We start from the raw sequence: 56,349 nt of genomic DNA, 5'->3' as shown, positions 1-56,349 counted from the left end.
CTGGGCTACAAAGTGGTGCTGGTGATACCGGATAACTACAGTCCGGAAAAACAGAAGTTGCTGCGCCTGTACGGCGCCAAGGTGGTGCTGTCGGACAGCCGACTCGGTAACAATTCCCACGGCGAAAAGTGCATGGAACTGCAGCTGGAAAACCCCAGCTTCGTGATGCTCAACCAGCAACGCAACGGCGCCAACCCGCAGACCCATCGCGACACCACTGCGCGGGAAATCATCCGCGCCTTTGGTGAACGCCGCGTGGACTACTTCGTCAGCGGCATCGGCACCGGCGGCCATATCACTGGCATCGGCGAAACGATCAAAGCCACCTGGCCGGCCATCCGCGTGATGGGCGTGGAACCGGAAGAATGCGACCTGCTGAAAAACCAGCATGCGCCGCACCATATCCAGGGCCTGTCGATCGGCCTGATCCCGAGCATCCTCAACCTGAACGTGATCGACGGCATGCTCAAGGTCTCGCGCCAGGAATGCATCGACATGATGAAACGCATCATGCGCACCGACGCCATCAGCCTGGGCCTGTCCTCCGCCGCCAACATGGTGGCCATCGCCAAGCTCGCTCCCGAACTGCCGCCCGAAGCGGTGGTGTTGACCATGGTTTACGACAATGCCGACAGCTACCTGCCCAGTTTCGAATAGGCGGTTTCCCAACCATCCAGAATGCGGGGGTGCCTCCATGGGGGGCTTTATCGACATGCAACAGCTGCACGATGAGTTGCTCACCCACCTCATCAAGACCCTCACGCCCGCGCAGATGAAGCAGCTGGAACCGCACCTGGCGCCGCTGATCCAGAACGCCGCCCAGGCTGTGGCCGAAGACCTGATCGCCTATGCCTATCGCGACCCGGCCTCGCGCGGGCGCGGCGAGCTGATCCTGGAATCCTACGCATCATTCAAGGCCGTGCTGTTCTACCGCCTGGCGCACCTGGTGTGGAATTTTCCGGATGGGGTCAACGGCGTGTTTTCGCGTATCGCCCTCAAGCTGAGCAACCAGGGCAAGGTGCTCTCTGGCGCCGAGATCCACCCGGCGGCGCGCATCGGTCGGCGCTTTGTGCTGGACCACGGCTACGGCACGGTGATCGGCGAAACCTGCGAGATCGGCAACGACTGCTACATCCTCTGCGGCGTGACCCTGGGCGCGCGTGGCATCGCCAACAACCCCGACGGCAAGCGCCACCCACGTCTGGGCAACAACGTGGAAGTGGGGTCCGGCGCCCGCGTGCTGGGCTATGTGCTGATTGGCGACAACGTGTTTATCAGCCCGTCCTGCGTGATCACCCAGGACGTGCCCGCCGGCACCAAAGTGAAGGTGGTGAACCAGATCCAGCTGCAAAAAAACCACGAGTCTGACCACAGCAACTACCTCGGCGCCTTCGCCCTGGATGAGCGTTTGCACGTGGTCGGCGAGGTCAACGCCAGCCATAAGGTCACCGTGCTGGACGCTGACTTCCACCCCCTGCCGGGGCTGATGCTGGAGCCCACGGTGAAGGAGCGTCACCACCTGCAATTTCGCCTGCACCGCCTGGAACCTGGCAATTACCTGCCGCGCCTGCCGCTGAACCTCAAGGTTTGCGGCCCGGAATTTGAAATCACCCTGCTCTCCCCGCCTGGCCTGAGTGCAATGGTGCGCTCCCTTTTGCAAGCCAGCCCAATGAAGGTCGGAGGTTGAACATGTCCGTGCATACCATGGAAACCCTGGCGCTGTTTGACAGCGCGCCCTACCAGAACGCGTTCAACGCCCGGGTGATTGCCGTCAGCGAACACGGCATCGCTCTGGAGCACACGCTGTTCTATCCCACCGGCGGCGGGCAGCCGGGCGACACCGGGCACTTCATCCTGGCCGACGGTACACGGGTGGAAATAACCGGCACGGTGCGCGACCCGGTGTCGCGTTCGATCATCTGGCACCAGCTGGATCACTGCCCCGAGCAATTGATCGCCGGGGTACAGGTGGATGCCGGTATCGACTGGGAACGGCGCTACCAGCACATGAAAATGCACACTTGCCTGCACCTGCTGTGTTCGCTCATCGACGCACCGGTGACCGGCTGCAGCATCGGCGCCGATAAAGGCCGCCTGGATTTCGACCTGCCGGAAATGACCCTCGACAAAGACACCATCACCCGTGATCTCAACGCCCTGATCGAACAAGCCCACGAGGTCAAAACCCTGTCGATGCCCGCGTCGGAGTACGCCACCCTGCTGCAGATCACCCGCACCCAGGCGGTAGCGCCGCCGGTGATCCAGGGTTCGGTACGCGTGATTGAAATTGGCGCGATCGATATCCAGCCATGCGGCGGTACCCATGTGATCAACACCGAGGAAATCGGCCGGGTGTTCTGCGAGAAGATCGAGAAGAAGAGCAAGCACAACCGTCGGGTGATACTGCGCTTCGAATAGACATCCGAGGCAGACGCGCTCAAGCGTGGGAGGGGGCCGCCCCCACGCTGGCGGAAAGGATATCGGACCTTAATTCGTTTGCTTCTCGAGTTGCTGGGCCAAGCTTTCAACCTGCTGCTCAAGTGTCGAAATGACCTTCTGAAAATGTGTAGACGCTTGAGTCAACCCGGTCTGAAGATGTTCGTTTTCGAGCTGGAGTTGCTCAAGGGTGCGCGTTTGCGTCGTTGTGGGCTCAGTGGTCTGGCTTGTTGCTTCGCTTGGCTTGTCGCCAAGTGTTGACGGCTGCACGGAGTCTGACTCTGCCGTTTCAGGGGTGCCCGCCGACTCGACAGACGTCGGGGTCTGAGGGGTATTCGGGTTGTTGATGCGTTGAGCCAACTGCTCAATTTTCTGTACCAACTCTGCGATCAACGTCTGGAGCTGACCAAACAGTACTTTGATCTTTTCGAAAAAATCATTGGTAGAACCGACCTGAGCGTCAGGACTCGAAGGCTGCGGTGGCTCAGCTGCCGGCGGCTCCTGAACGGGGGGCGTCTGAGGTTGCTCCGACACAGCGCTCTTGGCCTCGGCAGTGGGCTGCTCTGGCTGGGGCGCAGTGGTAACAGCAGGGGTTTGGGTGGTTTTAGCCGACTCATTGAGTTGTTGGGTCAGTTCGCCGACTCGCTGATTGAGCCGTTCAATCAGCGGCAAGAACTGGGCGGCTAGCGCTTCGATTTTGGCGCGAAGTTCCTGGTTCTTTTTAGTCGCCTCTGCCAACTGGCCGGGTTCAGAAGCTTGCGTTGAGTTCGGGTTGACGAGCCCATTGTGACTCGAAAAAGGCCCACGCTGTTCAGGCGTCATCGGACTACGAGGCGACGCCGAATCAGCCTGTGGGCCTGATTTCCCGGCGGCTTCAGCACTCTCCTCGTAGCGGATGGGTGCCGGCTTCGGGGGCATTTCGTAGCCGACGGTATAGGGCGTTGGTTGCCGAGTGTTTACGTTGGTCATGGGGGCCACTCTCCGATTCAGATAATAAATACGCAGTTACCGATTGCCATAAGACTTGCGACAGCACGTCCTATGGCAACTTGATTGGCGTTTATCCGAAAGAAGTTCCGCGAGCGTAGGAAGAGTGAGTAGCAGACTGTTTCAGGCCAGGAAACCCAGGCTGCACAGGCTCGGCTCAGATCACGAACAGATCGACAAAGCGATTCACCGGCGTGGCCTCAAGCCTTGCCTGATCCTTGCACAACGCAAAGATTTCGGCGCTACGCTGGGCGGTAAACCGTGTGGCCAGGTTGGCTTTGAACTTGTCTTCCAGTAACGGAATGCCATCGACGCGACGACGGCGATGGCCAATCGGGTATTCCACCGCCACCTGCTCGGTGCTGCTGCCGTCCTTAAAGAACACCTGCAGCGCATTGGCGATAGAACGCTTATCGGCCTCAAGGTATTCGCGGCTGTAGCGCGGGTCTTCGACGATGACCATCTTGTCGCGCAACTGATCGATGATCGGATGCGCAGCGTGGAACTCATCCTCGTACTGCTCGGCCACCAGATTGCCAAAGGCCAGCGGCACGGCGGTCATGTATTGCAGGCAGTGGTCGCGGTCGGCGGCATTGGCCAGTTGGCCGACCTTGGAAATAATACGAATCGCCGACTCATGGGTGGTGATCACGATGCGCTCGACTTCATGTAAACGATCTTTCACCAACGGGTGCAAGGTTACCGCCGCCTCGCAGGCGGTTTGCGCGTGGAACTCGGCGGGGAAGCTGATCTTGAACAGCACGTTTTCCATCACGTAGGTGCCGTACGGCTGGGATAGGCTGAACGCGCGCTTGTCTGCGGGCTTGAGGGCCAGGTCGTTGTTGGTGTGGCTGAACAGCACGTCATAGAAACCCCATTGCGGCGCACTCAGCACACCGGGGATGCCCATCTCGCCACGCAGGGCGATATCCGCCAGGCGCACGCCACGGCTCGACGCATCCCCCGCCGCCCAGGATTTGCGCGAGCCGGCGTTCGGCGCATGCCGATAGGTGCGCAAGGCCTGGCCATCGACAAAGGCGTGGGACAGCGCCGCCAGCAATTGCTCGCGACCGGCGCCCATCAGCTTGGCGGTCACCGCCGTGGAGGCGACTTTCACGAGCAGCACGTGGTCGAGGCCGACGCGGTTGAAGGAGTTTTCCAGGGCTATCACGCCCTGGATTTCGTGGGCCATGATCATCGCTTCCAGCACGGCGCGCACGGTCAACGGTGCGTCGCCGTTGGCCACGCGTTTTTGCGCGAGGTGATCGGCCACCGCGAGGATGCCGCCGAGGTTATCCGAGGGGTGGCCCCATTCTGCAGCGAGCCAGGTGTCGTTGTAGTCGAGCCAGCGCACGATGCAACCGATGTCCCAGGCGGCCTTGACCGGGTCCAGGCGGAACGAGGTGCCCGGTACGCGCGCGCCGAATGGCACCACGGTTCCCTCCACGATCGGCCCCAGGTGCTTGGTGCACTCGGGGAAACGCAGGGCCAGCAGGCCGCAACCGAGGGTGTCCATCAGGCAGTTGCGGGCGGTGTCCAGGGCAGCCTGGGAATCGATACGGTAATTGAGGACGTAGTCGGCGATGTCCTGCAAAACCTGGTCGTAGTCGGGGCGGTTGTTCTGGTCGACGTTGGCGCTCATGGCAGTACTCCAAAAAGTTTGGGTTATTCCTCAGGCTCACGGTTGATCGCAGGTCTGGTCGCCTGCTTGGGGATAAGGAGATCCAATGTGGGAGGGGGCAAGCCCCCTCCCACAGGGGATTTGTGTTGGGCTTTAGTTAGAAGGCGTCGCCGGGGATGCGCACGAAACCTTCCATCAACACCCGCGCACTGCGGCTCATGATGGCTTTTTTCACCACCCATTCGCCGTTCACCTGGCTGGCTTCAGCACCAACCCGCAAAGTCCCGGATGGGTGCCCGAAGCGCACGGCATTGCGCTCCACACCACCGGCCGCCAGGTTGACCAAGGTCCCGGAAATCGCCGCCGCCGTGCCAATCGCCACCGCCGCCGTACCCATCATCGCGTGATGCAACTTGCCCATGGACAATGCGCGCACCAGCAAATCCACATCCGCAGCCTTGATCGCCTTGCCGCTGGACGCCACGTAATCGGCCGGCTTGGCCACAAACGCGACCTTCGGTGTGTGCTGACGCTGGGCGGCTTCGTCCAGGTGCTGGATCAACCCCATGCGCAACGCGCCGTAGGCCCGCACGGTTTCGAACATGGCCAGGGCTTTCGGGTCGCTGTTGATCGCGCCTTGCAGCTCGGTGCCGGTGTAGCCGAGGTCTTCGGCGTTGATGAAGATGGTCGGGATGCCGGCGTTGATCAGCGTGGCCTTGAAGGTGCCGACGCCGGGCACTTCCAGGTCGTCGACCAGGTTGCCGGTGGGGAACATCGAACCGCCGCCGCCCTCTTCTTCGGCCGCCGGGTCCATGAATTCCAACTGCACTTCGGCGGCCGGGAAGGTCACGCCGTCGAGTTCGAAGTCGCCGGTTTCCTGCACCGCACCGTCGGTGATCGGCACGTGGGCGATGATGGTCTTGCCGATATTGGCCTGCCAGACACGCACCACGGCCACGCCGTTGTGGGGTACGCGGGCCGGGTCGAGCAACCCGGCGCTGACGGCGAATGAACCGACCGCCGCCGACAGGTTGCCGCAGTTGCCGCTCCAGTCGACGAAAGGCTTATCGATGGAAACCTGGCCAAACAGGTAGTCCACGTCGTGATCAGCACGCGTGCTTTTGGCCAGGATCACGGTTTTGCTGGTACTCGAGGTGGCGCCGCCCATGCCGTCGATCTGTTTGTCGTAGGGGTCGGGGCTGCCGATCACCCGCAACAGCAGGGCATCGCGTGCGGCGCCCGGTACCTGCGCCGCAGCGGGCAGGTCCTGGAGGCTGAAAAACACGCCCTTGCTGGTGCCGCCACGCATGTAGGTGGCGGGGATCTTGATTTGCGCTGCGTGTGCCATGGTTAACCTCTTAAGCGGTCGCGGCCGATTCCAGGAAGTCCTGGGCAAAACGTTGCAACACGCCGCCCGCCTCGTAGATCGACACTTCTTCGGCGGTATCGAGGCGGCAGGTCACCGGCACTTCGACACGTTCACCATTCTTGCGGTTGATCACCAGGGTCAGCTGCGCACGCGGGGTGCGTTCGCCGACCACGTCATAGGTTTCGCTGCCGTCGATCTTCAAGGTGTGGCGGTCGGTGCCCGGCAAAAACTCCAGGGGCAGCACGCCCATGCCCACCAGGTTGGTGCGGTGGATGCGCTCGAAACCTTCGGCGGCAATCGCTTCCACACCGGCCAGGCGCACGCCCTTGGCGGCCCAGTCGCGGGACGAACCCTGGCCGTAATCGGCGCCGGCGATGATGATCAACGGCTGCTTGCGTTCCATGTAGGTCTCGATGGCTTCCCACATGCGTGTCACCTGGCCTTCCGGCTCGATGCGCGCCAGCGAACCCTGCTTGACCTTGCCGTTTTCCACCACCATTTCGTTGAACAGTTTCGGGTTGGCGAAGGTGGCGCGTTGCGCGGTCAGGTGGTCACCCCGGTGAGTGGCGTAGGAGTTGAAGTCGACTTCCGGCAGGCCCATTTTCGCCAGGTATTCGCCGGCGGCGCTGTCGAGCATGATCGCGTTGGACGGCGACAGGTGGTCGGTGGTGATATTGTCCGGCAGCACCGCCAGCGGGCGCATGCCTTTTAGCGGCCGCGCGCCGGCCAGCGCGCCTTCCCAGTACGGCGGGCGGCGGATGTAAGTGCTTTGCGGGCGCCAGTCGTACAGCGGCGTAACCTTGGGGCCGGTGTCTTCGTGGATCGCAAACATCGGGATATACACCGCGCGGAACTGCTCCGGCTTGACCGAGGCCTTGACCACCGCGTCGATCTCTTCGTCGCTCGGCCAGATGTCTTGCAGGCGGATTTCCTTGCCGTCGGCGTCGAGGCCCAGCACGTCCTTTTCGATGTCGAAACGAATGGTGCCGGCAATCGCATAAGCCACCACCAACGGCGGCGAGGCCAGGAAGGCTTGCTTGGCGTACGGGTGAATGCGCCCGTCGAAATTGCGGTTGCCCGACAACACGGCGGTGGCGTACAGGTCACGGTCGATAATCTCTTGCTGGATCACCGGGTCCAGCGCGCCAGACATGCCGTTGCAGGTGGTGCAGGCAAACGCCACCACGCCGAAGCCGAGTTGTTCCAGCTCATGGCCCAGGCCGGCTTCTTCAAGGTACATGGCGACGGTTTTCGAACCCGGTGCCAGGGAGGATTTGACCCACGGCTTGCGCGTCAACCCGAGCTTGTTGGCATTGCGCGCCAGCAGGCCTGCGGCAATCACGTTGCGCGGGTTGCTGGTGTTGGTGCAACTGGTGATGGCGGCGATGATCACCGCGCCGTCGGGCATTTGCCCCGGCACGTCGTCCCACTGGCCGCTGATGCCTTTGGACGCCAGGTCACTGGTGGCCACGCGGGCATGCGGGTTGCTCGGGCCGGCCATGTTGCGCACGACGCTGGACAGGTCGAAGGTGAGGCCGCGCTCATATTGCGCGCCTTTGAGGTCATCGGCCCACAGGCCGGTGTGGCGGGCGTATTGCTCGACCAGCGCGACCTGCTCGTCTTCACGGCCGGTAAGTTTCAAGTAGGCGATGGTTTGTTGGTCGATGTAGAACATCGCCGCCGTGGCGCCGTATTCCGGGGCCATGTTGGAGATGGTCGCGCGGTCGCCGAGGGTCAGGTTTGATGCGCCTTCACCGAAGAACTCCAGCCACGCGCCAACCACTTTTTGCTTGCGCAGGAACTCGGTCAGCGCCAGCACCATGTCGGTGGCGGTAATGCCCGGCAACAGCTTGCCGGTCAACTCAACGCCAACGCTTTCCGGCAGGCGCATCCACGACGCGCGGCCGAGCATCACGCTTTCGGCTTCGAGGCCACCGACGCCGATGGCGATCACGCCCAAGGCATCCACGTGCGGGGTGTGGCTGTCGGTGCCGACGCAGGTATCCGGGAAGGCAACACCGTCGCGCACCTGGATCACCGGGGACATTTTCTCCAGGTTGATCTGATGCATGATGCCGTTGCCCGGCGGGATCACGTCGACGTTCTTGAAGGCCTTTTTGGTCCACTCGATAAAGTGGAAACGGTCTTCGTTGCGACGGTCTTCGATGGCGCGGTTTTTCTCGAACGCCTGTGGGTCGAAACCACCGGCTTCGACGGCCAGGGAGTGGTCGACGATCAGTTGGGTCGGCACCACCGGGTTGACCTGCGCCGGGTCGCCGCCTTGCAGGGCGATGGCGTCGCGCAGGCCGGCGAGGTCGACCAGGGCGGTCTGACCGAGGATGTCGTGGCACACCACACGCGCCGGGAACCAGGGGAAGTCGAGGTCGCGTTTGCGTTCGATCAACTGGCTCAGGGACGCGTTGAGGGTCGCCGGGTCGCAACGGCGCACCAGGTTTTCGGCGAGCACGCGGGAGGTGTAAGGCAAGGTGGCGTAGGCGCCGGGGGTGATGGCTTCGACAGCCGCGCGGGCGTCGAAGAAATCCAGGCGGCTGCCGGGGAGCGGTTTGCGAAATTCTGTGTTCATCGTCAGGACTCGGTCACGGTAGTTGCAAAAGAAGCCGGCTGGTCCCGGGCTGGAATACGGTCAAAATGTGGGAGGGGGCAAGCCCCTCCCACATTTGATTCGATTACCACTTCGGGATCGCCGATCTTCAGCGACGTTCGATTGGCACGAACTTGCGCTGCTCAACGCCGGTGTACTCGGCGCTTGGACGGATGATGCGGTTGTTGGCGCGCTGCTCGAATACATGCGCGGCCCAGCCCGTCAGGCGCGAGCACACGAATATCGGCGTGAACAGCTTGGTCGGTATGCCCATGAAGTGGTACGCCGAGGCATGGTAGAAGTCGGCGTTGGGGAACAGTTTCTTCTGCTCCCACATGGTCTTGTCGATGGCTTCCGAGACCGGGAACAGCACCTTGTCGCCCACTTCGTCGGCGAGCTTTTTCGACCAGCCCTTGATCACTTCATTGCGCGGGTCGCTGTCTTTATAGATCGCGTGGCCAAAGCCCATGATCTTGTCCTTGCGCGCCAGCATGCCGAGGGTGCCTTCGACGGCTTCTGCGGCCGAGCCGAAACGCTCGATCATTTCCATCGCCGCTTCGTTGGCGCCGCCGTGCAGCGGGCCGCGCAGCGAGCCAATGGCGGCGGTGACGCAGGAATACAGGTCGGACAGGGTCGAGGCACACACGCGCGCGGTAAAAGTCGAGGCGTTGAATTCGTGTTCGGCGTAGAGAATCAGCGATACGTTCATGACTTTTTCATGCAGCGCGCTTGGTTTCTTGCCGTGCAGCAGATGCAGGAAGTGGCCGCCAATACTCGGCTCGTCGGTCACGCAGTCGATGCGTTTGCCGTCGTGGCTGAAGCGGTACCAGTAGCACATGATCGCCGGGAAGGCCGCGAGCAGGCGGTCGGTCACATCGCGTTGCACACTGAAGTCTTGCTCGGGCTCGATATTGCCCAGGAACGAGCAACCGGTGCGCATCACGTCCATCGGGTGGGCGTCGGCGGGGATGCGCTCCAGCACTTCTTTCAGCGCTTGCGGCAGGTCACGCAGCTTGCTCAGCTTGGCGCTGTAGTCAGCCAATTCGGTTTTTGTTGGCAGTTCGCCGTACAACAGCAGGTAGGCCACTTCCTCAAACTGCGCGTCGGCGGCCAGTTCACGCACGTCGTAGCCGCGATAGGTCAAGCCGGCACCGGCCTGGCCCACGGTGGACAGTGCGGTCTGCCCGGCCACCTGGCCACGCAGGCCGGCGCCACTCAATACTTTTGCTTCAGACATGTTCGTTCTCCAATTTTGTAGTTATTCAGGGAGGCGTGTTCGTTACTTTTTCGCGGCGAACAGCGCGTCGAGCTTTTGCTCGAAGGTGTGGTAGTCGATGCGATCGTAAAGCTCCATGCGGGTTTGCATAGTGTCGATCACGTTCTGTTGGGTGCCGTCGCGACGGATCGCGATGTAGACGTTCTCGGCGGCCTTGTTCATGGCGCGAAAGGCCGAGAGCGGGTACAGCACCAGGGAAACATCGGCAGATTTCAACTGTTCGGTGGTGTACAGCGGCGTCGAGCCGAACTCGGTGATATTGGCCAGGATCGGCGCTTTCACACGGGCGGCGAACAGCTTGTACATCTCAAGTTCGGTGATGGCTTCGGGGAACACCATGTCGGCACCGGCCTCGATGCACGCGGCGGCACGCTCCAGTGCAGACTCCAGGCCTTCGACAGCGAGGGCGTCGGTGCGCGCCATGATCACGAAGCTGTCATCGGTGCGCGCGTCCACGGCGGCCTTGATGCGGTCGACCATTTCCTGCTGGGACACGATTTCCTTGTTCGGGCGATGACCGCAGCGCTTGGCGCCCACCTGGTCTTCGATATGGATGGCGGCGGCGCCGAACTTGATCATCGACTTGACCGTGCGCGCCACGTTGAAGGCCGAGGAGCCGAAACCGGTGTCCACATCCACCAGCAGCGGCAGGTCGCACACATCGGTGATGCGGCGCACGTCGGTGAGCACGTCATCCAGGCCGGTGATGCCCAAGTCCGGCACGCCGAGGGAGCCGGCGGCCACGCCGCCGCCCGACAGGTAAATGGCCTTGAACCCGGCGCGCTTGGCCAGCAGCGCATGGTTGGCGTTGATCGCGCCCACCACCTGCAAGGGGTGTTCGCTGGCAACGGCGTCACGGAAACGCTGGCCGGGTGTGCTTTTATTGTTAGAACTCATGACTCACCTCGTGATTGGGGAGCGCCGTCCGGGAAATGACGGGCAATGTTGCGTTTGGACGCGCCGATATGGCGGCGCATCAACAATTCGGCCAGTTCACCGTCGCGATCGGCAATCGCGTCCAGAATGCGGTGATGCTCGGCAAAAGCCTGGCGTGGACGATTGGGTGTGGCGGAGAACTGGATGCGGTACATGCGCACCAACTGGTACAGCTCGCCGCAAAGCATTTGGGTGAGGGTGCGGTTACCGGCGCCTTGAATTATCCGGTAATGAAAATCGAAGTCGCCTTCCTGCTGGTAGTAGCCGACGCCGGCCTGGAACGCGGCGTCGCGTTCGTGGGTGTGCAGCACTTGGCGCAATTCTTCGATTTCCGCATCGGTCATGCGCTCGGCGGCCAGGCGGCAGGCCATGCCTTCGAGGGATTCGCGGATTTCGTAGAGTTCGATCAGCTCGGCGTGGCTCAACGACACCACTCGCGCGCCCACATGGGGCACGCGCACCAGCAGGCGCTGGCCTTCCAGGCGGTGGATTGCCTCACGCAGCGGGCCACGGCTGATGCCGTAGGTGCGCGCCAGTTCCGGCTCGGAGATCTTGCTGCCGGGGGCGATCTCGCCCTTGACGATGGCGGCCTGGATACGCCGGAAGACGTTCTCGGACATGGTCTGGGAATCGTCTTGCACCACCACTGGGGTTTCCAGTTGCTCCAGCATATTGTCGACACCTTTAAAAGCAATGCCGCAAAAACTAGCCAATCAGCCCCGCTTAGTCAAAGAATAAATCCATATTGTCGACAATCGTCTAATAACCCTTGTTGCACTCTATCGGGGCATGGCCGCCTGCCAGCGCTGGCGTCAGAAAAGCATCATGTTAGAATGCCCGCCGCTTTTGCCTGACATCATTGGATGAAACGGCGCACGAGGGAGTTTGCGCAGCAATGCCAGTCGCCTTGAATTGAACATCGCACTGCACCGCCTCAGGATCTATGAGACTCAAGCCCTTCCCCCTGTTATGCCTACTGCTTGCACCGAGCCTCGGCGCTGCCGCCGAGAAGACCGTGTATGGCCTCAACGAATATGCGCAATTGGCCGGCATCGACCTTGAAGTAGCCGCCAAACTCGACACCGGCGCCAAGACCGCCTCCCTCAGCGCCCGTGATATCAAGCGCTTCAAGCGCAATGGCGAGTCCTGGGTGCGCTTCTACCTGGCCATCGACACCGCCCATTCCCACCCCATCGAACGCCCCCTGGCCCGCGTCAGCAAGATCAAACGCCGCGCCGGTGACTACGACCCCGATGAGGACAAGAACTACACCGCCCGTCCGGTGATTGCCCTGGATATCTGCATGGGCGCGGCTTTACGCAGCATAGAAGTGAACTTGACCGACCGAAGTGCCTTCCAATACCCGCTGCTGATCGGCTCCGAAGCGCTGAAACGCTTTGATGCGCTGGTCGACCCCAGTCTTAAATACGCAGCAGGCAAACCCGCCTGCGCCGCCGACGCTCATACCGCCGAGTAAACCGAATGCGCTCTCTAACCCTGCACCTGAGAATCCTGATCGCCATCCTGGTGGTGTTGGGTATTTCGGTCACCGCCTACCAGATCTTCGTGCTTGGCATTCCCGTCACCGAAGACGCCACCGACGACTTGTGGAACATCGACGCCAAGGTCGAGTTCGTCGCCAACCCGAAAGACCCGGTAAAGATCCAGATGTTCGTGCCGCCCCTGAGCCGCGACTTTGTGAGCCTTAACGAGAGTTTTATCTCGAACAATTACGGCGTGAGCGTCAACCGCACCGACGGCAACCGCAAGGTCACCTGGTCGGCACGCCGCGCCAAGGGCAACCAGACCTTGTATTACCGCCTGGTGCTGACCAAGCGTTACAGCGGCGAGAAGGTCAAGGTCAAGGGCCCGACCTTCCGCGACAGCATCGCTGTGGAAGGCCCGGAAAAAATCGCCGCCGAGGCCCTGCTGGCGCCGATCCGCCAGCACTCGGCCGACGTCGAAACCTTTATCACCGAAGCGATCAAGCGCACGAACAACCTCAATGACGACAACGTGAAGCTGCTGCTGGCCGGCGACCCATCGGTACCGCACAAGGCCAAGATTGTCGAATTGCTGCTGTCGATTGCCCATGTGCCGGTAGAAAAAGTCCACACCATCCGCCTGGTCGCCGACCAGCCGCAAGCCCCGGAACTGTGGCTGCGCAGCTTCAATGGCAATGACTGGCTGTACTTCAACCCGGAAACCGGCGAACAGGGCCTGCCGGCCGACCGCCTGCTGTGGTGGACCGGTGATGAAAACCTGATCACCGTGGATGGCGGCAAGAAAGCCATGGTCACCTTCAGCCTCAACAACAGCGAAATGAATGCGATTCGCCTGGCCAAGCTGACCGACGAGAACACCGACGCCAACTTCCTCGAATACTCGCTGTACGGCCTGCCGCTGCAAACCCAGCAAACCTTCATGATCATGGTGATGATCCCGATTGGCGTGCTGGTGATTCTGATTCTGCGCAATCTGATCGGGCTGCAGACCCTGGGCACCTTCACCCCGGTGCTGATCGCCCTGGCGTTCCGAGAGACGCAGCTGGGCTTCGGGATTGTGCTGTTTACGATTATTACCGCGCTGGGCCTGTCGCTCAGGTCGTACCTGGAACATTTGAAGCTGCAGATGCTGCCAAGGCTGTCGGTGGTGCTGACCTTCGTGGTGGTGCTGATCGCGGCCATCAGCCTGTTCAGCCATAAACTCGGGCTGGAACGCGGGCTGTCGGTGGCGCTGTTCCCGATGGTGATCCTGACCATGACCATCGAACGCCTGTCGATCACCTGGGAAGAACGCGGCGCCAACCATGCGCTGAAAGTGGCGATCGGCACGCTGTTCGCCGCCTCCCTGGCACACATCATCATGAGCGTCCCGGAGCTGATCTACTTCGTATTCACCTTCCCGGCGATCCTGCTGATTCTGGTGGGCTTCATGCTGGCCATGGGTCGTTATCGCGGCTACCGCCTGACCGAACTGGTGCGTTTCAAGGCCTTCCTCAAGGCTGACTCGTAATGTTCGGCTTCTGGAAGACCTGGAAGGCCCTGGAAGCGCGGGGGATCATGGGCATCAACCGGCGTAACGCCGACTATGTGCTCAAGTACAACAAGCGCAGCCTGTACCCGATTGTGGATGACAAGATCATCACCAAGGAACGGGCGATTGCCGCCGGCATCCATGTGCCGGAAATGTACGGGGTCATTTCCACCGAGAAGGAAATCGACAAGCTCGACGAGATCCTCAAAGGGCGCAGTGACTTCGTGATCAAGCCGGCCCAGGGCGCCGGCGGTGACGGCATCCTGGTGGTCGCCGACCGTTTTGAAGGGCGCTACCGCACGGTGTCCGGCAAGCTCATCAGCCATGAAGAAATCGAGCATCAGATTTCCAGCATCCTCACCGGCCTGTATTCCCTCGGTGGCCATCGCGACCGCGCGCTGATCGAGTACCGCGTGGTGCCCGACCAGATCTTCAAGAGCATCAGCTACGAAGGCGTTCCGGACATCCGCATCATCGTGTTGATGGGCTACCCGGTGATGGCCATGCTGCGCTTGCCGACCCGTCAGTCCGGCGGCAAGGCCAACCTGCACCAGGGTGCGATTGGCGTGGGCGTCGACCTGGCCACCGGCCTGACCCTGCGTGGCACCTGGCTGAACAACATCATCACCAAGCACCCCGACACCACCAACGCGGTGGATGGCGTGCAACTGCCCAACTGGGACGGTTTCATGAAACTCGCCGCCGGCTGCTATGAGCTGTGCGGCCTGGGTTACATCGGCGTGGACATGGTGCTGGACCAGGAAAAAGGCCCGCTGATCCTTGAGCTGAATGCGCGGCCGGGGCTGAATATCCAGATCGCCAACGACTGCGGCCTGACCTTGCGCACCCACGCCGTAGAAGCGCGACTGGAAGAACTGAAAGCCGCCGGCGTGACGGAAACCCCGGAAGAACGGGTGAAGTTCGTCCAGGAAATGTTCGGGCATATTCCTGCCGTAGAAGGTTGATTCGGTCTTCAATCTGTCTATCACCGACATCCCCCCTAGGACCAAATCTTACGGGGGACTACAATCCCCTCCCCCGCGTCTTGGCTGATCCACCCCGCAATGTCGACCTGTTCCGTACACCCGCTGCCCTACCGTGCCAACCCCGCCGAGTATTTTGCGGCGATCCGCCATGCGCCTGGCGCGGTGCTGCTCGACAGCGGCCGCCCGGCAGCCGAGCGCGGGCGTTACGACCTGCTCAGCGCCTGGCCGCAAGCGACGCTGACGGTAGAGACTGACGAAAGCGGTAGCGATTTCCTGCAGCGATTACGGAAAAACCTGTCGCAGCTGGGTGAAGCTGCAATCCCTCGTGGCCTGGAGTTGCCGTTTGCCGGCGGCCTGATCGGTTACCTGAGCTATGACTTTGGCCGCCACCTGGAGCACATGCCGCACCTGGCGGCCGACGATTTGCACTTGCCGGACGCGCGCCTGGGGCTCTACGCCTGGGCGCTGATCACGGATCACCAGGCGCAGGCCAGCCAATTGGTATTTCACCCGACGCTGGCCGAGGGCGAACAGCAACGCTTGATCGCGCTGTTCAGCACTGCCGTTGTCGACACACCCGCGACTTTCAAACTGCAAGGCCCGATGGCACCGGACTTGACCGCCCAGGCGTATCAGCAGGCTATCGCCCGCATCCACGACTATATCCAGGCCGGCGATTGCTACCAGGTCAACTTTGCCCAGCGTTTCCGCGCGCCGTGCAGCGGCGATCCGTGGGCGGCCTATTGCGCGTTGCGCGAAGCCTGCCCCACGCCGTTTTCCGGGTTCCAGAGCCTGCCGGATGACGGCGCGGTGCTGAGCCTGTCGCCGGAGCGGTTTGTGCGTGTCAGCGAACGCCAGGTCGAAACCCGGCCGATCAAAGGCACCCGCCCGCGTGGCCTCACGCCGGAACAAGACGCCGCCAATGCCGCCGAACTCCTGGCCAGCCCCAAGGATCGCGCGGAAAACCTGATGATCGTCGACCTGCTGCGCAACGACCTCGGCCGCACCTGCCGCACCGGCTCGGTCAGCGTGCCGGAGCTGTTCAGCCTGGAAAGCTACCCCAACGTGCACCACCTGGTCAGCAGCGTCACCGGCGAACTGGCCGCCGACAAAGACGCCCTCGACCTGATCGCCGGCAGCTTCCCGGGCGGTTCCATCACCGGCGCGCCGAAGATCCGCGCCATGCAGATCATCGACGAGCTGGAACCGACGCGGCGCGGGCTGTACTGCGGTTCGCTGGTGTACCTGGACGTGCGCGGCGAGATGGACAGCTCCATCGCCATCCGCAGCTTGCTGGTCAAGGATGGCCAGGTGTGCTGCTGGGGCGGCGGCGGGATCGTCGCGGACTCGCAGTGGGAGGCGGAGTATCAGGAGTCGCTGACCAAGGTGCGGGTGTTGTTACACACTTTGGAAAACCTGTAGCTCCAGGCCAGTCCTGCCTTTGAGAGGCAGAGCCCGCGGCAAGAAAGAATCTGAATCAGAACGCGTGTGGACGGAGTGTGAGTTGGGCGATAGCGTCCGGCTCCTACCCGCCCAATGGCCGTCTGTGAAGGATCACATATGCGACTGCTGACTCATCAGGAATTGTTTCCGGGATTGCATCCCAATCCACCCGCCCCTATTATCTCCCATATTGGGAGGTTGAGCCGATGCGAATAATCGCGTTATCAACCTTACGAATATTTTGGGAAAGCCACCCCGCCCATACCGATGCCAAACCGCCCCTGGTCGAGTTGTATCGCCACATGGAGAAATCTACCTATCCGACGCCGCAGGCACTCAAGGCGCAGCTCAGAACGGCGAGCATTCTCAAAGGCGGCAGGGTTGTTTTCAACGTGGGCGGCAACAAGTATCGGGTAGTCATGGCGATCGATTACCAGCGGCAGCTGGGGTTCATACGTTTTGTGGGAACCCATGCGCAGTACGACTCAATCAACGCGGAGACCGTGTGATGAACATCAAACCTATTCACTCCCAGGAAGACCTGCTTGCCGCGTTGGCGCGCGTCGAACAGCTATGGGGAGCGGACATCGGTTCACCTGAAGGTGACGAGCTGGAAATTCTCGCTGTACTCATTGAGAAGTACGAGGCCGAACACTTTCCAATGCCCCCTTCCGATCCGGTGGAAGCGATCCGGTTTCGCATGGAGCAGCTCGGCCTGACCGCCCGCGACCTGGAGCCTTTTATCGGCACCAGTGGGCGGGTTTCAGAGGTGCTGAACCACAAGCGCAAGTTGAGCGTGGCGATGATCAAGCGGCTGCATGAAGGTTTGAGCATTCCCTACGAGCGGTTGCTGGCAGAGGGTTAAGCGGTGGCTGGGCGGGCCTCATCGGGGGCAAGCCCCCTCCCACATGTTGAATTGTGAATACATTCAAGTGTGGGAGGGGGCTTGCCCCCCGATAGGGCCATCACCATCACTGAATGACTTACAGGCTCAACTGCCGATTCGACGCCTTGATGAACTCTTTCTTCAAATCCTCAAACGCATGCACCGCCGGGAACTGCGGGAACTCGCGAATCACGTTCTCCGGCGCATGGAACAGAATCCCACGGTCGGCCTCGCCAAGCATGGTGGTGTCGTTGTAGGAGTCGCCGGCGGCGATCACTCGATAGTAAAGCGTCTTGAACGCCAGCACCGACTGACGCTTGGGGTCTTTCTGGCGCAGTTGGTAACTCACCACCCGGTCGCTTTCATCGGTGATCAGGCGGTGGCACAGCAGGGTCGGGAAGCCCAGTTGGCGCATCAACGGCTGGGAGAATTCGTAGAAGGTGTCGGACAGGATCACCACCTGGAAGCGCTCGCGCAGCCAGTTGACGAATTCGATGGCGCCGTCCAGCGGCTTGAGGGTGGCGATCACTTCCTGGATGTCGGCGAGCTTGAGGCCGTGCTCATCGAGAATGCGCAGGCGCTGCTTCATCAGCACGTCGTAGTCGGGAATGTCCCGGGTGGTGGCCCGCAAGGATTCAATACCGGTTTTTTCGGCGAAGGCGATCCAGATTTCCGGAACCAGCACCCCTTCCAGGTCAAGACAGGCAATTTCCACAAGACACTCCTATTGGATGTTGTTGGTTGAGCGAGCAAAAGGACTGCCGAACTCTAGCGATTCAAGCTCGCCGCCGCAACGCAGGGCGGATTTTGATACCATCGCTCCCCTATAGAGCGCTCAGCGCCACTGACCTGTAGGAACCGTCCTGATGAACCAAACCTTCGACGTCGCTGAACTCGCCGCGACTTATGCCAACAAATCCGCCCAGGATATTCTCAAGCTGGCGTTCAGCCAGTTCGGTGATGACCTGTGGATTTCCTTCAGCGGCGCCGAGGACGTGGTGCTGGTGGACATGGCCTGGAAGCTGAACAAAAACGTCAAGGTCTTCAGCCTCGACACCGGCCGCCTGCACCCGGAGACCTACCGGTTTATCGAGCAGGTGCGCGACTTCTACAAGATCGATATCGAACTGATCTCGCCGGACCAGAGCAAGCTGGAACCCTTCGTCAAGGAAAAGGGCCTGTTCAGCTTCTACAAGGATGGCCATGGCGAATGCTGCGGTGTGCGCAAGATCGAACCGCTGCGTCGCAAACTTTCCGGCGTAAGCGCCTGGGCCACCGGCCAGCGCCGCGACCAGAGCCCCGGCACCCGCAGCCAAGTGGCGGCGCTGGAGATCGACACGGCCTTCTCCACCCCGGAACGCACCCTGTACAAGTTCAACCCGCTGGCGCAGATGACCAGCGAGGAAGTCTGGGGTTACATCCGCATGCTGGAGCTGCCGTACAACAGCCTGCATGAGCGCGGTTTTATCAGCATCGGCTGCGAGCCTTGCACCCGTCCGGTACTGCCCAACCAGCATGAGCGCGAAGGCCGCTGGTGGTGGGAAGAAGCCACGCAGAAGGAATGCGGGCTGCATGCGGGAAATATCATCAGCAAAGCCTAAGGGCTTACGCGGTTGAAAAATGTGGGAGGGGCCTACAGTTGTACACATACTTGTAACCATCGGTGCCATTTATGTGTGCAATCCATTTTAATGCGCACCAATACGTAACACTTCAATTTGCCCGCTCCGTGTCTCTTCGATTGCCCCTGCACCTACCGACAAATAAATACCTGTTCAATCGGTCAATTTATATTGCTTTAAATTCAGTAAGTTAATTAAAACATCTATAAAAAAGAAATTAACCACGATTTTCATAGATCGAAAACTGGCACGCGTATGGCTTAAGGTGAAAAACGCTTTGTATACAATAAATACAAAACCTACATACACTTTGCCATCTGCGGCTTGGCCATGGATGTGCTGGAGCCTGCCGGAATGCGTACAAGCCTCTCGAATGACCTCGCACTGGATCTGCCTTCCTCCGCCCTGAACCCCGAGGCCGCCTGCCCCGGCCCGTTAGTGCTCAGCCCGCGCTTGCACAACAAGGACCTGGCGCCCACCAAGGTCGAAGGCCGACGCTGGGGGCGCTACAGCATCTTTGCGCTGTGGACCAACGATGTGCACAACATCGCCAACTATTCATTCGCCATTGGCCTGTACGCGCTGGGCCTGGGTGGTTGGCAGATCCTCTTGTCCCTGGGGATCGGCGCGGCTCTGGTGTATTTCTTCATGAACCTGTCGGGGTACATGGGGCAGAAAACCGGCGTGCCGTTCCCGGTGATCAGCCGCATCAGCTTCGGCATTCATGGTGCGCAGATTCCGGCGCTCATCCGCGCGGTGATTGCGATTGCCTGGTTCGGTATCCAGACCTACCTGGCGTCGGTAGTTTTCCGCGTATTGCTGACGGCAATTCATCCAGGCTTTGCCGACTATGACCACAATTCCATCCTGGGCCTGTCGACCCTGGGCTGGGCGTGCTTTGTAGCGATCTGGTTCGTGCAACTGGTGATCCTGGCCTACGGCATGGAGATGGTGCGGCGCTATGAAGGCTTCGCCGGCCCGGTGATTCTACTGACCGTGGCCTCCCTGGCCGGTTGGATGTACTTCCAGGCGGGCGGCAACATTGCCTGGTCGATCCGCGAGCCGCTGAGCGGCGGTGAGATGTGGCGCAATATCTTTGCCGGTGGCGCGCTCTGGCTGGCGATCTACGGCACGCTGATCCTCAATTTCTGCGACTTCGCGCGCTCCTCCCCGTGCCGCAAGACCATCCAGGTCGGCAACTTCTGGGGCCTGCCGGTAAATATTCTGGTGTTTGCCGCCATTACCGTGCTGCTGTGCGGCGGGCAATTCCAACTCAATGGCCGGGTGATCGAAAGCCCGACTGAGATCATCGCAGCCATCCCCAATACCTTCTTCCTTGTGCTCGGCTGCCTGGCCTTTCTGATCGTGACCGTGGCGGTGAACATCATGGCCAACTTCGTTGCGCCGGCCTTTGTGCTGAGCAACCTGGCGCCCAAGTACCTGAACTTCCGCCGCGCGGGGCTGATCAGCGCCACGGTGGCCGTGCTGATCCTGCCGTGGAACCTCTACAACAGCCCGCTGGTGATCGTGTATTTCCTCTCTGGCCTGGGCGCGCTGCTGGGGCCGCTGTATGGCGTGATCATGGTCGACTACTGGTTGATCCGTAAAAGCCAGGTGGACGTACCGCAGCTGTATAGCGAAGACCCGAATGGCGTTTATTACTACAGCCGCGGGGTCAATTTACGTGCGGTGGCGGCGTTCATTCCCGCGGCCGTGATCGCCATCCTGCTGGCGCTGTTGCCGGGGTTTGCGAGTGTGTCGCCATTTTCCTGGTTGTTTGGCGCCGGTATTGCAGGGTTGCTTTACCTGCTGATCGCCAAGCGCCAGCCGTTCTACGCCGATGTCAGTGGCGAAAGCATTGCAGTCGATAACGTCAGTCATTAATCAAGGACATTCCATGCGAATCCTCGTGGTCAACGTCAATACCACCGCATCCATCACTGAAACCATCGCCCAGCAGGCACGGGCCGTGGCCTCGCCGGGCACCGAGATTGTCGGGCTCACGCCTTACTTCGGCGCCGAATCGGTTGAAGGCAACTTCGAAAGCTACCTGGCGGCCATCGCCGTGATGGACCGGGTGATGGCCTACGACCAGCCCTTTGATGCGGTGATTCAGGCCGGCTACGGCGAACATGGCCGCGAAGGCTTGCAGGAACTGCTCAACGTGCCGGTGGTGGACATCACCGAGGCCGCCGCCAGCACGGCGATGTTCCTGGGCCATGCCTACTCGGTGGTGACCACCCTGGACCGCACCGTGCCGCTGATCGAAGACCGCCTGAAACTCGCCGGCCTGTACCAGCGCTGCGCCTCGGTACGGGCCAGCGGCATGGCCGTGCTGGAGCTGGAAGAAAACCCGCTGGCCGCCATGGAAGCCATCGTGCGCCAGGCGGAACTGGCGATCAGCGAGGACAAGGCGGAGGTGATCTGCCTGGGCTGCGGCGGCATGGCCGGGCTGGACGAGCAGATTCGCCAACGCACCGGCGTGCCGGTGGTGGATGGGGTAACGGCGGCGGTGACGATTGCCGAGTCGTTGGTGCGGTTGGGGTTGTCGACGTCGAAGATTCGGACTTATGCGACGCCAAGGCCCAAAAAAATCATTGGTTGGCCGGGCAAGTTTGGCCACTGAAGATCAAAAAATGTGGGGGGGGGCTTGCCCCCGATGAGGGAGTGTCAGCTGGCTGGTTTGTTGCTGCCGCTATCGGGGGCAAGCCCCCTCCCACATTTTGAACTTTGCCTGGGTTTAAATCGCGCTGAAACGGCGTCCCATCTCCGTCTCGGAAAACTGCTCGATGATGAAATCCACAAACGCCCGGGTCTTGCCGGGTAGCAGTTTGTGTTCGGCGTAGTAGATGGAAATGTTGCCGTCATCCACATACCAGTCCGGCAGCACGCGCACCACCTCGCCACTGCGCAAAAACGGTACAGCCATCGGCATGCTGACCAGTGCGATCCCCAGGCCCTGGGCGCTGGCGCAGCAGGCGGCTTCGGAATCGCTCATGGTCATGCCGGGCTTGAGCACCAGCGGGCGGTGCTCACGCTCGCGGCTGGTCAGTTGCCAGGAGCGCACGCGACCGGTCTGCGGCGAGCGGATCAGGATGCCGCTGCAGCGCGCCAAGTCTTCGGGCACCAACACCGGCGGGCGTTGCGCCAGGTAGCCCGGCGCGGCCACCAGCACACGGTGCGCGGGGGTCAGCTTGCGCGCGACCACGCCTTGGGGCAGTTCAAAACCACCGCCAATCGCGGCATCGAAACCCTGACCTATCAGATCGACCTGGCGGTTATCGAAATGCCAGTCCGGGCTGATATCCGGAAAGCGCCGCATAAACTCCCCGAGCAGTGGCACCACATAACGATTGCCGAACACCGTGCCCATGCTGACCTTGAGTGTGCCCACCGGCCGCCCCTCGGCGCTGGCCAGGTTGGCCACGGCATTCTGGATGGTGGTGAGGCTGGCGCTGACTTCTTCGAGGAACAGCTTGCCGGCTTCGGTCAGCGTCAGGCGCCGGGTGCTGCGCTGAAACAACCGCACACCCAGGCGCGCTTCCAGCTTGGCGACGCTTTTGCCGACGGCTGCCGGGGTCAGGCTCAGGTGCCGTGCGGCCTCGGCAAAGCTGCCGCCTTCGGCGCTGCGCACAAAGCATTCGATACTTCCAAAGCTCTCCATATCGCCCCACTCTAAACTTTTGGTATACACAGACTATAGCAATCACGGTCTACCGGTAGGCATGGGTGAGGTCGATACTCGGCTCCAACAACAAGGCATTGCGCCTTGAACAGCCAGGAGATCGACATGACCACACAGAACCTGATCGGCAAAGTCGCCTTGATTCAAGGCGGCTCCCGCGGCATCGGCGCCGCCATCGTCAAGCGCCTCGCGGCGCAGGGTGCAGCCGTAGCCTTTACCTACGTCAGCTCGGCCGCCAAGGCTGAAGAATTGCAGAACAGCGTGATCAGCGCAGGCGGCAAAGCCCTGGCGATTCACGCCGACAGCGCCGACGCCACGGCGATCCGCAACGCCGTCAACGCCACCGTCGAAGCCTTTGGCCGCCTGGATATCCTGGTGAACAACGCCGGCGTACTGGCCATCGCGCCGCTGGAAGACTTCAAGCTGGAAGACTTCGACCAGACCCTGGCGATCAACGTGCGCAGCGTGTTTATCGCCACTCAGGAGGCCGCCAGGCAAATGGGCGAAGGTGGCCGCGTGATCAACATCGGCAGCACCAATGCCGAGCGCATGCCGTTTGGTGGCGGCGGGCCGTATGCCATGAGCAAGGCGGCGCTGGTCGGTTTGACCAAGGGCCTGGCGCGGGACCTGGGGCCGCGCGGCATCACCATCAATAATGTGCAGCCTGGGCCGGTGGACACTGATATGAACCCGGCGAACAGTGATTTTGCCGAAAGCCTGATCGGGTTGATGGCGGTGGGGCGTTATGGGCATGTGGAAGAGATTGCCAGCTTTGTGGCGTATCTGGCGGGGCCTGAGGCGGGTTACATCACGGGGGCGAGCTTGACCATTGATGGTGGTTTCAGCGCCTGACATTGCTGGAACGCTGCAAAACCAAATGTGGGAGGGGCTTGCTCCCGATGGCGGTGGGTCAGTCAGCTCATCTGTTACTGACCCACCGCCATCGGGAGCAAGCCCCCTCCCACATTTTGACCGAGTTGGTCAGGACATTGGTGGCAGGCCGTAGGCCGCCAGGTCGAAGTCCGCGAGTTTGCGGATGATCTGGTCGGCGTGGTGGTACTTGCTGTCGGCCATGGCCTCGTCGGGTACCGCGATGGCGGTCATGTGGGCGGCCTTGGCGGCGGTGACGCCGAACGGCGAATCTTCGAACACCAGGCAATCTTCCGGGGCCACCCCCATGCGGCGTGCGGCGGTGAGGAAGATGTCCGGCGCGGGTTTGGCGGCGCCGACTTCGGGGTCGTCAGCGGTGACGATGGTGTCGAACAGGCCAAACCACTCACGGTGCAAGGTGGTTTTGTGACCGAACGAATTGCGCGACGAACTGGTGCCCACCGCAATCGGAATGTTGTGCGCCTTCAAGTGCCGCACCAGCGCCTCCGCGCCGGGCATGCCCAGGGCCTTGGGGAAACGCTCGCTCATCAAGGGTTCGCGAATGGTCAGGAATTCCGCCGGGGTGATCGGCAAGTCCAGCGCCTTGACCACGTAATCAGCCAGGTCCTGAGCCCCACGGCCGATGATGTGCTGCTTGATCCCCCAATCGTAGGTACGGCCGTAGCGTTCGGCGATGATCTGCGTGACTTCGGTGTAGATGCCTTCCGTATCCAGCAATAACCCGTCCATATCAAAAATCACGGCCTTGATCGGACCGACTGCGGTACGCGGAGCATTCATCGCTACAAAACCCTGGGGGAAGGACTAAAAGGATTCAGCACAATAACGGCCACGCTTACCCGCGAGCAACCCTTTAGACTGTGCGCCTCTCTTTTTGAAGTGCGTGCGATGCTCTATCGTCTGGCAGCCGACAGCCTGGTGCTGTTCCACCTGTGTTTCATCCTGTTCGTATTGTTCGGCGGGCTGCTGGCCCTGAAATGGCGACCGGTAATCTGGCTGCACCTGCCGGCGGCGGCCTGGGGTGTGGCGGTGGAAGTGTTCCACCTGCCCTGCCCGCTGACCCGCTGGGAAAACCTGTTTCGCCACCTGGCCGGGCAGGACGGCTACGGCGGCGGGTTTATCGAACACTACATCCTCACGCTGATCTATCCGGCCGGGCTGACCCCAGGTGTCCAACTGGTGCTGGGGGCGGTGGTGCTGTTGATCAACATTGCGGTGTATGCGCGGCTGAACCGGCGTTACGTACAGGCTTGAGACAGCTGAAGAGATGAAGAATCAATCTCCCTCATTCCGTTCGTAGACGCCCCCATGTCCGAAGCCTTCGAAGTCCCCAGCCCCCACGAAAAACACCTCGAACACACCACCGAACATGCCCACGGCCGCGGGGACAATTTCGCCAGCCGCATTGCGGTGATGACCGCCCTGATGGCCACCCTCGGCGCCATGCTCAGCTACCAGGCCGGCTCTACCGAAAGCGAGGCGGCGATGGACAAGAACAACGCCGCCATCATCAAGACCGAAGCCGCCAACCAGTGGAACTACTACCAGGCCAAGTCCAGCCGGCAAAACCTCGCCGAACTGGCCACTCACATTCCAGGGGTGGATGCCGCGCATTACAAGGAAGAGATCGAGCGCTACAAAAGCCAGAAGGAAGACGTGCGCAAACAGGCGGAAAAACTGGAAGCCACCTCGCGGGAATGGGATGAAAAATCCGAACAGGCGCTGCACCAGCATCATCGTTGGGCCCAGGCGATGACCGCGATTCAGATCGCGATTTCATTGGCGGCGATCACCTTGCTGACGCGCAAGGAGTGGCTCAAACGCATGTCTTACACGGCGGGCGGTGTGGCGATGGTTTTGGGTGGTCTGGCGTGGTTGCATCTCTAGCAAATTTGCTTGAGCGCCACCTCCATCAACGGCCTCATCGTCCAGATTGTTTTCAATCTGTTACAGGAGCGATTAAAGTGCGGCCCCCGAGAATTGAATCTCGGGCTTTAGCCCATGGAGTTTCTCAGTGAAGTACGTCAGTAAAGTGGTTGCAGCAGCAGTACTCGGTTTCGCGCTTGCAGGCTGCACCGGCACCGCCATCAAATCCCCGCAATACGACAGCAGCCAATACACCGTGCTGGGTCACAGCGAAGCCACCGCCACCGGCATCATGCTGTTCGGCATCATCCCGATCGGCCAGAACAGCCGTTTCGTCCGCGCCCAGACCGCCGCCATCCAGGCCAAGGGCGGCGACGCGCTGATCAATACCGAAGTCCAGGAAAAATGGTTCTGGGCATGGGTATTGAGCGGCTACACCACCAAGATTTCCGGTGATGTGGTCAAGCTGAAAACCGCGCAGTAAAACCGGCCGGGCTTTAACTAAAGCCCGCGACGTATCATGGGCCGACCTTTCGAGGATGGCCCATGAACCTCAGCATCGTTTACGCCCTCGCCGCCGCCGCCCTGTTCGGCGCCAGTACCCCGCTCGCCAAACACCTCGGCCTGGGCCTCTCGCCCGTGCTGCTCGCCGGCCTGCTCTACCTCGGCAGTGGCATCGGCCTCGCCGCCGTACGTTTTATCCGCGATCGCGGCTGGAAACCTGCCGGGCTCACCCCAGCGGAATGGCCCTGGCTGCTCGGCGCCATCGCCTTCGGCGGCATCCTCGGCCCCGTCGCCCTGATGTTCGGCCTGACCCGCACCGCCGGCACCACCGCCTCCCTGATGCTCAACCTTGAATCGGTGTTGACCGCCGTGATCGCCTGGGTGGTATTCAGGGAGAACGCCGACCGCCGCATAATCCTCGGGATGATCGCGATAGTACTGGGTGGTTTAGTGTTGTCATCGTCCGAGGGTGGCGGAAGCAGCCATGACTGGACCGGCCCGTTTGCGGTTGCCGTGGCGTGCCTGTGCTGGGGGATCGATAACAACCTGACGCGCAAGGTGTCGGCGTCTGACGCGCTGTTTATTGCAGGGGCCAAGGGGTTGGTTTCGGGGGTGGTGAACTGCAGCCTTGCGCTGTATCTCGGCGCGCAGATGCCAGGCGCTGAGCAGCTGGCGCCTATCCTGCTGGTCGGGTTTCTGGGGTATGGCATCAGCCTGGTCATGTTTGTGCTGGCGCTGCGCGGGTTGGGCAGTGCGCGTACCGGCGCCTACTTCTCCACCGCGCCGTTTCTGGGAGCCGCGATTGCGGTGCTGGTACTGGGTGAGTCGGTGACGGTGGCGTTCTGGATCGCTTCAGCACTGATGGCCGTGGGTGTGTGGCTGCACCTGACCGAGCGGCACGCGCATGAGCATCGGCATGAGGCCACGGAACACGGGCACCGGCATGTGCATGATGAGCATCATCAGCATGAACATGGTTTTGAGTGGGATCCGGCGGAACCGCATAGCCATGTGCATGTGCATAGCGTGATGAGGCATCGCCATGCGCATTTTCCGGATGTGCATCATCGGCATAGGCATTGAAGGGACACGCATGGATATGCCAAGCGCGTGAATTGATAAAGGTTAAATTTTCAAACCCCAGAAATCACAAAACCCCTGGTTTCTCTCGAAACCAGGGGTTTTGTTTACATCGAATTTGGCGGTGAAGGAGAGATTCGAACTCTCGATACAATTTCTTGTATACACACTTTCCAGGCGTGCTCCTTAAGCCACTCGGACACTTCACCGTATCTCGTCAAACCAGTTCAGTCTGTCGAGGCGCGCTAATGTAGTCGAAAGCCTTTCTGATGGCAAAGGTTTTTTTCAGAATTTTCATGTGGTTAGACAGTTATGCCGTTACCAGACCGGTAAGGGGTGATGATTCTGCCATTCTCAGGCATCGAGAGTAGGTCTGCGGCGGGCCAGATGCGCCCTGCTTCGGGCCGTCTACCCTAGGTAATGTGGGAAAAGCCTGACTGGGTAGTCAGTCACAGCGCTTTACCAGGGCAGGCGTGGTGGGTAACGTCTGCTGCATTCTTCTATAACAAGTCCTACAAGGAACCGCGTCATGAGTGAGTTGATTGCCTACCACCTCGAAGACGGTATCGCGACCCTGACCTTGAGCAACGGCAAGGTGAATGCCATTTCTCCGGATGTGGTCAGTGCCTTTAATACAGCGCTGGACCAGGCCGAGAAAGATCGTGCGGTGGTGATCATCACCGGGACGCCGGGAATTCTGTCGGGTGGTTATGATTTGAAGGTGATGACCGCCGGGCCTAAAGAGGCGATCGGGCTGGTGACGTCGGGCTCGACGTTGGCACGTCGCCTGTTGTCGCACCCGTTCCCGGTGATTGTGGCGTGCCCTGGGCATGCGGTGGCCAAGGGCGCGTTCCTGCTGTTGTCGGCGGATTATCGGATTGGCGTGGAAGGCCCGTTCAGCATTGGCCTGAATGAGGTGGCGATTGGCATGACCATGCACCATGCCGGTATCGAGTTGGCGCGGGATCGCTTGCGCAAGTCGGCGTTTCATCGCTCGGTGATCAACGCCGAGATGTTCGACCCGCAGGGTGCCTTGGGTGCCGGCTTCCTCGACAAGGTGGTGGCACCGGAGGAACTGCACGCGGCCGCCCTGGAGGCCGCACGCCAGTTGAAGAAGCTCAACATGAACGCCCACAAGCACACCAAGTTGAAGGTGCGTAAGTTACTGCTGGACGCCCTGGACGATGCAATCATCCAGGACCAGGGCCACATCCTGAGCTAAGCCCTACTGCCGCCGTGCAAGAGCCCGACCTTGAGTCGGGCTTTTTCTTACCTACAAATCCGAATCTTCTTCAGACGCTCTAGCCTGCTGGTGCCAGAAGATGTTGAAACATGCACTTAAACATCGCCTATCTCCTACCACTGCACGGGTAATTGCCGAAGCCAGTGCACAACCGTACACTGCGCCACCTTTTGCCCCGATAGGCTGTTTCGATGCTTTTTCTGTTGCGTATGTTGTTGATGGGCCTGCACTTTATGGTTGCGGGTGTGTTGGGCGTGCTGATCGGTATCTGTCGGCCGTTCAACCCGGACAACAGCCGCCTGTGTGCGCGCCTCTATGCGCTGCCGGCCATGTGGATTCTGCGGCTGAAGGTGAAGACCGATGTGGATTCGCTGCGCAACAAGCCCGGTACGTGCGTGATCATCGCCAACCATCAGTCCAACTATGACCTGTTTGTGTTTGGCAACGTGGTGCCCAATCGCACGGTGTGTATCGCCAAGAAAAGCCTGAAATGGGTGCCGCTGTTCGGCCAGTTGTTCTGGCTGGCGGGCAATGTGTTGATCGACCGGGGCAATGCGCACAAGGCACGCCGCGCGATGCTCACCACCACCCACACGTTGCAGCATGAGGACACGTCGATCTGGGTGTTCCCCGAAGGCACACGCAACCTGGGCAAGGGGCTGCTGCCGTTCAAGAAAGGCGCGTTTCATATGGCGATTGCGGCGGGAGTGCCGATCGTGCCGGTGTGTGTGAGCAATTACGTTACTCATATGCAGCTCAATCGCTGGGATGCGGGTGATGTGCTCATACGTTCGCTGCCGCCGATTCCTACGGCTGGGCTGACTTCGGATGACATTCCGGGGTTGATGCAGAACTGTCAGGCGCAGATGGATGCGTGTATTGCGGGTATGGATCGGGAGTTGCGATCGGCTTAGGGGCCTTTGGGCGTGCTTCGAACGCCGGCGAGAGCAAGCTCGCTCGCCACATAAAGCTTGCTTCGACAACAGCTACTACGGAACGCCATTCGAGCTAAGCTGCCCAACATCTGTCCTCCTAACAAGAAGCGATCAGCACCATGGGTAGAGTTGTTGCGGCCGCCGTTTACAGCGACGGTAAGAAAGTTACTGATATCACCCTCGATGAAGGCGCGGCCTGGGCCGCCAAACCGGGCCACTTTGTGTGGATCGGCCTGGAAGAACCCAGCGCCCAGGAGCTGGCCAACCTGCAACGCCAGTTCAACCTGCATGAACTGGCTATCGAAGATGCCCTGGAAAAACACAGCCGACCAAAGCTGGAAACCTTCGGCGATGCGCTGTTTATCGTCACCTACTCGCCGGTGCGTGATAACGGCAAGCTGGAATTCATCGAAACGCATATTTTTGCCGGCAACGGCTACATCATTACCGCCCGCAACGGCCACTCGGCGTCCTATGGCCTGGTGCGCCAGCGCTGTGAGGCGCGGCCGTTGTTGTTGGAGCATGGGGAAGATTTCGTACTCTATGCGCTGCTGGATTTCGTCACCGAAAACTACCAGCCGGTGAGCGAAGCCATCCACGCCGAGATCGATGAGCTGGAGCATAACGTGCTGTGCAGTTCCTTGAGCGAGCGCGATATCCAGAAGATCCACGGCCTGCGCCGCGACGTGTTACGGCTCAAGCGTTATGTGGCGCCGATGGTGGAGATCAGCCAGGAATTGCAGAAGCTGAGCTTCCCGTTTATCGACAAGAACATGCGCCCGTACTTCCGTGACGTGCAGATTCACGTGACGCGGCAGATGGAAGACCTTACCACCCTGCGCGATATCGCCAGCCAGACCATCGAGATCGGTGTGTTGCTGGAGGCGTCGCGCCAGAGCGTGGTGCAACGCAAGTTCGCCGCGTGGGCGGCGATACTGGCATTCCCCACGGCGGTGGCGGGGATTTATGGGATGAATTTCCAGAACATGCCCGAGCTGCAATGGCACTACGGCTATTTTGCGGTACTCGGGTTTATTGCGTTCGGCTGCACCGGCTTGTGGGCCAGCTTCAAACGCTCGGGCTGGCTTTAAATCCGGGCCTCGGGCTTGTGGGCCACAAAACGCATCATCCATTCCGCCACGGTTGCGCCGTGGTGGTCGCGCTCCAGGCTTGCCACGCCGTGGGTGTAGACCTTTTCGCCCAGGGTTGTCTGAAGAATCTCCAGCAGCTCGCGGGAATAGTCGTGGATAAATTCCGGGTGGCCCTGGAAGCACAGCACCTGGTCGCCGATGTGGTACGCGGCGAACGGGCAAAAATCGCTGGAGGCGATGACCGTAGCGTTTTCCGGCAAGGTGGTGACCTGGTCCTGATGGCTGATCAATAGCGTCAGCTCAGGTACTTCGGGGCTCATCCAGGGCGCCTTGGCGTCGAGTTTGTAGTCATGGATGCCCATGCCCCAGCCTTTGCTCGCGCGCTCGGTCTTGCCGCCGAGCAGCAAGGCCAGCAACTGGTGGCCGAAGCAGATGCCGAGCAATTTGTCGCCGCGCTCATAGCGTTCGAGCAGGTAGGTCTTGAGGGTCTGGATCCAGGGGTCGGTACCGAAGGAATCGGCCTTGCTGCCGGTGACCAGGTAGGCATCAAACACCTCGTCGTCCGACGGGTATTCACCCTGCACCACGTTGTAAACGACGAACTCGGCGGCAATCGGCTGCTTGGAAAACAGGCGCTTGAACATCTGCCCGTACCCTTGGTATTGATCGATCAAGCCTGGACGCAGGATATCGGTTTCCAGGATACAGACGCGTAGCGACATAAAAAATACCTGACACGGTGATGGGAATAATGCACACCCCAGAGCCTGCCTTGAAATACCCCTCCAAGGCAAGCCCCGGTTGCTGTGTGTGGGAGGGAGCAAAGCTACCTCGCACATTTTGATCACCGAAAGGCTTCACCTTGCGCCGCTTTTTCCAACAACAGCGCGGGCGGTGAGAAGCGCTCGCCGTATTGCTCGGCCAGGTAGCGGGCGCGGGCGATGAAGTCGTTGAGCCCGTACTGGTTGATAAACTGCAACGCGCCACCACTCCAGGCAGCAAAGCCAATGCCGAAGATCGACCCTACGTTGGCGTCGGCCGTGGACATCAACACGCCCTCCTCCACGCAACGTACGGTTTCGATGGCCTGGATAAACAGCAAACGATCACGCACATCCTGTGGCGAGATCTGTTTGCCTGGCTGTTCAAACCGGGTTTTCAGCTCGGGCCACAGGTGCTTTTGCCCGCCAGCGGGGTAATCGTAGAAACCGCCTCCCGCCGCCTTGCCCGTGCGTTTGTATTCATTCACCAACAGCTCAATCACCTGTGTCGCCGGGTGAGCCGGCATCGCTTTACCTTCGGCCTGCAGATCCTTGGCGGTTTGTTGTCGGATATGGCTCATCAGGCTGAGGGACACTTCATCCGACACCGCCAACGGCCCCACCGGCATGCCCGCCTTGCGCGCTTCGGTCTCGATCATCGGCGCGGCTATGCCTTCGCCGAGCATGGCGATGCCTTCGTTGGTGAAGGTGCCAAACACCCTTGAAGTGAAGAAGCCGCGACTGTCGTTGACCACGATTGGGGTTTTCTTGATTTGCAGTACGAAATCGAAACCTCGGGCCAGGGTTTCGTCCGAGGTGTGGGCGCCCTTGATGATTTCCACCAGGGGCATCTTGTCCACCGGGCTGAAAAAATGCAGGCCGATAAACTTGCCAGGGTCCGGTACGGCCGTGGCCAGGCCGCTGATGGGCAACGTGGAGGTGTTGGAGGCGATCACCGCGTCGGCGCCGACCACGCGTTGCGCGGCCGCCGACACCTTGGCCTTGAGTTCACGGTCTTCGAACACCGCTTCGATGACCAGGTCGCAGCCGGCCAAATCGGCATCGGAAGCCGTAGGATGAATCCGCGAGAGGGTGTTTTCACGCTGCTCGGCGGTCAATTGCCCACGGCTGACCTTCTTGTCCAGCAACGCAGCCGAGTGCGCCTTGCCCTTCTCGGCGGCCTCCAGGGTGATGTCCTTGAGCACCACTTCGATGCCGGCGCAGGCGCTGACATAGGCGATGCCCGCCCCCATCATCCCGGCGCCGAGCACTCCAACCTTACGCGTGACATAAGGCGCAAAACCCTGTGGCCGCGAACTGCCGGCGTTGATTTCATTGAGCTGAAACCAGAAGGTGCCGATCATGTTTTTCGCCACCTGCCCGGTGACCAGCTCGGTGAAGTAGCGGGTTTCGATCAGGTGCGCGGTGTCGAAATCCACTTGGGCGCCTTCCACGGCGGCGCAGAGGATTTTCTCCGGGGCCGGGAAGCAGCCATGGGTTTTGCTGCGCAAGATCGAAGGAGCAATCGCCAGCATCTGTGCGACTTTTGGGCTCGACGGCGTGCCGCCGGGGATCTGGTACGCCTTGTTGTCCCAAGGCTGTTTAGCCTCTGGGTTGGCGAGAACCCAGGCGCGGGCCTTGGCCAACAGCTCAGCGCGATCCGCCGCCAGCGCGTTGATCAAGCCGGCCTGCAGCGCTTGTTGCGGCCGCACTTTTTTGCCCTCCAGCAAATACGGCAAGGCCTTTTCCAGGCCCAGCAGGCGCACCATGCGTACCACCCCGCCGCCGCCCGGCAGCAGGCCCAGGGTTACTTCCGGCAGGCCCAACTGCACCGACTTGTCGTCCAGCGCGACGCGGTAATGGCACGCCAGGCAAATTTCCCAGCCACCGCCGAGGGCTGCGCCGTTGATTGCAGCAGCCACCGGTTTGCCCAGGGTTTCCAGGCGACGCAGTTGCGCCTTCAGCACACACACGCTGTCGTAGAAGTCCTTGGCGTGATCCTTGTCGACCTTGATCAACTCATTGAGATCGCCGCCGGCAAAAAAAGTCTTCTTCGCCGAGGTGATTACCACCCCGGCAATGTCGTCCTTTTCCGCTTCAAGGCGTGCGACGGTGGCCGCCATGGCTTCGCGGTACACGCCGTTCATGGTATTGGCGCTCTGGCCGGGCATGTCGAGGGTCAGCACCACAATCTGGTCCTGGCCTTTTTCGTAACGAATGGCTGCGGTCATGACGGATTCCTTCGGCTCAGAGGCGTTCGATAATGGTGGCGATACCCATGCCACCGCCGACACACAGGGTGGCCAGGCCGTAACGCTGTTGGCGCACCTCCAGCTCGTCGAGCAGGGTGCCGAGGATCGCGCAGCCGGTGGCGCCCAGCGGGTGGCCCATGGCGATGGAGCCGCCGTTGACGTTGACCCGCGCGGCGTCGATGCCCATGTCCTTGATGAACTTGAGCACCACCGAAGCAAAGGCTTCGTTGACCTCGAACAGGTCGATGTCTTCCACGCGCAATCCCGCCTTGGCCAGGGCTTTACGCGTGGCCGGTGCCGGGCCGGTGAGCATGATGGTCGGGTCGGTGCTGGTGACCGCCGTGGCCACGATGCGCGCACGTGGTTGCAAGCCCAGTTCACGGCCCTTGGCCTCGGAGCCGACCAACATCAAAGCTGCGCCATCGACAATCCCGGAGCTGTTGCCAGGTGTGTGTACGTGGTTGATGCGCTCCACGTGGCTGTAGACCCGCAGCGCCGTGGCGTCGAAGCCCATCTGGCCCATCATTTCGAAGCTGGGCTTGAGCTTGCCGAGGCCTTCGAGGGTTGAGTCGCCGCGGATAAATTCGTCATGGTCGAGCAGCACGATGCCGTTCTGGTCCTGCACCGCAATCAGCGACTTGTTGAAGGAACCGTCTGCGCGGGCCCTGGCCGCTTTCTGCTGGGAGTGTAGGGCGAAGGTGTCGACATCGTCGCGGGTGAAGCCTTCGAGGGTGGCAATCAGGTCGGCACCGATCCCCTGAGGGGTGAAGTGGCTGTGCATATTGGTCTGCGGGTCGAGTACCCAGGCGCCGCCATCGCTGCCCATGGGCACGCGGGACATGGACTCCACGCCGCCGACCACCACCAGGTCTTCAAAGCCGGAGCGCACTTTCATCGCACCCAGGTTGACGGCCTCCAGGCCCGAGGCGCAGAAGCGGTTGACCTGCACGCCGGCGACGCTGATGGACCAGTCTGCCACCAACGCGGCGGTCTTGGCGATGTCGGCGCCCTGGTCGCCCACGGGGGTGACGCAGCCGAGCACGATGTCATCCACCTGCTGGGTGTCGAGATCACTGCGTCGGGCCAGCGCAGTGAGCAACCCGGCGACCAGGTTTACCGGTTTGACGCTGTGCAAGGCGCCCTCAGCCTTGCCTTTGCCCCGGGGCGTGCGTATCGCATCAAAGATCAACGCTTGGGTCATGACATCCTCGAATCACTGTGCGTGTGTGCTCTTACCTTAGGCCCGATTGACACGGTTTCAATGACGGATACGCTCATTGCTTTTGACCACCACGCTCGGACGAACGGTAGCCACCTAAGCTAATCGCCGGGTTAATCGTTTTAGCTGTCTAGCCAAGGCATTGGCGCCAAGATGGCGATAGGCCTCATTCCGTTTTTAGCTCAAATGCTGATTAGTTGATATGAAATGGATCTAAGCCGCGCAGAACGAGGGCTCTAAGGTTCAATCAGTAAGACATTGCTGCCGGGTTTTGCTGGAGCAACTGTAAGAAAAGCGACACGTCATCTCGTCATACTGAAAGACAACGGCACGTATTTGACGCTCAGGAATAACAACAAAAGGCAGTCAGCCATGTTCAAACATTCGAAAGTACGTCAGGCGGGACTTATTCTCTTCGCCACTACACTGATTCTGATCTTGCCCAACTTGACCAAGGTTATTGGGTAACCCCTCACACCCCAGATTCCGTGGACACACAGCACCAGGACTGCAGCTTTTGGCAGCACCTGCCGGGACATTGCGAATAGCGGTCCTGTTGCAGGGGCTGTCTTTTTGCGTGCGGGTTTCCGGTATCGTGAGCCCCATCGCCACTTAGCATGGGCCTCCCACTTGAAATCAATCCTCGCCTTTCTCGTTTTGCTCATCAGCCTGCCAGCCATGGCAGCGCAGTTGGCCCTCGAACTCGACCACGTCAGCAAGACCTGGCAGACCGCCGAACTGCTCCGGCATCCGGACGCGCAGACGGTACAGATCGCCGATGACGTCTCCTACAAGCGCAACATGACCTATCGCGCAGTGCCGTTGGCGGTGCTCCTACCGGGCCTTAAGCCTGAGAGCCACCTGCAGGCGGTTGCCCTGGATGGCTTCGCCGCTGAACTCGCGGCCGCGCCGCTACTGGAAACACGCGGCGCGCGTGCCTGGCTGGCGGTGGAAGACCCGGCCCACCCGTGGCCCGCGCTGGCCGACGGCAAACCGAGTGCCGGGCCGTTTTACCTGGTGTGGACCGACCCGCAAGCCGGGCATATAAGCCCGGAGCAATGGCCCTTCCAGGTCTCGGCGATCAAGCAGTTGAAGACTGTGGCCGAACGTTTTCCGGCGCTGTTGCCTGACCCGAAATTGGCGGTGAATGACCCGGTCAACCAGGGCTTTGCGTTGTTCCAGAAAAACTGCCTGGCGTGCCACCGCCTCAACGGCGCAGGTGATGCGCAGGTGGGGCCTGACCTGAATATTCCCTACAACCCCACTGAGTATTTCGACGGCGATTTTCTCAAGCGCTATATTCGTGACCCGCAGAGTTTGAGGCATTGGCCGCAAGCGAAAATGCCGGCGTTTGCCGCCAGTGTGTTGCCGGATGGGGAATTGGATTTGTTAGTGGGGTATTTGAAACATATGGCGGGGCGTAAACAACAGCCCTGAGGCTTGAACAGGTCAAATGTGGGAGGGGGCTTGCCCCCTCCCACATCTAATCAGTTCCTTTCTGGAAATTATTGCTGTTGGACGGAAATTACCGGCGTCGGCGCCACAAATACCTTGGCATGCATCTGCTCATGCCCGCCGCCACGGCGCATGCCGCGTACGGGGCAGGCGTCGAGGTAGTCCAGGCCCACGGCCAGTTTCAAATGCCGCTCCGGGCGGGCCAGTTGGTTGGTCACGTCAAAGCTGTACCAGGCGTCATCCAGCCAGGCTTCGGCCCAGGCGTGGCTGGCCAGGTGCGTGCTGTCTTCGGTGTACAAATACCCCGACACATACCGCGCCGGAATCCCCAGGCTGCGCGCGCAGGCCAGGAACGCATGGGTGTGGTCCTGGCACACGCCCGCTTGGCCGGCGAAGGATTCGGCGGCGCAGGTGTCGACTTCAGTGGCGCCCGGCGTGTAGGCCATTGTCTGGTTGAGGGCGTGCATCAAGTCGATCAACGCCGTGCGATCACGTCGCTGGTGGCAGTGCTGTTGCGCAAAGCCGCGCAGGGCCTCGTCGGGTTCGGTCAGGCGCGTGCAGCGCAAAAACGGGAAGGCCGACTGGCTTTCATGCTCGGCCTCGCGCAACTCGTCGATATCCACCTGGCCACGGGCGCCGATGATGATGGCGTCGTGGGGTTCATCCAGGGTCAGCACATGCAGGATATTGCCGAAGGGGTCGACCTGGGCGCGCACCGGGCGAGGCAGGTCCAATTGCCAGCTGATTACATGCTGACGCTCGCTGTCGTGAGGCGTAAGGCGCAGGTACTGGATGCTCGCGCGAACCTGGTCTTCGTAGTGGTAGGTGGTTTCGTGGCTGATGGAGAGTCTCATGCGGCCTCCAGGTAGGAACTGTAGATGGCGTCGCCCAGTTGGCGCACCAGGGGGATAAAGTCGGTCAGCCAGGCGTGCAGGCCTTCCTCAAGGATTTCATCGATGGCGGTAAAGCGCAGGCGCGCGTCCATCTCGGCGGCCAGGCGCTGCGCCGGTCGACCGTTGAGGCCAGGCAGGCTGGCGAGGATCTGGTCGATTTCTTCACTGCAGGCACGCAGCGAGCGCGGCACGTCGGCGCGCAACAGCAACAGTTCGGCGACTTGGCGGGCGCCGGGCGCGTCGCGGTAAATCTCGGTGTAGGCTTCGAACGACGACAACGCGCGCAGCAACGCACTCCACTGATAGTAGGCGTGGGCCGTGCCATCGGTGACGGCGCTGGCCTGGTCGCCGGCCATTTCATAGCGCGCGTCCAGCAGGCGCAGGGTGTTGTCGGCACGTTCGATAAAGGTGCCGAGGCGAATGAAGCGAAACGCGTCGTTACGCATGATGGTGCCGTAGGTGGCGCCCCGGAACAGGTGGGAACGTTCCTTGACCCATTCACAAAAACGGCTCATGCCGTAGCGGCTCAAGCCCTGCTGGGCGATGTCGCGAATATCCAGCCAGGTGGCGTTGATGTTTTCCCACATGTCGGCGGTAATTCGCCCACGCACGGCATGGGCGCTGGCCCGCGCAGCACCGAGGCAACTGTAGATGCTCGCCGGGTTGGCCGCGTCCAGCGCGAAGAAGTGCAGCAAGCGTTCGGCATCCAGCTCGCCATGGCGCTCGTGATAATCCTCCAGCGTACCGGTGATCAGCAGCGGCATGGCCAGTTCGTGCAGGCCGTCACCGCGCCCATCCTGGGGCATCAGCGACAGCGAATAACTGACATCAAGCATGCGCGCGAGGTTTTCCGCGCGCTCCAGGTAGCGCGACATCCAGTACAGATCCGAGGCAGTTCTACTCAACATATTTCAATCCTCGACCACCCAGGTGTCTTTGGTGCCGCCGCCCTGGGACGAGTTGACCACCAGCGAACCTTCGCGCAACGCCACGCGGGTCAAACCGCCAGGCACCACACGCGTCTCCTTGCCCGACAGCACGAACGGGCGCAAGTCGATATGGCGCGGCGCGATGCCGTTTTCGACAAAGGTCGGGCAGGTGGACAAACACAGGGTCGGTTGCGCGATATAGGCGTGGGGCTTGGCTTTGATGCGCGCGCGGAAGGCTTCGATTTCCGCCGCGGTGGACGCCGGGCCCACGAGCATGCCGTAGCCGCCGGAGCCTTGGGTTTCCTTGACCACCAGGTCTGGCAGGTTGGCCAGCACGTGGGAAAGTTCGTCAGGCTTACGGCATTGAAAGGTAGGAACGTTCTGCAGGATCGGCTCTTCGTCCAGGTAAAAACGGATCATCTCGGTGACGAAGGGGTACACCGACTTGTCATCCGCCACCCCGGTGCCGATGGCATTGGCCAGCACCACGTTGCCCGAGCGATAGGCCGCGAGCAGGCCGGGCACGCCGAGCATGGAGTCGGGGTTGAAGGCCAGCGGGTCGAGGAACGCGTCGTCGAGGCGACGGTAGATCACATCCACGGCCTTGGGGCCGTCGGTGGTGCGCATGAACACGCGGTCATCGCGCACGAACAGGTCGGCGCCCTCTACCAGTTCGACGCCCATTTCCCGCGCGAGAAATGCATGTTCAAAAAACGCGCTGTTGAAGCGCCCCGGGGTCAGCACCACCACGCTGGGATTATCCAGGGGGCTGGAGCTTTTCAGGGTGTCGAGCAACAGGTTGGGGTAATGGTCGATGGGGGCAATGCGCTGGGCAGCGAACAGCTCGGGGAACAGCCGCATCATCATCTTGCGGTCTTCGAGCATGTAGCTCACGCCGCTCGGTGTGCGCAGGTTGTCTTCCAGCACGTAGTACGTGCCGTCGCCATCGCGTACGAGGTCGACGCCGGAGATGTGGGAATACAGATCGCGGTGCAGGTTGAGCCCTTGCATCGCCAGCTGATATTGCTCGTTGGCCAGCACCTGTTCGGCAGGAATGATCCCGGCCTTGATGATGCGCTGGTCGTGGTACAGGTCGGCGAGGAACATATTCAGGGCCTTGACCCGTTGAATACAACCGCGCTCGACCATGCGCCATTCGCTGGCGGGAATGCTGCGGGGGATGGTGTCGAAGGGAATCAGGCGCTCGGTGCCCTGTTCGTCGCCGTACAGGGTGAAGGTGATACCGGCGCGGTGAAACAGCAAATCGGCTTCGCGCCGGCGCTGGGCCAGCAGTTCCGCCGGAGTTTCAGCCAACCAACGGGCGAATTCGCGGTAATGGGGGCGAACCTGCCCTGCCCCGTCGTACATTTCGTCGTAATAAGTGCGGATCATGCCGAACTCCTTGTCACCCGGACGCAAGAATCATCGCAAGGCCCGTGCCAGCGGCATAAACACTTAAAAATCAGTGCGTTGAATTACCACAGGGTTCCAGCCGCACCGTCCTGGTGCGCAGAATGCCCGGTGCACCGCGGCGCGCTTCATCGCAATGCAGGCTTTGGCTATCAACAGCATAGTCAGAGTTGATTTCACTGCCCGGCCGCGCCTGCGGATAATCGCCACCATCTGCTGAACAGGATGCGTCCTACAGCTTCAGCGAACCGCTCTTCCCTTCAGGCCACCCTTCTTGGGTGGCTTTTTTTTGGTGCTGAAAAATCGACTACAAGTTCCGTGTAGTTTTCACACAGCACAAACAAAATCGGCCGACCCTAAGGTCAGCCGATACGCTGCGTTTCTCATATCACTGCATGCAATGAGTTACATGGGTAACCCACGCACCTCCTGCTTGACGCCCCATCCTTCGATGATGCCACCCAGGGGCTCGACCACTGCTTCAAAGTCTTGCTCGAAGTCTCCTATGCCGTCGTAGGTTGCGAACATGATCTTGCTCAGTTCCAGGTACCAGGCGCCATCGTCGCGCGCGCTGACCTGGGCATTCAGCGATTCCCCACGAAACTCACCCGCAGCCCTGCGCGCCCGTTCCTCATCCGGGAATATGGCGTAGAACTCGATGGGGTGAAAACGCGAGAAGTCGAAGCCGCCTTCTTTCATGCGGCGCAGAACGTTGGTGCTGATGTCTTCTTGATAGGCTGTGCTCATGAAACGTCCTCCTCAAACCGATGGATAGACTTTCCGTGCTTCCCGAAGCCCGCGCCGTACTGGCGCGGGAACTACGGCAGATACAACACCGCTGGAAAACAAGCATGTAGCTGACAAGACCAGACCTTAGCGATTCATTCGCTGATCTCATTTGCAGAGTAGCGCGAAGCTATCACCTCCACCAGAGGTACGTGATTGGCATACAGGGATTGTTCAGGCGGCAGGAGAGATGTCGAGGATCTGGATACTGTTCTGGTCTTTGAGAATCTTGACCGTAGGCTCGGGTTTACGGCCCTCGAGGTCATTGAGGTCCAGCTCAGCGGCGACGGGCACCAGCTTGTTGCGGATCATGTGCGCCGCATCTTCGAGGCTGGGCTTTTGCTCGCAGGTGAACTGCTCCACGACCTGCACGCCGTGATCATCAACGAAGGTAATTTGCCACGTTTGCATCGGTGCCTCCTCGATAAAGCCCGCGTGTGGGCTCACAAGTATCTGGACCTTGAGGGGTAACCAAACGTTCCACTCAAGACCGGAGGCACCTGATCAGTTGCGTTTACTTTTCAGCGTGTTCCTTGAGGGCTTTCAAGGTGTTGAACGGCGCGTCCACCACAAACTTGTTGGCCAGCCACGAAGGCACGCTGCCGCCTGGCTCGGTGTGCACCTGGTAGGTGACTTCGGTCTGGTTGTCGCCTTTTGGCACCAGCTTCCAGAAGCCGTCGACTTGGGCCACGCGTACGTAGCCTTTTTCTTCGGGCTTGTAGGTCGGCACACCTTCCAGCTTGCGGGTCAGCGTGCCGTCGGGCGCCTTGGTGGTGGTGATATGCAGGTAGGAATCACGGTCGGTCACCGGGAACGGGGCCTTGAATTGGGTGTAGGTCCAACTCTCATCGCCCTTCTTGTCCACCAGTTTCTGGGATTTGCATTCGTGGATCCAGGCACAGGCGCCAGCCACGTCTTCCTGGAGGGCCACGATCTTGGCGACTGGCGCCTTGATCACCGTTACACCGCGATACGCCTTGTATTTGGAACCGGCGATTTCGCTCAGGGACACTTTGATACCGTCTTCATCCTTGGCGACTTGCCAATCTTCAGCCTGCGCCGTGGCGGCAAACAACAGCGTAAAACCGCACAACACAGCCATTCGTTTCAGCGAACCCATTGTTGTATTCCTTATTGTTGAAGTTCCGATAGTAAAGCCCATCAAGCCGCCGTCATCTGCTCCCACCAGCCGATCAACCGGATCGCATCGGCCTGGTCGGTGCCGCAGACGTCGAGGTCGGCCTTGAAATCACTGCACACCGCCGGGCGTTCCGGTTGCCCGAACAGCTGGCATAGCTGTTCGACCGACAGGTGCAGGCAGCGTTCGCCGGCCGGTTTGCCGTGTGGCATTCCCGGTAATGGCGAACTGATGGAGGGGGCGATGCAGCAAGCGCCACAGCCTTCACGGCATTTCATGACCAGCAGGTCCTCGACGACTCAATGTGGATGGCCGGGCTAGAGTACGCCCTTAAACAGCCGTTTTAAAATGGTCTAACAGGGGTTTTTCGCAGAAAACAAAAGTGACTGACCAGTCTGCGACAGATGGTCGAAGGGCGGCGTCACGTTTGTGGGAAAAGTTTACTGCTTGAACTCGAATTCCAACGCGGCGCCTTCCACTTCACGGCGCTCTTCGTTGCGCAGTTGCAGCTTCATCTCATTGCTGAGCAAGCGGCCGTTGATCTGGAAAGCGCTGTTGTCGGTGGGCTTTTCGCCAAACATCGGCGGCAGCAGCGGCACGCTCTTGGGTCTGGGCACGGTGCCCAGCGGTTGCAGGTGCCGGACCATGTCCGAAGGCAGGGACAGATCCAACTGTGCCGGTTCCAATTGCGTCTGTGCCACTTCACGGGAAGACTTTGTCGATGCGCGTTTTTTCGCCGTGGCCGCTTTTTTCTTTGCTACAGCCGCTTTCTGGGCGGGAGCCGGTTTTTTTGCGGGAGTCTTCTGCTGGGTGCTGGCAGCGGGTTTGTTGTCAGTCACGGGGGCTGCCGCCAGCACTGTGCCGACGTTGCACAGGCTTAACAGGCCAATCACCAAAGCAGCACGAACAATTGAGGTCATATCGCCAACAGCATTAACGGCAGAGGGCCATATGCTCGCTTGTTGTGCGCGGCATGACAAGCGCGGTGATTAGCCAGCTATCGGCGCTGTCCCCATTCTGTGCCTCATCTACAGCAGGCCGGCTGCGGTTTCCTGGCATAACTGGCTGGCCAGCATGCCCAGCGTCATCAGCGCACGCTCGGCTTCGCGGTTCCACGGCGTGCCGCAGTTGAGGCGGATGCAGTGGTTGAACTGCTCGGTATTGCTGAAGATCAGCCCCGGCGCAATGCTGATGCCCTGTTGCAGGGCACGCACGTGCAGTTCCTGGGTATTGACCCGCCCGGGCAAACTGACCCACAGGATGAAACCGCCGGTCGGGCGAGTCATCTGGGTGCCTTCCGGGAAGTACTGCTGCACCGCCAGCTGGAACGCGCTGAGGTTCTTGCGGTACTCCTGGCGGATGTAGCGTAAATGCCGGTCGTAGCCACCGTTTTCCAGATACGCCGCCACGCCCATCTGGGTGACGCTGCACGCCGAATGCGTGCTGAACATCTGCAGGCGCTGGATCTCCTGCTGATATTTGCCGGCAATCATCCAGCCGATGCGTACGCCGGGGGACAGGGTTTTGGAAAAGCTCGAGCAATAGATGACCCGGTCCAGGCGGTCGTAGGCTTTCAGGGCCTTGGTGCGGCCAACCTCGAACATCAGTTCGCCGTAGATATCGTCCTCGACGATCTGGATATCGAAATCCGAGGCCAGGCGCAGCAACTGTTTCTGCCGCTCCTCGGGCATGGTCCCGCCCAGGGGGTTGCTCAGGCGCGTGGTCAGCACCAGCGCCTTGATCGACCATTGGTTGGCCGCCAGTTGCAGGGCCTCCAGGCTCATGCCGGTGGCCGGGTCGCTGGGGATCTCGATGACTTTGAGGCCGAGCAGGTCGGCCAGCTGCAGCAAGCCGTAATAGGTCGGCGATTCAGCGGCGATCAGGTCGCCTGGGCGTGTCAGCACCCGTAGCGACATCTGCAACGCATCCACGCAACCGTGGGTGATCACCACTTCGGAAGGGTCCACCACCACGCCGGCGTCACGCATGCGAATCGCCACCTGGCGGCGCAGCGGCTCAAAACCGGGGCTGAACATGTAACTGAATGCGCGCGGGCTCTGGAAGCGTGTGACCTTGGCCAACTGCTGGTGCAGTGCGCGCACCGGCAAGTAGTCGACGCTCGGTACGGCTGCGCCCAACGGGAACACACCTTCACGGCGCGACTCGCCCAATACCTGTTGAATGATGCTGCTGCGGGTGACCAACCCTGGGCGCTCGACCCGGGCGATGTCCGGCGTGGGTGCCGTCAGTGCCGGGGTCTGGTGCACGTAGTAGCCGGACTGCGGCCGTGCGCGGATCAGCCCCTGGTCTTCCAGGTTGGCGTAGGCCTGCAACACCGTGGCATGGCTGACATTGAGCTGGGAGCTCATCTTGCGCACCGAAGGCACGCGCTCACCCGGTTGATAGACACCGCGCCGGATATCCTCAGCCAGTTGCTGGGCGATACGTTGGTAAAGCAACAGATTGGTCATGACGCAGCACTCGATTTCACGGGTATTTTATTTTTGTGTGAAACATACCGGCACAGTTTAGAAGTGTACGGGGACAGTTGCCACAATAGTCGAGCGCGCGCGGGAGTGACAGTAAAAACTGTACGGGTGGCGGATAGAATTTCCAGCTGTACACAGAAACAAATGTGGGAGGGGGCTTGCCCCCGATAGCGGTGGTTCAGTCACCTTCGTTGGTGACTGACACGCCGTCATCGGGGGCAAGCCCCCTCCCACATTTCGAGCTGCGCCAAATGCTTAGCGGGCGGCGCCCAGTTGGCCTTTTGCATCGGAGAATACGATTTCTACTCGACGGTTCTGCGCCCTGCCCCGCTCGGATGCATTGGCCTCCACCGGGTACTGGTCGCCATAACCTTCGACCTGGATGCGTTTTTCGTCGATACCCAGGTCCACCAGCACATCAGCCACAGACTGCGCACGGTCGCGGGACAGCTTGAGGTTTTCCTGCTCGCCGCCGGTATTGTCGGCGTAGCCCTCGATGCGCACCACGCGCTTGGGGTTCAGTTGCAGGAACTGCACGATTTTCAGCACGGTGCGGTTGGCCGAGTTTTTCAGCTCGGCGTCACCGGTGTCGAACAGCACATCGCCCAGGGTCATCACCAGCCCGCGATCGGTCTGGGTGGTGGCCAGGCTGGCGATCTGTTCTTCAAGCCATTTGCCCTGCTGTTGCACGCTGATCAATTTGCTTTCCCGCAGGGCCAGTTGCAGGCGTTGGCGCTCCAGTTCGAGCTTGGCGCCGCGCTCTTCGTTGAGCGCCTGCTCGGTGTGTTCGCGGGCGATGGCACTGTAGCGCTGGCTCAGGTAGGCGTAATGCACCACATCCGCCCCGCTGCCCCAATAGCTGGACAAACGATCGGCGCGGGCCAGGGATTCACCGGCGCGAATCACGTCCTTGGGCGCGATGCGCAGCACGTTGGCGTCTTCCTTGACCTTCTGGAAGTCGCTGCCGGCCTGCTGCAAGGCCTGCTCGCCACTCGGATGGCTGGCGCAACCGCCCAGCACCGCGGTGCCCAACAGCACCGCACAACTCAAACGCCGGATCATTGGGCTTCTCCCAACTGCAATTGCTTGCGCAGGCGGGTGATGCGGGTGTTGAGCACGTTGAGTTGCTCCTGGCTCTTGTGGGTCAGCACGCGAGCTTCGGCCAGCCGCGCGTCGAGCTCGGCCTGCTCGGCCTGCATGCGCGCGTCTTTGTAGGATTGGTCGGCCATGTCGGCCCTGGCCTGGGCGAATTTTTCTTCGGCCAGCTTCAATTCAGGCGATTCATCCGCGCTGGCACCCACGGCACTGGCTTGATCCAGGGCTTGCTGGGTGAGGCGTATTTGTTCATTCGGCGCAGGATCGGCTGCACATCCCGCCAGAGCGACAACGGCGAGGGCCGCGAAAAGAGGTCGAAGAGTCACTGAAAATCCCTACTTTGTTGGGGTGCCGACGGGTTGTTGCAATTGCGCTTTCCAACGCTCGAGGTTGCGCTGCAGCGCGGCTTCCGTCACACCGGACGCGGGCAATTCTGTCATCTTTTTGGCGAGCTGTCCGCGCAACCACGGATCATTGCAGGCCGAGTTGTGGGAGATCGCCAGGTACAGGCCGGGCTGGTCGATGGGGGTGTCGCGGGCCACCAGGTCGTTGCTCATGCCCAAGGTCTGGGCCATGGCCATGCCCGAATAACGCCCGGCCAACACGTAGTCCACTTCCCCGAGCAGCAGTTTCTGGAACGCCGGGGTCAACGTCGGCAGGCGTTGCAAGGTAAGTTGCTGGCCGGCGAAGGTTTCGAATTCACGGCTCAAGCGTGCGCGCTCGGACACCGCGCCTTTGTGCCCGTGCAGGTCGGCTGCCGTGGTGTAGGCCAGGACCGAGTCCTTGCGTGTCCACACCAGATAGTCGGTTTGCATCAGCGCCGGGTGGATGTAGTCGAGGGTTTCCAGTTCGCCGAGGTTCAGTGGTGCATCGGCGAGGATATCCATGCGCCCGCTGCGCACTTCGTCCAGGGCCAGGGAGCGCTTGCCGCCGTAGAGCAGGTCGACTTTGAGGCCCAGGTCCTTGGCCACGTGTTGCAACACATCGGCGGTGGCGCCGATCAGGTGCGTGGGGTCCTGGGGGTCACGCCAGAGCAGGGGCGGCGCGTCCGGGCTGCCGGTGATCACCAGGCGGTCGCACTTGCCGGTGGCGAAGGCCAGGCTTGGCAGCAGCAACAGGGCCAGTAATACAGGACGCAAATCCATGGCGGTTTCTCCAGAAATAAAAAAGCCCGGTCACAAGACCGGGCTCTTTATAAGTGAAGCGACTGGATTAGACCAGCTTCTCCAACTCGGGTACGGCTTCGAACAAGTCCGCGACCAGGCCGTAATCGGCCACCTGGAAGATCGGTGCTTCTTCGTCCTTGTTGATCGCTACGATCACTTTGGAGTCTTTCATACCGGCCAAGTGCTGGATCGCGCCGGATATACCGACGGCGATGTACAGCTGTGGCGCAACGATTTTGCCGGTCTGGCCGACCTGCATGTCGTTGGGTACGAAACCTGCGTCGACGGCCGCGCGGGAAGCGCCAACCGCAGCGCCCAGCTTGTCGGCCAGGGCGTACAGGTGTTTGAAGTTGTCACCGTTCTGCATGCCGCGGCCGCCGGAAACGACGATCTTGGCAGCGGTCAGCTCAGGGCGATCCGACTTGGCCAGCTCTTCGCCAACAAAGCTGGAAGTGCCAGCGTCGTGGGCAGCAGCGACGGCTTCAACGGCAGCCGAACCACCTTCAGCGGCAACCGGGTCGAAACCGGTGGCACGCACGGTGATCACTTTGATGGCGGCGGTCGATTGCACGGTGGCAATGGCGTTACCGGCGTAGATCGGGCGCTTGAAGGTGTCGGCGCTTTCGACCGAAACGATCTCGGAGATCTGGTCAACGTCCAGCTGCGCGGCAACGCGTGGCAGGATGTTTTTGCCGTTGGAGGTGGCGGCAGCCAGGATGTGGCTGTAGCCAGCGCCCAGCTCTGCGATCAACGGAGCAACGTTTTCCGGCAACTGGTGAGCGTAGGCGGCGTTGTCGGCCAGCAGTACTTTGCTCACGCCAGCCACTTTGGCAGCGGCTTCAGCCACGGCGCCAGCGCCAAGGCCGGCGACCAGTACGTGAATATCGCCACCGATTTTAGCGGCAGCGGCCACAGTGTTCAGCGTGGCCGGGGCCAGCACTTTGTTGTCGTGTTCTGCGATTACCAAGATAGTCATGGTTAGATTACCTTCGCTTCGTTTTTCAGTTTCTCGACCAGTTCAGCCACCGACTTGACCTTGATGCCCGCGCTGCGTGCAGCCGGCGCTTCGACTTTGACGGTCTTGTTGGTGGAGGCGGTGGAAACGCCCAAAGCGTCCGGAGTCAGCACTTCGAGAGGCTTCTTCTTGGCTTTCATGATGTTTGGCAGGGACGCGTAGCGCGGCTCGTTCAAACGCAGGTCGGTGGTGACGATGGCCGGCAGTTTCAGGGAAACTGTCTGCGCACCGCCGTCGATTTCACGGGTGACGGCAACGCTGTCGCCGCTCACTTCCACTTTGGAAGCGAAGGTGCCCTGGCCGTAACCGGTCAGTGCAGCCAGCATCTGGCCAGTCTGGTTGTTGTCGCTGTCGATGGCTTGTTTGCCGAGGATCACCAACTGAGGCTGTTCCTTGTCGACAACGGCTTTGAGCAGCTTGGCCACGGCCAGGGAGGTCAGCTCTTCTGCGGACTCAACCAGCACGGCGCGGTCGGCGCCCAGGGCCAGGGCGGTACGCAGCTGCTCTTGAGCAGTGGAAGGGCCGATGGAAACCACGACGATTTCAGTCGCTACGCCTTTTTCTTTCAGGCGTACGGCTTCTTCCACGGCGATTTCACAGAATGGGTTCATCGACATCTTGACGTTAGCAAGGTCGACGCCGGAATTGTCCGCCTTGACGCGAACTTTCACGTTGTAATCGACAACGCGTTTGACAGCTACAAGAACCTTCATGGATTCCTCGTTACTCTCCGGTGAAAAGAAAGTCGCCTAGGCGAACCTGGCGGTTGATGCTCATCGGCACACAAGGGCACCTCCAAAAACCTCGGCGAGTGACCCTGCTCACGGGAAATGATGACCGTTCGTCAGTGGTGACTGAGAGGTCATTCTTTATCGCGGCGTGTAAACTGCGCGCCAGTGTTTTGGCCCGCGTCACCCGTCTAGCTTTTGGACGTGCTCTTGAAACCTGCTGTCTGCCTACGGTAAGCGCAAAACCGACCGTATATTGACCGGAACGCCTATTCTGGTCAATACGGCAAAATGGTCAGTCATAAGCCGCGTTGCTTTGATTTACCTAGCCTGCGGGCAATTCAAACAAACGTTTGTATTGGACGCTGACAGTGGTCTATATATAATGCGCCACCTAGAGAGAAAGGTGGGTCTTGCCGTTGCCGCAGGACCACACCGAACCTCCACCCATTAGAAAAAAAGCCTGTTGAGCCTTGAGTAGGAGATAGCCTGTGGAACGCGAATACATGGAATTCGACGTGGTCATCGTCGGCGCTGGCCCGGCGGGCCTGTCCGCCGCCTGCCGACTGAAGCAGAAGGCCGCCGAAGCCGGTAAGGAAATCAGCGTCTGCGTGGTCGAGAAAGGCTCCGAAGTCGGCGCCCACATCCTCTCCGGTGCCGTATTTGAACCACGCGCCCTGAACGAACTGTTCCCGGACTGGAAAGAACTTGGCGCCCCGCTCAACACTCCGGTGGTGCGCGATGACATCTATGTACTGCGCAGCCCCGAAGCCTCCACCAAGGTGCCTGACTTCTTTGTGCCCAAGACCATGCACAACGAAGGCAACTACATCATCTCCCTGGGCAACCTGTGCCGCTGGCTGGCCCAGCAGGCCGAAAACCTCGGCGTGGAAGTCTACCCAGGCTTCGCCGCCCAGGAAGCGCTGTTCGACGAAAAAAACGGCGTAGTGCGCGGGATCATCACCGGCGACCTCGGCGTCGACCGCGAAGGCAACCCGAAAGAAGGCGTGTACACCCCCGGCATGGAACTGCGTGGCAAGTACACGCTGTTCGCCGAAGGTTGCCGTGGGCATATCGGCAAGCAACTGATCCAGCGTTTCAACCTGGACAGCGACGCCGACGCCCAGCACTACGGCATCGGCCTGAAGGAAATCTGGGAAATCGACCCGGCCAAACACCAGCCAGGCCTGGTGGTGCACACCGCCGGTTGGCCGCTGGACATCATGAGCGCCGAGAACACCGGCGGCTCGTTCCTCTATCACCTGGAAAACAACCAGGTGGTCGTAGGCCTGATCGTCGACCTGTCGTACAGCAACACCTTCCTGTCGCCATTCGATGAGTTCCAGCGCCTCAAGCATCACCCGGTGCTCGCCCAATACCTGGAAGGCGGCAAGCGCATCAGCTACGGCGCCCGCGCCATCTGCAAAGGCGGCCTGAACTCGCTGCCGAAGATGGTCTTCAAGGGCGGCGCGCTGATCGGTTGCGACCTCGGCACGTTGAACTTCGCCAAGATCAAAGGCAGCCACACCGCGATGAAATCCGGCATGCTCGCCGCTGACGCGGTGGCCGATCTCCTGTTCGCCGAGTCCGAAGGCGGTGATGAACTGACCGCTTACGTCGACAGCTTCAAATCCAGCTGGCTCTACGAAGAACTGTTCGCCAGCCGCAACTTCGGCCCGGCGATGCACAAGTTCGGCCCGATCATCGGCGCCGGCTTCAACTGGTTCGACCAGAACATCCTCGGCGGCAAAATGCCGTTCACCCTGCACGACACCAAGCCGGACTACGCCTGCCTCAAGCTGGCCAAGGACAGCAAGAAAATCGACTACCCCAAGCCCGACGGCAAGCTGAGCTTCGACAAGCTGAGCTCGGTGTTCATCTCCGGTACCAACCATGAAGAAGAGCAGCCGTGCCACCTGAAGCTCAAGGACCCGAGCATCCCGATCGGCACCAACCTGCCGCTCTACGATGAACCGGCGCAGCGCTACTGCCCGGCCGGCGTGTATGAAGTGATCACCAAGGAAGACGGCGAGAAGCGCTTCCAGATCAACGCCCAGAACTGCGTGCACTGCAAGACCTGTGACATCAAGGACCCTTCGCAGAACATCACCTGGGTCACGCCGGAAGGCGCGGGTGGGCCGACTTACCCGAATATGTAAGCCGACTGAAGGCTCCCAATTGGGAGCCTTTTTTATGGGTAAAACTCGGTCAAATGTGGGAGGGGGCTTGCTCCCGATGGCAGTGGGTCAGCCAGCAATTCTTTATCTGACCCACCGCTATCGGGAGCAAGCCCCCTCCCACATTTGGATGTGTGTTTTGCCTGAAATACCTAGGCAGCCCGCTCTTCGCCCGGGTTGCGCTCGAAGTAGCGTTTGTACTCCCGACTGAACTGCGACGTACTCTGGTACCCCACGCTGTGCGCCGCCTGTGCCACACCCATGCCCTCCACCAGCAGCAACTGCTGCGCCTTCAACAGCCGCAACCGCTTGAGGTACTGCACCGGCGACAACAAGGTGCAACGCTTGAAGTGTTCATGAAAGGTCGACGCACTCATGTGCGCATAACCGGCCAAGGTCTCGATATTCAGCGGTTCGGCGTAATGGGCATGCAGATGAGCCAACGACGTGGCGATCCGCGAGAACTGCCCCTGCTGTTCCACCAATGCACGCAGCACATCCGCCTGCGGCCCGCGTAACGCGGTGAACAATAATTCACGCACCCGCGCCGGGCCCATGATCCGGCTTTCCAGCGGATCGTGCAGGCACTGCAACAGGCGTTCCACGCAGCCGCGCATGGCGTCATCGAGCACCACCGAACTCATCGACTCCAACGTCTGCGCCGTCGGCGGCGGCCCGGCTTGCATGCCCATGGCCATCACCAATTCGCCGAGCACCACACGGTCAATGCCCACCGTGACGCCCAGCAGCGGCGCGCCGGGGGCCATGGCAAAGGTCTCGCACTCGAACGGCACCGGCATCGCCTGGATCAGGTAATGCCCGGCGCCATATTCCAGGGTGCGCGGGCCCAGGTACGCGACCTTGCTGCCCTGGGCCACGAACATCAGGCTCGGCTCATAGATCTGCGGCCCGCGCGCCACGTCGCAACTGGCACGGAGCACTTGCACGCCCGGCAGGCTGGTTGGCGAAAAACCGTCGCAGGGCGTGAGCCCCTCAATCAAGGAAACCAGCGTGGCGTTGGCGTCGAGATGGCGGGTCAACAACATGGCAAAAAACTTCGCAAAAAAGGGATGACAGCATCATCGCAGGTCTGGCCGCCAATAAATCCAATCCCGGGGCACTCCCGGACGAATAGGCATGAGACTCGGAGCAATCACCATGGCCGCGTCAAAGCTCGGCGCGCAGAATTCGCGGCCTCTCCCGTCCAAGCTTTTGCGAGGTTTCCCCCATGTACACTGCCATCGGTTATGCCGCCCAGTCGGCCACCACTCCCCTCGCCCCCATGTCGTTTGAACGCCGCAGCCCGCGCGCCGATGACGTGGCGATCGAGATTCTCTACTGCGGCGTCTGTCACTCCGACATCCACCAGGCGCGCAACGAATGGGGCATCGCCGTGTACCCGCTGATGCCGGGCCACGAGATCGTCGGCAAGGTCACCGCCGTCGGCGCCAACGTCAGCGCACATAAAGTCGGCGACCTGGTCGGCGTGGGCTGCATGGTCGATTCGTGCCGTACCTGCGACGCCTGCAAATCGGACCTGGAGCAATACTGCCTCGAAGGCCCGACCATGACCTACGCCACCCCCGACCGCGTAGACGGCAGCAACACCATGGGCGGCTACTCCGACAGCATCGTGGTCAGCGAGCACTTTGTGGTGAAGATCCCAGCCAGGCTCGACCTGGCCAGCGCTGCGCCGATCCTCTGCGCCGGCGTGACCATGTACTCGCCGATCAAGCACTACGGCATCAAGGCCGGCGACAAGGTCGGTGTACTCGGCATGGGTGGCCTGGGCCACATGGGTATCAAGCTGGCCAAGGCGATTGGCGCTGAAGTCACGCTGTTCACCCGCTCCGCGAGCAAGGCTGAGGAAGGCCGTCGCCAGGGCGCCGATCACGTGATCGTGTCCACCGATGCCGAGCAGATGAAAGCCGCAGCAGGGCATTTCGATTTCCTGCTGGACACCATCCCGGTGCAGCACGACCTGAACCCCTACCTCGACGTGCTGCGCTTTGACGGCGTGCACATCCTGGTCGGTCTGATCGAACCGGTCGACCCGCCGGTGAATGCCGCCAAGCTGATCATGGGCCGCAAAGTGCTGGCCGGTTCGCTGATCGGTGGCATTGCCGAAACCCAGGAAGTCCTGGATTTCTGCGCCGAGCACGGCATCAGCTGTGACATCGAAATGCTCGATATCCGCAACATCAACGAAGCCTACAGCCGCATGATCGCCGGCGATGTGAAGTACCGCTTTGTCATCGACATGGCGACCCTGAAGGCCTGATCAGCCCTTTGCGCCCAACTCCGCTGACAGCCGCGCTGCGACCTGTTTGACCACAGGAATCAGCTCGGCCATTTTCTCCAGCGGCATGTAGGGCACGGTACTGGCGATGCTGATGCCGGCGACGATTCGCCGGCTGGCGTCGCGCACCGGTGCCGCCACACAACGGATCGATGGTTCGTTGTCTTCCAGATCGAACGCGTAACCGCCCACCACATATTCACGCATACGCTGCTCGAACTGCGCCCAGGACTGCTCCGGGTGCTGCGGCCATTGCAGGTTTTTCCCACCGGCCGGCTGGCTGACTTCGTACAGGCGCTGCCACTCCTCCACCGTGTCGTCCAGCAACAACGCCTTGCCGATCCCGGTGCGCGCCAACGGCATGCGATGGCCGACCCGCGAGCGCATTTCCGGGCCATTGCGGCCGGGGTTCTTGTGCAGGTAGAGCACGTCGTCATATTCGCGGATGGCCAGGTGAATGGTGTCACCGGTCAACGCCGACAACTCATCCAGGTACGGCACCGCCAGGGTCACCAACGGCAGCTCTTCGCGCGCCTGAAACCCCAACTCGATCAACTTTGGCCCCAGCAGGTAGCCGACTTGCGGCACCACGCGCAGGTAACGCTCGTCCACCAGACAACTGGCCAGGCGGTGCGTGGTGCTGCGGGTGGTGCCGATGCGCTTGGCGATCTCTTTCAGATCCCGCGCACCGGCCGCCACCGCCTGCACCACGCCCAGGCCACGCAGCAGGGTCTGGGTGCCGGTGGGGGCAGCGTCTTTGACGGGGGGTTGGGCGTTTTCCTGCATATCGGGCCTATGTGGTGGTACGAAAACGGCGCCATTATGGCAAAAGCTGAACTTCAATACTGTGCAGATCCAAATGTGGGAGGGGGCAAGCCCCCTCCCACATGTGGATCTCTACATGGCCTGGCATTAACGCTGCTTCATACGGTCGATGATCACCGCAAGCAACAGGATCGAACCGCGGATCACATATTGGTAGAAGGTGTCGATATTCTTCAGGTTCATCGCATTCTCAATGATCGCCAAAATCAGCACCCCGGCAATCACATGCCGAATCATGCCGATGCCACCGCTCAACGACACCCCACCCAACACGCAAGCCGAAATCACCGTCAGCTCAAACCCCTGCCCAATCATCGGCTGACCCGAGGTCATGCGCGACGCAAGGATCACCCCGGCCAGCGCGCCAATCAGCCCGTGCACGGCAAAGATGATGATCTTGGTGCGGTCGACGTTCACCCCCGCCAGCAGCGCCGCTTCCTGGTTGCCGCCGATGGCCATGGTGTTGCGCCCATAGGTGGTGTAGTTGAGCAGCCAGCCGAAGAACACAAAGCACAACACGGTGATGATGATCGGCACCGGCACGCCCAGCAGTTGGCCGTTGCCGAACACGAAGAAGCCTTCATCCATCACGCCCACGGCCTTGCCGTTGGAAAAGATGTAGGCCAGGCCGCGCACGATCTGCATGGTCGCCAGGGTCGCGATCAATGCATTGATGCGTAGCTTGGCAATCACGATGCCGTTGATCAGCCCCACCACCAGGCCCATGGCCAAGGCGGCGGATACGCCGAGCACCACGCTGTCGGTGTCGCGGATCACAATCCCCGCCACCACACCCGCGCAGGCAATCACCGAGCCCACCGACAAGTCGAAATGCCCTGACGCCAGGCAGAACAGCATGGTGCACGCGGCGATGCCCACGGTGGAAATCGCCAGGCCCAGGCCGCGCATGTTCAGCGGCGAGAGGAAGTTGTCGATAAACACCGCGCTGAGCACAAAGATGCTCAACGCCGCCAGCAGCATCACCCAGTCATCGAGGAACTTGCGCTGGTTGAAACCCGGCCAGAAGCCCTTTGCAGTTTTTACCTCAGACATAGCCAAACCCTCTTATTCTTCAAGCCCGCGAACGCGGGAGTGCCAGTTGCAGCAGGCGTGCTTCATCGGCTTGGTCGCGGGTCAGTTCGCCCGTCAGGGCGCCCTCGCTCATCACCAGAATGCGGTCGGAAATGCCCATCACTTCCATCAGGTCGCTGGACACCACAATCACCGCAATGCCGCTGGCGGCCAGGTTGTGGATGATCTGGTAGATCTCCGACTTGGCACCGATATCGATGCCACGGGTCGGCTCATCCAGCAGCAATACTTTCATCGGCATCGACAGCCAGCGGCCAAGAATGGCCTTCTGCTGATTGCCGCCGGACAGGTACATGATTTTCTGCTCGGCGTTCGGCGTTTTGACCTTCATCGCCTTGATCTGCCGGTCGGCGTTGCTGGCCTCCCAGCCTTCACGCAGCAGCCAGCCAAAGGTGGAGTGGGCGCCACGCGCGCTGATATTGATGTTCTCGGCCACGCTGGACAGTGGAATGATGCCTTCCTTCTTGCGATCTTCCGGGCATAGCAATACGCCGGCGGCGATGGCATCGCGAGGCGAGCGCAACTGCAGGTTTTCACCGCACAGCTGCAGGCTGCCGGCACTGGCACGCGTCAAACCACTGAGCAAGCGGAACAGCTCCGTGCGCCCCGCCCCCACCAGCCCGAACAGGCCAAGAATCTCGCCCTTGTGCACCTGCAGGCTGACCGGCTCACGCAAGCCCGGGCCCAACAAACCGTCGACCTTGAGCGCGACCTCGCCCTGCTCGCGTGGCCGATAGTCGTAGATATCCTGGATATCGCGGCCGACCATGCAGGTCACCAACTGGTCGTGACTCAGGCTGCTCATGTCGTCAAAGGTGCGCACGTAACGGCCGTCCTTGAACACCGTGACCGCGTTGCAGATGCGGAACACTTCTTCCATGCGGTGGGATACGTACAGCACCACTTTGCCCTCGTCGCGCAGGCGCGTGATGATCGCCATCAGCCGGTCGATTTCCCGCGCCGACAAACTGCTGGTGGGTTCATCGAAGGCAATCACATGGGCGCCACGGGACAGCGCCTTGGCGATTTCCACCAGTTGGCGCTGGCCCAGGGACAAGCGCCCGAGCTTCTCGTCCGGGTCGATTTCATCGGCCAGGCCTTTAAGGCACGCCAGCGCCTGCTTGCGCAAAAGGCCGCGATTGACCACGCCAAAACGCGTCGGTAAGTGCCCGAGAAACAGGTTCTCGGCCACGGTCATTTCCGGCACCAGGTGCAGCTCCTGGTGGATCACCGCCACGCCGCTGGCAATGCTGTCGGCGGCGGACTTGAAGTCCATGGTCTGCTCGCCGATCTGCAGCGTGCCGCTGCTTGGCAGGTAGGCGCCGCCGAGGATCTTCAGCAGCGTCGACTTGCCCGCGCCGTTCTCGCCCATCAGCGCGTGCACTTCACGCGGCCGCGCTTCAAAGCTGATCTGCGCCAGGGCTTTTACACCGGGAAATTCCTTGCCGATGCCATTGAAACGCAAGGCCGCGCCGGTCATTTCCACAGCCCGATTTTGCTCAACTCTTCCTTGAAGTTGGCGCGGGTGATGAGGGTCACTTCGTCCATTGCGGTGTACTTCGCCGGCTCTTTACCGGTGGTAACCCACTCGTACATCGCCAGCGCCGTGTTGTAGCCCTCGATATGCGGGCTTGGCAGCATCGAGCCGAAGAAGCCACTGTCGGCTTTCTTCAATTCGCCGATGGCATCGGTGCCATTGATACCGATGCCGATCACGTTGGCAGCCTTGAAGCCGGCACTTTCAGTGGCTCGCACGCCGCCGAGCACAGTGTTGTCGTTCATGCCGCCGATGATCAGGTTTTTCGCGCCGCTGGGCAGCTTGACCAGGGCCGAATTGGTGGCGTCCATACTGCCGGGGACGTCGAGCGTTTTAAGCGCGGCGGTCAAGATGTGGTCTTTGGGAATACCCGCCTCTTCGAGGGATTTGATCGAACCGTCAGTGCGCTTCTTACCCGTGTCGAGTTCGTTATAGGTGTTGATCACGGCGTAGGTTTCTTTCCAATCCCAGCCGCGTTTTTTCGCCTCGTCAGCCATGGCGGCACCTTGCTTCTGGCCTACTTCGAAGGCGGCCATGCCGAGGTACGGCACGTCCTCCATGAAGTTGCCCTTGGCATCCACGAAGCGA

At 60.8% G+C, this 56,349-nt stretch carries 55 protein-coding genes and 1 tRNA gene (2 of these 56 running past the window's edge); 23 read left to right on the top strand and 33 right to left on the bottom strand.

From position 1 onward, the window contains the following. The 3 genes in view from AC0IYH_RS03110 to AC0IYH_RS03100 are tightly spaced (at most 37 nt apart) and all read left to right on the top strand, a layout consistent with a single transcriptional unit that may run on beyond the window. Window positions 1–657, top strand: the 3' portion of a protein-coding gene (locus tag AC0IYH_RS03110) for a PLP-dependent cysteine synthase family protein (RefSeq protein WP_471833017.1). The gene continues 258 nt to the left of window position 1, outside the view; 657 of the gene's 915 nt are visible here — the last part of the coding sequence; its start codon lies off the left edge, out of view; the stop codon is at window positions 655–657. A gap of 37 nt (window positions 658–694) precedes the next feature. Further along, entirely contained in the window at window positions 695–1,687 is a 993-nt protein-coding gene (locus AC0IYH_RS03105; RefSeq protein ID WP_116626043.1) for a serine O-acetyltransferase, read from the top strand. Between the two features lie 2 nt (window positions 1,688–1,689). Beyond that, window positions 1,690–2,418, top strand: a complete 729-nt coding sequence (locus AC0IYH_RS03100; protein WP_471832941.1) for an alanyl-tRNA editing protein — start codon at window positions 1,690–1,692, stop codon at window positions 2,416–2,418. Window positions 2,419–2,487: 69 nt separating this feature from the next. Here AC0IYH_RS03100 and AC0IYH_RS03095 read toward each other — a convergent pair whose 3' ends face one another. From AC0IYH_RS03095 to AC0IYH_RS03065, 7 genes are all read right to left on the bottom strand, one after another. Continuing rightward, a complete protein-coding gene (locus tag AC0IYH_RS03095; protein ID WP_471832940.1) occupies window positions 2,488–3,405 on the bottom strand; it encodes a hypothetical protein in 918 nt (305 codons plus the stop codon). A 175-nt stretch (window positions 3,406–3,580) separates the two neighbouring features. Next, a complete protein-coding gene (prpD, locus tag AC0IYH_RS03090) occupies window positions 3,581–5,065 on the bottom strand; it encodes a 2-methylcitrate dehydratase (RefSeq protein ID WP_471832939.1) in 1,485 nt (494 codons plus the stop codon). Between the two features lie 136 nt (window positions 5,066–5,201). Further along, a complete protein-coding gene (prpF, locus tag AC0IYH_RS03085) occupies window positions 5,202–6,392 on the bottom strand; it encodes a 2-methylaconitate cis-trans isomerase PrpF (RefSeq protein ID WP_471832938.1) in 1,191 nt (396 codons plus the stop codon). A 10-nt stretch (window positions 6,393–6,402) separates the two neighbouring features. Beyond that, window positions 6,403–8,997, bottom strand: coding sequence for a Fe/S-dependent 2-methylisocitrate dehydratase AcnD (acnD, locus tag AC0IYH_RS03080; RefSeq protein ID WP_116626038.1), 2,595 nt, complete (start codon window positions 8,995–8,997; stop codon window positions 6,403–6,405). 127 nt (window positions 8,998–9,124) lie between these two features. Beyond that, window positions 9,125–10,252 carry a bifunctional 2-methylcitrate synthase/citrate synthase gene (prpC, locus tag AC0IYH_RS03075; protein WP_471832937.1) on the bottom strand — a complete coding sequence of 376 codons (1,128 nt, stop codon included), beginning with the start codon at window positions 10,250–10,252 and terminating at the stop codon, window positions 9,125–9,127. Between the two features lie 42 nt (window positions 10,253–10,294). Beyond that, complete coding sequence (gene prpB, locus AC0IYH_RS03070) at window positions 10,295–11,188, bottom strand: methylisocitrate lyase (RefSeq protein WP_471832936.1); 894 nt, start codon at window positions 11,186–11,188, stop codon at window positions 10,295–10,297. Next, entirely contained in the window at window positions 11,185–11,898 is a 714-nt protein-coding gene (locus tag AC0IYH_RS03065) for a GntR family transcriptional regulator (protein ID WP_471832935.1), read from the bottom strand. The genes prpB and AC0IYH_RS03065 overlap by 4 nt, the downstream gene beginning before the upstream one ends. Window positions 11,899–12,170: 272 nt before the next feature. Here AC0IYH_RS03065 and rloA point away from each other — a divergent pair, with 272 nt between their 5' ends. From rloA to AC0IYH_RS03035, 6 genes are all read left to right on the top strand, one after another. After that, window positions 12,171–12,704, top strand: a complete 534-nt coding sequence (gene rloA / locus AC0IYH_RS03060; protein ID WP_471832934.1) for a retropepsin-like aspartic peptidase RloA — start codon at window positions 12,171–12,173, stop codon at window positions 12,702–12,704. 5 nt (window positions 12,705–12,709) lie between these two features. Next, entirely contained in the window at window positions 12,710–14,242 is a 1,533-nt protein-coding gene (gene rloB / locus AC0IYH_RS03055) for an osmotic stress tolerance membrane protein RloB (protein ID WP_471832933.1), read from the top strand. Continuing rightward, the gene (locus AC0IYH_RS03050) at window positions 14,242–15,228 is read left to right on the top strand and encodes an alpha-L-glutamate ligase-like protein (protein WP_122772420.1); all 987 of its coding nucleotides are present in this window, start codon (window positions 14,242–14,244) and stop codon (window positions 15,226–15,228) included. The genes rloB and AC0IYH_RS03050 overlap by 1 nt, the downstream gene beginning before the upstream one ends. 99 nt (window positions 15,229–15,327) lie before the next feature. Then, window positions 15,328–16,671 (top strand): aminodeoxychorismate synthase component I, encoded by a 1,344-nt coding sequence (pabB, locus tag AC0IYH_RS03045; protein WP_471832932.1) that lies wholly within the window; start codon window positions 15,328–15,330, stop codon window positions 16,669–16,671. A 227-nt stretch (window positions 16,672–16,898) separates the two neighbouring features. Next, window positions 16,899–17,201: a type II toxin-antitoxin system HigB family toxin gene (locus tag AC0IYH_RS03040; RefSeq protein ID WP_471832930.1), complete on the top strand. Its 303-nt coding sequence runs from the start codon at window positions 16,899–16,901 to the stop codon at window positions 17,199–17,201. Continuing rightward, entirely contained in the window at window positions 17,201–17,557 is a 357-nt protein-coding gene (locus tag AC0IYH_RS03035) for a transcriptional regulator (protein WP_122772423.1), read from the top strand. The genes AC0IYH_RS03040 and AC0IYH_RS03035 overlap by 1 nt, the downstream gene beginning before the upstream one ends. 118 nt (window positions 17,558–17,675) lie before the next feature. On the opposite strand, the gene thrH is transcribed toward AC0IYH_RS03035, so the two are convergent. Continuing rightward, on the bottom strand, window positions 17,676–18,293 hold the full coding sequence (thrH, locus tag AC0IYH_RS03030; RefSeq protein ID WP_471832928.1) for a bifunctional phosphoserine phosphatase/homoserine phosphotransferase ThrH: 618 nt from the start codon (window positions 18,291–18,293) through the stop codon (window positions 17,676–17,678). A gap of 151 nt (window positions 18,294–18,444) precedes the next feature. On the opposite strand from thrH, the gene AC0IYH_RS03025 reads away from it, so the two are divergent. From AC0IYH_RS03025 to AC0IYH_RS03015, 3 genes are all read left to right on the top strand, one after another. Further along, complete coding sequence (locus AC0IYH_RS03025) at window positions 18,445–19,179, top strand: phosphoadenylyl-sulfate reductase (protein ID WP_116626029.1); 735 nt, start codon at window positions 18,445–18,447, stop codon at window positions 19,177–19,179. 375 nt (window positions 19,180–19,554) lie between these two features. Beyond that, entirely contained in the window at window positions 19,555–21,084 is a 1,530-nt protein-coding gene (locus AC0IYH_RS03020; RefSeq protein WP_122772425.1) for an NCS1 family nucleobase:cation symporter-1, read from the top strand. A 13-nt stretch (window positions 21,085–21,097) separates the two neighbouring features. Next, window positions 21,098–21,826 (top strand): aspartate/glutamate racemase family protein, encoded by a 729-nt coding sequence (locus tag AC0IYH_RS03015; RefSeq protein WP_116626027.1) that lies wholly within the window; start codon window positions 21,098–21,100, stop codon window positions 21,824–21,826. A 114-nt stretch (window positions 21,827–21,940) separates the two neighbouring features. Here the strand turns inward: AC0IYH_RS03015 and AC0IYH_RS03010 are convergent, their stop codons facing one another. Next, window positions 21,941–22,864 (bottom strand): LysR family transcriptional regulator, encoded by a 924-nt coding sequence (locus AC0IYH_RS03010; RefSeq protein ID WP_116626026.1) that lies wholly within the window; start codon window positions 22,862–22,864, stop codon window positions 21,941–21,943. Window positions 22,865–22,990: 126 nt separating this feature from the next. Between AC0IYH_RS03010 and AC0IYH_RS03005 the strand changes: the two genes are divergently transcribed. Then, window positions 22,991–23,737, top strand: a complete 747-nt coding sequence (locus AC0IYH_RS03005; RefSeq protein ID WP_471832927.1) for a 3-oxoacyl-ACP reductase family protein — start codon at window positions 22,991–22,993, stop codon at window positions 23,735–23,737. Between the two features lie 129 nt (window positions 23,738–23,866). Here the strand turns inward: AC0IYH_RS03005 and AC0IYH_RS03000 are convergent, their stop codons facing one another. After that, window positions 23,867–24,556, bottom strand: a complete 690-nt coding sequence (locus AC0IYH_RS03000; RefSeq protein ID WP_471832926.1) for an HAD-IA family hydrolase — start codon at window positions 24,554–24,556, stop codon at window positions 23,867–23,869. A gap of 108 nt (window positions 24,557–24,664) precedes the next feature. Here AC0IYH_RS03000 and AC0IYH_RS02995 point away from each other — a divergent pair, with 108 nt between their 5' ends. The 4 genes from AC0IYH_RS02995 to AC0IYH_RS02980 all read left to right on the top strand — a co-directional run bounded on the left by AC0IYH_RS02995 (window position 24,665) and on the right by AC0IYH_RS02980 (window position 27,229). Further along, complete coding sequence (locus AC0IYH_RS02995; protein WP_471832925.1) at window positions 24,665–25,030, top strand: DUF2784 domain-containing protein; 366 nt, start codon at window positions 24,665–24,667, stop codon at window positions 25,028–25,030. 54 nt (window positions 25,031–25,084) lie between these two features. Next, window positions 25,085–25,663: a DUF4337 domain-containing protein gene (locus AC0IYH_RS02990; protein WP_122674610.1), complete on the top strand. Its 579-nt coding sequence runs from the start codon at window positions 25,085–25,087 to the stop codon at window positions 25,661–25,663. 127 nt (window positions 25,664–25,790) lie between these two features. Continuing rightward, the gene (locus AC0IYH_RS02985; protein ID WP_116626022.1) at window positions 25,791–26,126 is read left to right on the top strand and encodes a hypothetical protein; all 336 of its coding nucleotides are present in this window, start codon (window positions 25,791–25,793) and stop codon (window positions 26,124–26,126) included. 62 nt (window positions 26,127–26,188) lie between these two features. Continuing rightward, the gene (locus AC0IYH_RS02980) at window positions 26,189–27,229 is read left to right on the top strand and encodes a DMT family transporter (protein ID WP_471832924.1); all 1,041 of its coding nucleotides are present in this window, start codon (window positions 26,189–26,191) and stop codon (window positions 27,227–27,229) included. Between the two features lie 116 nt (window positions 27,230–27,345). On the opposite strand, the gene AC0IYH_RS02975 is transcribed toward AC0IYH_RS02980, so the two are convergent. Next, window positions 27,346–27,435, bottom strand: a tRNA-Ser gene (locus AC0IYH_RS02975). 320 nt (window positions 27,436–27,755) lie between these two features. Between AC0IYH_RS02975 and AC0IYH_RS02970 the strand changes: the two genes are divergently transcribed. From AC0IYH_RS02970 to AC0IYH_RS02960, 3 genes are all read left to right on the top strand, one after another. Then, entirely contained in the window at window positions 27,756–28,448 is a 693-nt protein-coding gene (locus AC0IYH_RS02970) for a crotonase/enoyl-CoA hydratase family protein (protein WP_471832923.1), read from the top strand. Between the two features lie 212 nt (window positions 28,449–28,660). Next, window positions 28,661–29,383 carry a 1-acylglycerol-3-phosphate O-acyltransferase gene (locus AC0IYH_RS02965; protein WP_471832922.1) on the top strand — a complete coding sequence of 241 codons (723 nt, stop codon included), beginning with the start codon at window positions 28,661–28,663 and terminating at the stop codon, window positions 29,381–29,383. Between the two features lie 140 nt (window positions 29,384–29,523). Further along, window positions 29,524–30,495 carry a magnesium and cobalt transport protein CorA gene (locus tag AC0IYH_RS02960; protein ID WP_116625976.1) on the top strand — a complete coding sequence of 324 codons (972 nt, stop codon included), beginning with the start codon at window positions 29,524–29,526 and terminating at the stop codon, window positions 30,493–30,495. Here AC0IYH_RS02960 and AC0IYH_RS02955 read toward each other — a convergent pair. From AC0IYH_RS02955 to AC0IYH_RS02945, 3 genes are all read right to left on the bottom strand, one after another. After that, entirely contained in the window at window positions 30,492–31,217 is a 726-nt protein-coding gene (locus AC0IYH_RS02955) for an amidotransferase (protein WP_116625975.1), read from the bottom strand. The genes AC0IYH_RS02960 and AC0IYH_RS02955 overlap by 4 nt on opposite strands. 122 nt (window positions 31,218–31,339) lie before the next feature. Continuing rightward, complete coding sequence (locus AC0IYH_RS02950) at window positions 31,340–33,487, bottom strand: 3-hydroxyacyl-CoA dehydrogenase NAD-binding domain-containing protein (RefSeq protein WP_471832921.1); 2,148 nt, start codon at window positions 33,485–33,487, stop codon at window positions 31,340–31,342. A gap of 16 nt (window positions 33,488–33,503) precedes the next feature. Further along, window positions 33,504–34,709, bottom strand: a complete 1,206-nt coding sequence (locus AC0IYH_RS02945; RefSeq protein ID WP_116625973.1) for an acetyl-CoA C-acetyltransferase — start codon at window positions 34,707–34,709, stop codon at window positions 33,504–33,506. 648 nt (window positions 34,710–35,357) lie between these two features. Here AC0IYH_RS02945 and AC0IYH_RS02940 point away from each other — a divergent pair. After that, entirely contained in the window at window positions 35,358–36,164 is an 807-nt protein-coding gene (locus AC0IYH_RS02940) for a c-type cytochrome (RefSeq protein ID WP_471832920.1), read from the top strand. Window positions 36,165–36,232: 68 nt separating this feature from the next. Here AC0IYH_RS02940 and AC0IYH_RS02935 read toward each other — a convergent pair whose 3' ends face one another. From AC0IYH_RS02935 to AC0IYH_RS02870, 14 genes are all read right to left on the bottom strand, one after another. Continuing rightward, window positions 36,233–37,036: a transglutaminase-like domain-containing protein gene (locus tag AC0IYH_RS02935; RefSeq protein WP_116625971.1), complete on the bottom strand. Its 804-nt coding sequence runs from the start codon at window positions 37,034–37,036 to the stop codon at window positions 36,233–36,235. Next, window positions 37,033–37,983, bottom strand: a complete 951-nt coding sequence (locus AC0IYH_RS02930) for an alpha-E domain-containing protein (RefSeq protein ID WP_116625970.1) — start codon at window positions 37,981–37,983, stop codon at window positions 37,033–37,035. The genes AC0IYH_RS02935 and AC0IYH_RS02930 overlap by 4 nt, the downstream gene beginning before the upstream one ends. Before the next feature lie 3 nt (window positions 37,984–37,986). Next, entirely contained in the window at window positions 37,987–39,396 is a 1,410-nt protein-coding gene (locus AC0IYH_RS02925) for a circularly permuted type 2 ATP-grasp protein (RefSeq protein ID WP_116625969.1), read from the bottom strand. A gap of 423 nt (window positions 39,397–39,819) precedes the next feature. Continuing rightward, window positions 39,820–40,161, bottom strand: a complete 342-nt coding sequence (locus AC0IYH_RS02920) for a ribonuclease E inhibitor RraB (RefSeq protein ID WP_015885395.1) — start codon at window positions 40,159–40,161, stop codon at window positions 39,820–39,822. Between the two features lie 213 nt (window positions 40,162–40,374). Beyond that, the gene (locus AC0IYH_RS02915; RefSeq protein WP_116625968.1) at window positions 40,375–40,611 is read right to left on the bottom strand and encodes a hypothetical protein; all 237 of its coding nucleotides are present in this window, start codon (window positions 40,609–40,611) and stop codon (window positions 40,375–40,377) included. A 103-nt stretch (window positions 40,612–40,714) separates the two neighbouring features. Continuing rightward, window positions 40,715–41,320, bottom strand: a complete 606-nt coding sequence (locus tag AC0IYH_RS02910) for an START domain-containing protein (RefSeq protein ID WP_471832919.1) — start codon at window positions 41,318–41,320, stop codon at window positions 40,715–40,717. A 41-nt stretch (window positions 41,321–41,361) separates the two neighbouring features. Continuing rightward, window positions 41,362–41,616, bottom strand: coding sequence for a YkgJ family cysteine cluster protein (locus AC0IYH_RS02905; RefSeq protein ID WP_094952785.1), 255 nt, complete (start codon window positions 41,614–41,616; stop codon window positions 41,362–41,364). Window positions 41,617–41,778: 162 nt separating this feature from the next. Next, a complete protein-coding gene (locus AC0IYH_RS02900) occupies window positions 41,779–42,258 on the bottom strand; it encodes a translation initiation factor 2 (protein ID WP_471832918.1) in 480 nt (159 codons plus the stop codon). Window positions 42,259–42,366: 108 nt separating this feature from the next. Beyond that, window positions 42,367–43,809: an aminotransferase-like domain-containing protein gene (locus AC0IYH_RS02895; RefSeq protein ID WP_101272532.1), complete on the bottom strand. Its 1,443-nt coding sequence runs from the start codon at window positions 43,807–43,809 to the stop codon at window positions 42,367–42,369. Between the two features lie 273 nt (window positions 43,810–44,082). Beyond that, window positions 44,083–44,889: an OmpA family protein gene (locus tag AC0IYH_RS02890; RefSeq protein WP_471832917.1), complete on the bottom strand. Its 807-nt coding sequence runs from the start codon at window positions 44,887–44,889 to the stop codon at window positions 44,083–44,085. Next, window positions 44,886–45,248, bottom strand: coding sequence for a DUF4398 domain-containing protein (locus tag AC0IYH_RS02885; RefSeq protein ID WP_122772436.1), 363 nt, complete (start codon window positions 45,246–45,248; stop codon window positions 44,886–44,888). The genes AC0IYH_RS02890 and AC0IYH_RS02885 overlap by 4 nt, the downstream gene beginning before the upstream one ends. Before the next feature lie 9 nt (window positions 45,249–45,257). Next, window positions 45,258–46,067 carry a substrate-binding periplasmic protein gene (locus AC0IYH_RS02880; protein WP_471832916.1) on the bottom strand — a complete coding sequence of 270 codons (810 nt, stop codon included), beginning with the start codon at window positions 46,065–46,067 and terminating at the stop codon, window positions 45,258–45,260. A 67-nt stretch (window positions 46,068–46,134) separates the two neighbouring features. Next, window positions 46,135–47,064 carry an FAD-binding protein gene (locus AC0IYH_RS02875; protein ID WP_122772437.1) on the bottom strand — a complete coding sequence of 310 codons (930 nt, stop codon included), beginning with the start codon at window positions 47,062–47,064 and terminating at the stop codon, window positions 46,135–46,137. Window positions 47,065–47,066: 2 nt separating this feature from the next. Continuing rightward, window positions 47,067–47,816 carry an electron transfer flavoprotein subunit beta/FixA family protein gene (locus AC0IYH_RS02870; RefSeq protein ID WP_122772438.1) on the bottom strand — a complete coding sequence of 250 codons (750 nt, stop codon included), beginning with the start codon at window positions 47,814–47,816 and terminating at the stop codon, window positions 47,067–47,069. 506 nt (window positions 47,817–48,322) lie between these two features. Between AC0IYH_RS02870 and AC0IYH_RS02865 the strand changes: the two genes are divergently transcribed. Then, the gene (locus AC0IYH_RS02865; protein ID WP_471832915.1) at window positions 48,323–49,990 is read left to right on the top strand and encodes an electron transfer flavoprotein-ubiquinone oxidoreductase; all 1,668 of its coding nucleotides are present in this window, start codon (window positions 48,323–48,325) and stop codon (window positions 49,988–49,990) included. A gap of 170 nt (window positions 49,991–50,160) precedes the next feature. On the opposite strand, the gene AC0IYH_RS02860 is transcribed toward AC0IYH_RS02865, so the two are convergent. Next, complete coding sequence (locus AC0IYH_RS02860; RefSeq protein WP_122772440.1) at window positions 50,161–51,054, bottom strand: AraC family transcriptional regulator; 894 nt, start codon at window positions 51,052–51,054, stop codon at window positions 50,161–50,163. A gap of 182 nt (window positions 51,055–51,236) precedes the next feature. Here AC0IYH_RS02860 and AC0IYH_RS02855 point away from each other — a divergent pair, with 182 nt between their 5' ends. After that, the gene (locus tag AC0IYH_RS02855) at window positions 51,237–52,289 is read left to right on the top strand and encodes an NAD(P)-dependent alcohol dehydrogenase (RefSeq protein ID WP_116625958.1); all 1,053 of its coding nucleotides are present in this window, start codon (window positions 51,237–51,239) and stop codon (window positions 52,287–52,289) included. Here the strand turns inward: AC0IYH_RS02855 and AC0IYH_RS02850 are convergent, their stop codons facing one another. From AC0IYH_RS02850 to AC0IYH_RS02835, 4 genes are all read right to left on the bottom strand, one after another. Further along, window positions 52,290–53,093 carry an IclR family transcriptional regulator gene (locus AC0IYH_RS02850; RefSeq protein ID WP_116625957.1) on the bottom strand — a complete coding sequence of 268 codons (804 nt, stop codon included), beginning with the start codon at window positions 53,091–53,093 and terminating at the stop codon, window positions 52,290–52,292. A 126-nt stretch (window positions 53,094–53,219) separates the two neighbouring features. Further along, a complete protein-coding gene (gene araH / locus AC0IYH_RS02845) occupies window positions 53,220–54,185 on the bottom strand; it encodes an L-arabinose ABC transporter permease AraH (RefSeq protein ID WP_116625956.1) in 966 nt (321 codons plus the stop codon). A gap of 19 nt (window positions 54,186–54,204) precedes the next feature. Next, on the bottom strand, window positions 54,205–55,704 hold the full coding sequence (araG, locus tag AC0IYH_RS02840; protein ID WP_471832914.1) for an L-arabinose ABC transporter ATP-binding protein AraG: 1,500 nt from the start codon (window positions 55,702–55,704) through the stop codon (window positions 54,205–54,207). After that, a protein-coding gene (locus AC0IYH_RS02835; protein WP_122772444.1) for a substrate-binding domain-containing protein crosses the window boundary here: on the bottom strand, window positions 55,701–56,349 show its 3' portion. Its footprint extends 332 nt past the window's final position; 649 of the gene's 981 nt are visible here — the last part of the coding sequence; its start codon lies off the right edge, out of view — the gene reads right to left on this strand; it ends in the stop codon at window positions 55,701–55,703. Before AC0IYH_RS02835 ends, araG begins: the two co-directional genes overlap by 4 nt.

The sequence above is a fragment of the Pseudomonas sp. AC463 genome, from assembly GCF_979253585.1.
The sequence above is the reverse complement of the archived record's forward strand: the minus strand, read 5'-3'. Positions and strand labels throughout refer to the sequence as shown.

Coding starts and splice junctions, on each gene's coding strand:
- AC0IYH_RS03050 (WP_122772420.1), top strand. CDS start 14,242: ATGTTCGGCTTCTGGAAGACCTGGAAGGCCCTGGAAGCGCGGGGGATC.
- rloB (WP_471832933.1), top strand. CDS start 12,710: ATGCGCTCTCTAACCCTGCACCTGAGAATCCTGATCGCCATCCTGGTG.
- prpB (WP_471832936.1), bottom strand. CDS start 11,188: ATGAGTTCTAACAATAAAAGCACACCCGGCCAGCGTTTCCGTGACGCC.
- AC0IYH_RS03015 (WP_116626027.1), top strand. CDS start 21,098: ATGCGAATCCTCGTGGTCAACGTCAATACCACCGCATCCATCACTGAA.
- AC0IYH_RS02915 (WP_116625968.1), bottom strand. CDS start 40,611: ATGCAAACGTGGCAAATTACCTTCGTTGATGATCACGGCGTGCAGGTC.
- AC0IYH_RS02950 (WP_471832921.1), bottom strand. CDS start 33,487: ATGACCGCAGCCATTCGTTACGAAAAAGGCCAGGACCAGATTGTGGTG.
- AC0IYH_RS02970 (WP_471832923.1), top strand. CDS start 27,756: ATGAGTGAGTTGATTGCCTACCACCTCGAAGACGGTATCGCGACCCTG.
- AC0IYH_RS02925 (WP_116625969.1), bottom strand. CDS start 39,396: ATGATCCGCACTTATTACGACGAAATGTACGACGGGGCAGGGCAGGTT.
- AC0IYH_RS03025 (WP_116626029.1), top strand. CDS start 18,445: ATGAACCAAACCTTCGACGTCGCTGAACTCGCCGCGACTTATGCCAAC.
- AC0IYH_RS02965 (WP_471832922.1), top strand. CDS start 28,661: ATGCTTTTTCTGTTGCGTATGTTGTTGATGGGCCTGCACTTTATGGTT.
- AC0IYH_RS02990 (WP_122674610.1), top strand. CDS start 25,085: ATGTCCGAAGCCTTCGAAGTCCCCAGCCCCCACGAAAAACACCTCGAA.
- AC0IYH_RS02870 (WP_122772438.1), bottom strand. CDS start 47,816: ATGAAGGTTCTTGTAGCTGTCAAACGCGTTGTCGATTACAACGTGAAA.
- acnD (WP_116626038.1), bottom strand. CDS start 8,997: ATGAACACAGAATTTCGCAAACCGCTCCCCGGCAGCCGCCTGGATTTC.
- araG (WP_471832914.1), bottom strand. CDS start 55,704: ATGACCGGCGCGGCCTTGCGTTTCAATGGCATCGGCAAGGAATTTCCC.
- AC0IYH_RS02960 (WP_116625976.1), top strand. CDS start 29,524: ATGGGTAGAGTTGTTGCGGCCGCCGTTTACAGCGACGGTAAGAAAGTT.
- AC0IYH_RS02920 (WP_015885395.1), bottom strand. CDS start 40,161: ATGAGCACAGCCTATCAAGAAGACATCAGCACCAACGTTCTGCGCCGC.
- AC0IYH_RS02955 (WP_116625975.1), bottom strand. CDS start 31,217: ATGTCGCTACGCGTCTGTATCCTGGAAACCGATATCCTGCGTCCAGGC.
- AC0IYH_RS02930 (WP_116625970.1), bottom strand. CDS start 37,983: ATGTTGAGTAGAACTGCCTCGGATCTGTACTGGATGTCGCGCTACCTG.
- AC0IYH_RS03095 (WP_471832940.1), bottom strand. CDS start 3,405: ATGACCAACGTAAACACTCGGCAACCAACGCCCTATACCGTCGGCTAC.
- prpD (WP_471832939.1), bottom strand. CDS start 5,065: ATGAGCGCCAACGTCGACCAGAACAACCGCCCCGACTACGACCAGGTT.
- AC0IYH_RS02850 (WP_116625957.1), bottom strand. CDS start 53,093: ATGCAGGAAAACGCCCAACCCCCCGTCAAAGACGCTGCCCCCACCGGC.
- AC0IYH_RS02935 (WP_116625971.1), bottom strand. CDS start 37,036: ATGAGACTCTCCATCAGCCACGAAACCACCTACCACTACGAAGACCAG.
- pabB (WP_471832932.1), top strand. CDS start 15,328: ATGTCGACCTGTTCCGTACACCCGCTGCCCTACCGTGCCAACCCCGCC.
- AC0IYH_RS02890 (WP_471832917.1), bottom strand. CDS start 44,889: ATGATCCGGCGTTTGAGTTGTGCGGTGCTGTTGGGCACCGCGGTGCTG.
- AC0IYH_RS03100 (WP_471832941.1), top strand. CDS start 1,690: ATGTCCGTGCATACCATGGAAACCCTGGCGCTGTTTGACAGCGCGCCC.
- AC0IYH_RS02980 (WP_471832924.1), top strand. CDS start 26,189: ATGAACCTCAGCATCGTTTACGCCCTCGCCGCCGCCGCCCTGTTCGGC.
- rloA (WP_471832934.1), top strand. CDS start 12,171: ATGAGACTCAAGCCCTTCCCCCTGTTATGCCTACTGCTTGCACCGAGC.
- prpF (WP_471832938.1), bottom strand. CDS start 6,392: ATGGCACACGCAGCGCAAATCAAGATCCCCGCCACCTACATGCGTGGC.
- AC0IYH_RS02895 (WP_101272532.1), bottom strand. CDS start 43,809: ATGACCAATCTGTTGCTTTACCAACGTATCGCCCAGCAACTGGCTGAG.
- AC0IYH_RS02900 (WP_471832918.1), bottom strand. CDS start 42,258: ATGACCTCAATTGTTCGTGCTGCTTTGGTGATTGGCCTGTTAAGCCTG.
- AC0IYH_RS02875 (WP_122772437.1), bottom strand. CDS start 47,064: ATGACTATCTTGGTAATCGCAGAACACGACAACAAAGTGCTGGCCCCG.
- AC0IYH_RS03000 (WP_471832926.1), bottom strand. CDS start 24,556: ATGAATGCTCCGCGTACCGCAGTCGGTCCGATCAAGGCCGTGATTTTT.
- AC0IYH_RS03035 (WP_122772423.1), top strand. CDS start 17,201: ATGAACATCAAACCTATTCACTCCCAGGAAGACCTGCTTGCCGCGTTG.
- AC0IYH_RS02855 (WP_116625958.1), top strand. CDS start 51,237: ATGTACACTGCCATCGGTTATGCCGCCCAGTCGGCCACCACTCCCCTC.
- AC0IYH_RS02945 (WP_116625973.1), bottom strand. CDS start 34,709: ATGACCCAAGCGTTGATCTTTGATGCGATACGCACGCCCCGGGGCAAA.
- AC0IYH_RS03065 (WP_471832935.1), bottom strand. CDS start 11,898: ATGCTGGAGCAACTGGAAACCCCAGTGGTGGTGCAAGACGATTCCCAG.
- AC0IYH_RS03010 (WP_116626026.1), bottom strand. CDS start 22,864: ATGGAGAGCTTTGGAAGTATCGAATGCTTTGTGCGCAGCGCCGAAGGC.
- AC0IYH_RS03040 (WP_471832930.1), top strand. CDS start 16,899: ATGCGAATAATCGCGTTATCAACCTTACGAATATTTTGGGAAAGCCAC.
- AC0IYH_RS03105 (WP_116626043.1), top strand. CDS start 695: ATGGGGGGCTTTATCGACATGCAACAGCTGCACGATGAGTTGCTCACC.
- AC0IYH_RS02860 (WP_122772440.1), bottom strand. CDS start 51,054: ATGTTGTTGACCCGCCATCTCGACGCCAACGCCACGCTGGTTTCCTTG.
- AC0IYH_RS02910 (WP_471832919.1), bottom strand. CDS start 41,320: ATGGGTTCGCTGAAACGAATGGCTGTGTTGTGCGGTTTTACGCTGTTG.
- AC0IYH_RS02905 (WP_094952785.1), bottom strand. CDS start 41,616: ATGAAATGCCGTGAAGGCTGTGGCGCTTGCTGCATCGCCCCCTCCATC.
- AC0IYH_RS03005 (WP_471832927.1), top strand. CDS start 22,991: ATGACCACACAGAACCTGATCGGCAAAGTCGCCTTGATTCAAGGCGGC.
- AC0IYH_RS02880 (WP_471832916.1), bottom strand. CDS start 46,067: ATGGATTTGCGTCCTGTATTACTGGCCCTGTTGCTGCTGCCAAGCCTG.
- AC0IYH_RS03020 (WP_122772425.1), top strand. CDS start 19,555: ATGCGTACAAGCCTCTCGAATGACCTCGCACTGGATCTGCCTTCCTCC.
- prpC (WP_471832937.1), bottom strand. CDS start 10,252: ATGTCTGAAGCAAAAGTATTGAGTGGCGCCGGCCTGCGTGGCCAGGTG.
- AC0IYH_RS02995 (WP_471832925.1), top strand. CDS start 24,665: ATGCTCTATCGTCTGGCAGCCGACAGCCTGGTGCTGTTCCACCTGTGT.
- araH (WP_116625956.1), bottom strand. CDS start 54,185: ATGTCTGAGGTAAAAACTGCAAAGGGCTTCTGGCCGGGTTTCAACCAG.